The sequence below is a fragment of the Lysinibacillus sp. G01H genome (genome assembly GCF_028872195.1).
Taxonomy (GTDB): Bacteria; Bacillota; Bacilli; order Bacillales_A; family Planococcaceae; genus Lysinibacillus; species Lysinibacillus capsici.
This window is the reverse complement of record NZ_CP118397.1, coordinates 4,267,695-4,325,365: the sequence shown is the minus strand read 5'-3', so window position 1 is coordinate 4,325,365 and position 57,671 is coordinate 4,267,695. Positions and strand designations below refer to the sequence as shown.

Genomic DNA, 57,671 nt, shown 5'->3' with positions numbered 1-57,671 from the left:
GTATCAGGCAGTGATTGTAATGGTACACCCATTTCTATACGTGCCGCACAAGAGAATACAACGACAGAGGCTATAGCTAATCACTATCATGATGAGTTTACTAGATGCTTTCATGATTTAGGATTTACCTATGATTTGTACACAAGAACGGATGCGGAGCACCACCATGAATCTGTTAAGGCCCTTTTCTTACAGCTACTGGCCAACAATTTTTTATACAAAAAGAAAATTGAACAGGCTTACTGTGAGACGGATAAACAATTCCTACCAGATCGATTTGTCGAGGGACTTTGTCCAAATTGTGGAGCGAAAGCAAGGGGAGATCAATGTGATAACTGCTCAGAAATTTTAGACCCACTAGATTTAATTGATAAGCGCTGCAAAATTTGTGGGAACGAACCTGTTATTCGGGAAACTGAGCACTTTTATTTTACCTTTAGTCAATTTCAAGGAAGGTTGGAGTCTTATTTAGCACAAGCGAAAGTCGAGAAACGTTGGCGTGACAATGCTTTAGGGTTAACGGAGCGATACTTGGCAGAGGGAGTTCCCGACCGAGCAGTAACAAGAGATTTACCGAATGGCATAGATGTTCCAGTGCCAGGTTTTGAAGGGAAAAAAATATATGTATGGATAGAAGCTGTAGCAGGGTACTTAACAGCAAGCTTGGAATGGGCAAAAGAGCATCAAATAGCCATTGAAGATTTATGGAATGAAGAGACCATTTCATACTATGTACATGGGAAGGATAATATTCCATTCCATACAGTTATATGGCCAGCCATTTTAATGGGAATTGGATCTAAGGCATTACCTACCCATATTGTATCCAATGAGTATTTAACATTAGAAAAGCGCAAATTATCTACTAGCCAGAATTGGGCTGTATGGGTTCCTTATATTTTAAGTCGTTATGATGCGGACTCTATTCGTTACTTCTTAACGATGAATGCGCCAGAAAATCGTGATACTGATTTTTCATGGCGGGAATTTATTTATAGCCATAATGGTGAACTACTCGGAGCCTATGGTAATTTTGTAAACCGTACTTTGAAGTTTATTGAGAAATCATTTGCTTGTCAGGTGCCACAAGCGGAGGTGGACAGCGACATTCGAAAACAAACTGTACAATTGTTTAATGAAGCGGGCGTTCTTATTGAAGGTGGTCATTTCAAACAGGCATTAGAGTCCATTTTTGAGTATATTCGCGGAGCTAATCGTTATTTTGATGAACAACAGCCATGGCTACAGGTAAAAGAAAACGTAGAGGCAGGTAATCGTACATTAGCAACTTGCGTCTATATCATTGGGAATTTAGGACAGCTGCTGCATCCTTTCTTACCGTTTTCAGCAAAGAAAGTAAGAAATATGTTAGGTATAAATGAAATGATGTGGCATGAGCAAGTAGATCTGCCTAAAGTCATTCAAGAGGTGACACCATTATTTGAACGTCTGGATATCGAACGAATCGATGAGGAATATCAAAAACTAGTTAGGGATAGTCACTAGGATTGAAAAAGCAGTATGGCGGAAGAGCCATACTGCTTTGCTAGTTTCATTTAATTCATAACAGGTGTTAATTTTGTCACTACAATGCTATTGATCGCATTAATATAGGCTAATGCACTTGCCTTAAGAATATCAGTATCTGCTGCTTTTGCAATATACTTTTCGCCTTCATGCTCAATCGTAATTTTTACTTTACCTAAAGCCTCTTTGCCTCGTGAAACACTATTGATATTATATTCCACTAGTTTTACATCCATATTTGTAATTTTTGCAATGGCTGAATAGAGGGCATCAATTGGGCCAGAGCCTACTGCACTAGCTTTAAATACTTCACCGCCTTTACGAACCTTAACACTTGCAGAAGGGAAGCTTGTATTGCTGACGACTTGTAGATCATCAAAATCAAAGAATTGCTCACTATAATGTGTAGCATTTTTATTATTGGCATCATGTTTTTCATAATAGCTTTCAACAATAACATATAAGTCGTGATCATATACTTCTTTCTTTGCATCGGCTAGCTTTAAGAACCCTTCAAAAATACCTTCAAATTCCTCTGTTGAAAGATTAGTAAACCCTAATTTTTCAAGAGCATTTTTCACTGCATGGCGACCAGAGCGAGCTGTTAGTACTAGCTCCATATCATCAAGACCTACATCCTCAGGATGGACGATTTCATAAGCATCACGCGATTTTAACAAACCATCTTGGTGAATACCAGAAGAATGGGCAAATGCATTATCTCCTGTAATGGCTTTATTGACCTGTACATCTAAGCCCATAAAGCTAGAAACAAGACGTGAAGTATTCATAATTTCTTTTGTATTAATACGTGTTTCTGCATTGTAGACGGAGCCACGAGTTTTAAGTGCCATGACAACTTCTTCTAATGCAGCATTACCTGCACGTTCACCGATACCATTGATTGTACATTCTACCTTATCTGCACCATTTTTAATTGCGGCTAGCGTATTAGCCGTTGCCATTCCAAGATCGTTGTGACAATGAACACTTAAAAGAACGCTATCATCTAAGTTTTTCATACGGTCGTTTAATTTAAAAATCATTTCGCCAAATTCCTCTGGCTCTGCAAAGCCTACCGTATCAGGAACGTTAATCATCGTTGCGCCAGCTCTCATAACAGCTTCAATTGTTTTCCAAAGATATTCAAAGTCTGAACGAGAGGCATCCTCTGTGGAATACTGAACTTGCGGCAATAATGTTTTAGCGTATTTCACAGCATCCACGCCAATTTGTAAAATTTGATCTTTTGACTTGCTGAATTTTTTCTCTACATGAATATCAGATGTGCCAAGTACCATGTGAATCATCGGGTTTTGAGCATATTTCACAGCGTTATAGACAGCATCAATGTCAGCCTTTACAGCACGTGCTAATGCTGTAATCATAATGTCGTTTGTATTGCCAACCTTTTCAGCTACAGCTTTGACGGCATCAAAATCACCTTGAGAGGAAGCGGGGAATCCAGCCTCTATAATATCGACACCCAATTTTTTCAGCTGCTGTGCGATCTCTACTTTTTCGTAAAGATTTAGCTTTGCTCCAGGCACCTGTTCGCCATCACGTAAAGTTGTATCAAACACCCAAATTTTTCTTCCCATTTTCAAACACTCCTTTTTAGTGATTAGTATCTAAAATCTACACTTAGGCCAATAAGTCATTAAAAAATAAAAAAACCCGTCTCTATGTAAAAAATAGAGACGAGTTTATGCTCGCGGTACCACTCTAATTGACCTTCTCTATATAGAAAAAGTCCCCTTATCGACAGCTATCACTGTCTATCCTGTTAACGGGGGAAACCGACATCCCTTACTGAAAAGTTCAGGGAGTAGCTCATGGACGAGTTCAAAATGTGTGCCTACCGATTTACACCAACCATCGGCTCTCTACAAGTACACAACCACTTTTACTATTTCCAATCTTGGCCTGCAATGTGTTGTTGAAAGCAATATTACTTGGATATTAACTTCCTGTCAATAATATTCTAAAAATTTATTTAATTCTGTCTTAAGTATTAACTACCTTATTAAATATTTGATATTTAGTGAAATGTTGATGGAGGCACTAAAAAATATATATTTCCCGTGAGTAAATGGTTAGGGGAGTTAACATATGATAGGTTGGAAAATCATGATATTTTTTTGTATGAAGAAACTGCTCGTTTTCTATAAACCTAAAGAAAACGAGCAGTCTTTTATTCTAGCTTAAAACGCGAGACTTGCGTATGAAGTTCTTCTGCCATATTTGAAAGTGTTGCTGCTGAAGCTGCTACTTCTTCGATAGTAGCTAATTGTTCCTCGGAAGCAGATGCAACATTTTGTAAATTAGATGAGGACATTTGGGCAATAGTTGCAATTTCATCAAAGGAAGCATAAATTTGCTCTGCACTAGAGGACATCTCCTCTGAAACAGTCGTTGCTTCTTGGATTTGCATGGATACTTGCTCAATCAGCTCAACAATCTTAGAGAAACCTTCTTCTGCTACCTTTACTACTTGCATACCAATTTGAACCTCTTGAGTTCCAGTATCCATCACCGTTACAGCACGGTTTGTATCCTGCTGTATTTCAGAAATCAAGGTAGCGATTTGCTCAGCGGATTTTTTTGATTGCTCTGCTAACTTTTTCACTTCATCTGCAACGACTGCAAAGCCGCGTCCATGATCGCCTGCACGGGCTGCTTCAATTGCAGCATTAAGTGCTAATAAATTTGTTTGTTCTGCAATATCAGTAATAATACCAATGATATTGCCAATTTCAATGGAATGCCCGTCTAGGTTTTTAACAACACTTGCTGACTCTAAAACAGCCGTGTTGATTGTTGTCATCTGAGAGATAACACGATGTAAAGAATCATTTCCTTTCTTAGCCTCTGAATTTGTCTCGATTGCCAGTTCAGAAACAGCAGCAGTAGTAGAAGCTAATTGTTGTATACCCTTTGTCATGTTTTTCATTGCTTCTGAGCTTTCAGTTGCGTTTTTCCCTTGAGCCTCTGAGCCACTAGCAACCTCTTGAATAGAAGAAGTGATTTGTTCTGTAGCCTGTATAGTTTGCTCTGCACTAGCTGTTAACTCAGCAGCAGAGCCACTTACTTGTACAGTATTTTGGCGTACATTTGTAATTAAATCCTTTAAATTTGTAGCCATTTGATTAAACGCAAGCGCTAAATCACCCACTTCATCACGATTTTTTATACGAATTTGTTCAGCTGTTAAGTCACCCTCAGCTATTTTTTTCGCAGCCTTAGCCATACCGTTAATTGGACGAGACATTAGACTACCAACCACCATAGCAATTATCAGACTTATGACAACAGCAAAGACTCCAAGAAGCATCATTTGGAGCTTGATGTCTTGAATTTGATTGGATGTAGCAGCCATTTTACCTTCTACATATTCATTTTGATAATTAGAAAGGTTTTCAACACGTTCATCGAATTGTTTAATAATTAAGCGTCCTTGAGTACTATCCAATTTTTCGTACTTCTCTGTTTCTCCAGCAGCTTTTAACTCAAACATACGATCTGCAAATTGTTGAACATTTTGCTCACTTTTATTAATAGCTTCAAGCATCTTAATTGATTTCTCTGAATCTAAAGTAGCCATTAATTCTTCTGATTTTTGTTTAAATTCCTCGCGTGAGGCTTGATTACTTTGAAAGTTTTGTTTGTCTCCAAGTAGTAAGTAGCCTCGCATGCTGACAATTTCCTGTTTTGCAATCACCCGTAATTCCTGAATACTTATAGATTTAGTAGTTTGTTCCTCCAGTAATGTACGATAGGTCTCATTTACAGAATCAAGCTGTTTTATATTTAAGCCGATTGTTGTAACGAGTACCAAAATAACTATAAAAAAACCGAGTAATAATTTCTTGTAGATAGTAAATCGCATAGTTGAAATATCCTTTCTCAGTAATTAGTAGAAATGTTACAAAATAATGAAATATGTATATATATCATTTATATCAGATTATATGAATTTTACAAAGTATTATGAGTATTTCTACAGTAATTAGTAGTTTGAAAATGGGTATTAATTATATATGAAGTAATAAAAAAAGTAGATTTTATCGCTATAATGCTACTAATAATAGGGATAATTAATGGTTCAGATTGAATATTAAGTCAATTTTCATAAATTTTGAAACTTTACTAGTAGTCATAACGTAGATGTAGTAAAGGAAAAAAACAGGGGTGGAGAAAATGTATAGGCCAATTTTAAAGTTACCTAAAACAAGATCAGAAAAGATATGGGACTATATTGGTGGTAGTATATTTATTTTATCCATCTTTTATATTATATTGGCATGGGGTAAGTTGCCTGATGAAATACCTGGTCACTTCAATGGGATGGGTGAGGTTGATCGCTGGGGCGCAAAAATAGAATTATTCATTCTTCCATTCATCGGTTTATTTTTATGGATGCTAATGGGCCTGCTAGAAAAAGTACCTCATATGCATAATTATCCGTCACGTTTAAATGAAAGTAATGTAAAAGCATTTTATTTGAATAGCAGAAAAATACTAAATGAAGTGAAAAATATCTGTATCATTTTATTTGCTTTTATATCGATTCAGATGGTTCGTATTGGTCTTGGTGAGGTAAATTCATTAGGCTGGTGGTTCCTACCCATTGTATTGATAGGTGTATTGATCCCAATCATTAAAGGGTTTATAACAAGCTACAAAATAAAATAGTGAGACTCAAACGCTTAGGATACTCTTAAGCGTTTTATTTTTGTGAAAAAATTTTTATAGTTTGTCACAAACTTCTATTAATTTCAGTTATATAGATTGGAAAGGGGGGGCAACTTTGACTACACGAGATCCATCAAAAGAGCGAGCTGATATAGATATTGAATCAATTGTGGAGCAAGTTCAATCAGGGGACACGCGTGCCTATGCAGAAATCATTTGTTGTTTTCAAAAGCAAATTTATATTTATTGTTACTATATGCTAGGAACTAAAGAGGAGGCGGAGGATGCTTCGCAAGATATTTTTATTAAGGGATTAGAAAATATTCATAAATTTTCTTATACGGTCTCCTTATCAGCTTGGCTTTATAAAATTGCTCATCATCATTGTATTGATGTCATAAAAGCAAAAAATAAGGGCTATAAATTTTGGCTAAATATGAAGCAAGAACAGGTGAAGCAGACACAGACACCAATGCCTGAATATGATGAAATGATACATAGGCTACTGGAAAACTTATGTGTAGATGAAAAAAGGATTTTATTACTTCGTTCTATTGAAGAGTATAGCTTTGAAGAAATTGCTGCCATTATGGATTTGAAAGCAGCTACAGTAAGAAAAAAGTATGAACGATTACGGAAAAAAATAATAAAGGAAAATAAGTTAGGAGGTGGATTTTATGAGCATTCATTTAAAGCAGAAGGATAAAGAAATGACACAAATAGAGCAGCTAATTCGTGAAACACCTGTAGAAGTTGATTTGGTTGATCGTGTAATCAGTAAATATGAACGTAACGAGCAGCCACAAATAGTAAAGTACCAGAAGAAATGGCACTATAAAGTTGCTTTTGCAACAGCTATGCTAGCTTGCCTACTAGTTATTACACCATTTATTTCACCAACAATGGCTGCAACGTTTAAACAAGTGCCTGTACTATCCTCAATTTTCCGTCTCGCTGGTGATTTGGGGTTGCAGATGGCTGATGAAAAAGGACTTTCTACAAAACCACAGGCAAGTATGACACAGGAGGGGTTTACATTAAGTGTATCGGAAGTAGCATATGACGGTACACGTGTTTCAATTGCTATTGAACGCCCCTATAAAGAAGATGAGAAAGAAGCTTTAATGGATTGTATCAGTAATTATAATTTGTTTATAAATGATGAGCCTATTAATTCTTTTGCTCCGAGTGAGTCCAATTCTATTAGTCCTTTTATGTACTCTGGTAAAGATAATGCTTCTGCCATTATTGAATTTTCCGATCTGAGAAATCAGGGAGGGCAGCCTTTCCCAGAGCAATTTGATTTAACCATTCAAGCTTTTGTCAGAGGTATAGAAGACCCCATTGAAATTGATATTCCTGTGAAAAATAAAGTGAAAGACTATGTAGCTTTAGCACCAAATATAAGTCGACAATATGACAATATTCATCTGACTCTTGAAAAGGTCAAGCTAACACCAGTTACAACAAGTATCACAACACGAATGGTTTTAACTGATAATTCAACGTTCACTGGTAATTTAACACTACTAACAATGGGGATAGATATTATTGATGAGTATGGTCGTGAAATTGAAGTAATTGGAGGAAACGGTTGGAACGCTACCAATGGAAACATTCATCTTGATGATCTTCGATACACTCCTTTTGAATCTGTTCCAAAAACAATAACCTTAAAACCCTATATCCATCTTTTCAAGGAAAACGAAAAAGGTATGTTTCAATTGGATAAAAACGGTTATCCAAAAATTCGATATATACCTGAATTAGAGATCACTATACCAGTTCAACCATAAAAATAATTGAGAAAGTGTAGTAAAAGCTCACTTTCTCAATTTTTATTTTTCTATATTTATATAAAGTAGATGGATATTCAGTTATACTAGCAAAACAAGGCTTTTGAATAATCTATAGTATATGGAGTATATATAAAGAATAAGTTTTCAATCCTAAGAAATAAAGGGGAATAGAAGATGGCAGTAACGTTAGTAAGGCATGATGTGAAGTATGCTGAGGCTATGCATGCGTTGTCTTCTATGCCACAGGTTCGAGATGCCCTAGGCTTACCTGCTGGCAAGGTAGAAGACACAATTCATTTTATTAAGCGTGAACGTATAGATGAAGAAGAAGGTAAGACCGTCCCTCGTGTGATTTTAGATGAGGAGGGGCAAGTCATTGGTGTGACATCATTAATGTTTATCGATCGTCATAAAAAGAGCTGTCATATCGGCTCTTGGCTTGGCTATCAATTTTGGGGGAAGGGCTATAATCTTGAAGCAAAAACGGCTATTTTAGATATTGCGTTTTTTGAACTGGGATTATCACGTGTATTTGCAGGAGCCCGAAAGGTTAATATCCGTTCGCAGAAAGCACAAGAAAAGCTACCTTTTGTTCGATTAGGAGTGGAAAAGGATTATCCTGAGGAGCATTCGTGGTTAGAAGTGAAGGAAAAGCAACCATGTGTGTTAAATGTTTTTGAACGAGAAGATTATGTCCGTTATCGAACATCCCTAGAAAAGGTAGAAGGGAACCGAGAAGCTTTTTTACCTCAGCTTTTATTAGCGGATGAAAGTGAAGTGGCGGTTCGAAAATATTTAGATAAGGGTACATTATATAAAATTAATTGTGGAGAACTGCTAGTGGGAGTGGCATTAGTCATTCCTCAATCTGACACTACAATTGAATTGAAGAATATTGCTATTGAAACCAAGTACCAAGGGAAGGGAATAGGCAAAGAGATATTACGACAACTTACTGAAAAATGCCGTAAGGAAGGCTATCAGGTAGTGTTGGTTGGAACGGCGAACTCAAGTATTGATAATATCGCTTTTTATCAAAAAGCAGGCTTTCGCATGGAGGCTATTGAAAAGGATTTCTTCAGTCATTACCCAGAACCAATTTATGAAAATGGTATTCGTGCATTGGATATGATTTTCTTTACAAAACAATTATAAGCAACTTCATAAAAAAATACCCGTTCAACAAATGTTGAGCGGGTATTTTTATTTACCGAGCAGTAGCGCCATTAATTTTTCCTTAGAATGAAGGAAATCGTCCAAGGTGTATTGATCTAACACGTTCAAATAGGCTTGCAAAGCTTCATACAGTACACCTTTTAGTTGACATTCTGGAGCTATTTTACATAGGTTATTCTCTTTATCGAAACATTCTACAAGATGAAAATCCTCTTCTGTATGACGAATAATTTCACCGATGGTAATGGTTTTTGGATCGATAGCAAGGCGAATACCCCCGCCGCGTCCACGAATTGTTTCAATGTAACCTAATAATCCAAGCTGGTGTGTCACCTTCATTAAATGGTTTTTCGATATATTATAAGCATCTGAGATCTCTTGAATAGTTGATAATTGACCATCTTCCTTTGCGCCTAAATAAATAAGCGTGCGCAGAGAGTAGTCCGTGTATAAAGTTAAGCGCATCCGAACACCCTACTTTCTATAATTCATAATAATTATAGCATTTTTACATTGAAGTATAATATCTTCAACCTATTTTTAAAGATGTATTTATAATACATCAAATATGTCTATTTTGTTAAAGATGTATTTTATATATTGCTTTAAGAGAATGAAAGCGTTATATTGTAATCACGAAAGGATGGTAAGCGATATGTTAAAACAAGAAACAATTCAAATTATTAAAGCAACAGTACCTGTATTAGAAGTTCATGGTGTTGAAATCACAAAGACGTTTTACAAAAATATGTTTCAAGCTCATCCAGAATTACTAAATATTTTTAATCACACGAACCAAGAACAAGGCCGTCAGCAAACAGCATTAGCTAATACTGTTTACGCTGCAGCAGTTCATATTGAAAATTTAGAAGCAATTTTACCAGCAGTAATGCTTATTGCACATAAACACCGTAGTTTAGGAATTTTACCTGAACATTACCCAATCGTGGGTGAAAATTTATTAAAAGCGATTAAAGAAGTACTTGGTGATGCAGCAACTGATGACATTATTGGTGCATGGGCCGAGGCATATGGCGTTATCGCAGATATTTTCATTCAAGTAGAAGAAGAGTTATACCAAAAAACTGAGAACAATGGTGGATGGCGTCTATTTAAACCATTAAAAGTGGCGAAAAAAGTTGTGGAAAGTGACTTAGTAACTTCTATTTATTTTGTAAATGAAGATGGATCACCACTACCAACTTATGAACCAGGTCAATACATCTCTATTCGAGTGAAAGTGCCGGGAGAAGAGTATTTAATGAACCGTCAATATACACTATCACAAGCGAGTGCAGAAGATGGCTATCGTATTTCGGTGAAACGTGAAAGTGACCATACGCCAAATGGTAAAGTATCAAATTATATTCATGATCACTTACAAGTTGGTGATTTAGTAGATGTAAGTGCTCCAGCTGGATTATTTGTATTAGAAGAAACGGCTGCACCAATTACATTTGTAAGTGGCGGTATTGGTGTAACACCTTTAAACAGTATGCTGCAATCTTTAAATGATAATGCAGAGAATGAAGTGAACTTTATCCAATGTGCTCGTAATGAGAAGGTTGTAGCGTTCAGCGATGATATTCAAGGGAAAGTAAACGTATTACCGAATGCATCCTATACAGCTTTATACTCTGATGAAGACAAGCTTATTACAAAAGAATTGCTGGCTGAAAAAGTAGCTGATAATGCAGATGTATATGTATGTGGCCCTGTAGGCTTTATGGAAGCGGTTATTAAAAATTTACAGGAAATTGGCGTGAAAGATGAAAAAATTCACTATGAATTCTTTGGACCGGCCATGCAATTAGCTAAATAAAAAATAAACTCCCTGCTATGAGTAATAACTCGTAGTAGGGTTTTTTTGTTGAATAATAAGGAAGCAGATAGATGAGTTTTAAGCAATATAGAGAACATTATGCCTTGCAATTGCAGCATCTTAAAAAAGATTGAAGCTTTATATTGACAATATACCTATAGGGGTATAATATAAAACTCGTAAGGAAGTTCAATCTATCGTTTGAAAGGGGGCATAACAGAATGGCGTATGGCTCAAACACTGCAAATCGTGTGAAACGTATGGAAGGTCAAATGCGCGGTATTTTACGCATGATGGAAGAAGATCAAAGTTGTAAAGATGTGATTACACAGCTATCTGCCGTGCGTTCTGCTGTTGACCGGACGATCGGTGTCATTGTAAGTGAAAATTTATTAGATTGTGTATCGACTGCTGAAGGCAATGCTGAAAAAATGAATGCTGCTATCCAAGAGGCGATGGATTTGGTCGTGAAAAGTCGATAACTTAATATACCCACAATCGTATAAAAAGGAGGACTGATCATATGGAAATATGGATTATTATTGTGCTTGTGGCAGCCTTTTTCGTTTGGCGAATGAAGCCTGTGAAGGGCGTTCAATCAATTTCTACAGCTCGATTAAAAGATATGCTGAATGATAAGGATAAGATATTTATCGATGTACGCACGCCTGCTGAGTATAAAGGTCGGCATATTTCGCAATTTAAAAATGTTCCGCTTGGATCGAACTTTGAAAACCTACCGAAGGATAAAGAGATCGTAGTTATATGTCAGAGTGGCATGCGAAGTAGTCAGGCTTGTAAGCAACTGAAAAAGCAAGGCTTTGATCGTGTTTCTAATGTTCGTGGTGGAATGAGTGCATACTAGGAGGAGAAAAAGGTGAAAGAAATTACAGCCAAAGAAGTTCAGCAAATTATGGAGCAAGGTGGGAAGTTGAATCTTATTGATGTGCGAGAGGTAGATGAAGTAGAGGCTGGTCGCATTCCAGGCGTTATTCATATCCCACTAGGTTTATTAGAGTTTCGACTACCTGAATTAAATAAGGGAGAGTCGTATATTATGGTTTGTCGATCAGGTGGACGTAGTGCTCGGGCTACTCAAATATTAGAAAGTAATGGCTTTAATGTAACTAATATGATTGGTGGTATGTTAGCTTGGGAGGGAAAAGTACAGTTATAGATTAAATCTATATTTTTTTGAATAAAAAAATACCCTTATAGGTATATGGAGGTTATGGAAAGTATGAAGGCGGATTTTCAGCTAGATGCCAAGGGCCTTTCTTGCCCGATGCCGATTGTGAAAACAAAAAAAGCGATGGCTGATTTAGTAGATGGTCAAGTTTTAGAAGTAGCTGCGACAGATAAAGGATCAAAAGCTGATATTGCGGCATGGGCTGAAACTGTAGGTCATCAGTATATTGGTACTATAGAAGATGATGGTGTAATGAAACATTATATTCGTAAATGTACAAACGACCAAATTGAAGAAATGACGTTTGATCAAACAATTGATTTAGAGCAAATCACAAGTCGTAAAGGATTAATTCTAGATGTACGTGAGGAAGCGGAATTCGCTTTTGGGCATATTGCGGGAGCAAAATCGATACCAATGGGCGAACTGGAGACGCGACTTTCTGAGCTTGATAAAGAGCAGGAGATCTATGTTATTTGTCGTACTGGAAAACGAAGTGACATGGCTGCGCAAAAGCTGGCTTCACGTGGTTTTACGAAAGTATTTAACGTCTTACCAGGAATGACATCGTGGTCAGGCGATTTAACAAAAAATATTTAAATTGGAGGAATTTTATTATGTCGAACAAAGTAGCAATCATTGCAAGTAACGGTGGTTTATTTGATGCGTATAAGGTATTTAATATCGCAACAGCTGCGGCAGCTTCTGAGAAAGAGGTAGCTATCTTCTTTACATTTGAAGGTTTGAATCTAATTCATAAGCAAGGTATGCATGTATTACCAATGCCCGCTGGAGCAGAACACTATGCTGAAGGGTTTACAAAAGCAAATGTGCCAGCTATTCCTCAACTAGTGGAAATGGCACAAGAATTAGGTGTGAAATTTATTGCTTGCCAGATGACGATGGATGTTATGGGTTTAACTACTGAAGATTTCATCGAGGGTATTGAAGTGGGTGGAGCTGTAACGTTCCTAGAATTCGCGAAAGACGCAGCACCGTCACTTACATTCTAGTGACCTACCTATAAAAGCGGAGAGGGCACCCCTCTCCGCTATAAAAAACGTAAAAATAATACCGATGGGGGTAATTGAGATGTCAATTCAAAAATGGAGCGCGTCACAAGTAGCTAAAAAGGTTATTCACAATGAAGAGTTGTTTATTTTAGATGTTCGTAATGCGGATGCATTCGAAGATTGGAAAATTGATGGCCATCGTTTTGAGTATTTAAATATACCGTATTTTGAACTGTTAGATGGTATTGATAATATTTTACCGAATATCCCAACTGATAAAGAAGTATTAGTCGTTTGTGCAAAAGAAGGATCGTCTTTAATGGTCGCTGAAATGTTAGCTGAGGCAGGTATTGAGGTTGCCTATTTAGCAGGAGGTATGAAATCCTGGAGTGAATATTTAGAGCCGATTAAAGTAGGTGATTTAACAGGCGGTGGTGAGCTTTATCAGTTTGTTCGCTTAGGAAAGGGGTGTCTGTCTTATATGGTCCTTTCTGAAGGTGAAGCAGCTATTATTGATGCTGTACGTTTTACAGATGTGTTTATAAACTTTGCAGAACTTAAAAATGTCCAAATTAAACATGTTTTTGATACACACTTACATGCTGATCACATTTCAGGTGGGCGCCATATCGCAGAGATGACAGGTGCAACCTATTATTTGCCACCTAAGGACGCTGAGGAAGTTGTGTTCCACTATACACCATTAGTTGATGGAACGACTGTTCAAATCGGTGCATCAAAAATAGATGTAGGAGCTATTTATTCTCCTGGTCATACAATAGGTTCTACTTCATTTGTTGTTGACAGCAAATATTTATTAACAGGAGATATTTTATTTATCGACTCAATCGGACGTCCTGATTTAGCTGGCCTTGCTGATGACTGGGTTGGAGATTTACGAGACACGCTTTACAAGCGTTATCGAGAATTGTCTGATGAACTTATTGTCTTACCAGCACATTTTATGATTATTGATGAGCTGAATGAAGATGGAACGGTTGCAAGACGACTAGGGGATTTATTTGTACAAAACCATGGATTAAATATTCAAGATGAAGCAGAATTTAGACGTGTGGTAACAGATGAATTACCTCCACAACCCAATGCTTATCAGGAAATTCGTCAGGTGAATATGGGGAAAATAACACCTGAGTTAGATCAGCAAACAGAAATGGAAATTGGACCAAATCGCTGTGCAGTACGATAAAACATGCTAAAGTGCAATGAGTATGCATGTATGCTTATTATATGTAAAGTTCGTGAATTGAAGGCGCTCATCCTTCATGAAGATATAAAACAAGAAGAACCGGCAAAATCGCTTACAACCTTTGCCGAGTCGAAGGAGAATATGATGAAATCAAGTTTAAAACTAGATGCAAAAGGCCTTTCTTGTCCAATGCCTATTGTGAAGACAAAAAAAGCAATAGATACCCTAAAGTCTGGGGAAGTTTTAGAAGTTCAGGTGACAGATAAAGGAGCTTTAGCGGATATTCCTGCTTGGGCAAAAGCTGGAGGTCATATCATTTTAGATCAAGCTGAAGAGGCTGGCGTCATTACATTTTTCATTCAGAAAGCATAGGGCTGATTGAGGGTTGTCTATTACAGTAGAACAACCCTCCTTTCACTTTGTTGAATACAGCCAGAAAGAAGGAAAAATAAATGGATATTGCATGGATCTTAACCATTTTACTTATTGGTTTTCTCGGTTCATTTGTATCAGGGATGTTAGGTATTGGCGGTGCCATCATTAATTTCCCAATGCTATTATATATACCGCCATTACTAGGATTTGCGGCCTTTTCAGCACATGAGGTGTCAGGGATTAGTGCGATTCAGGTACTTTTTGCTGCTCTTTCTGGTGTTTGGGTCTATCGCAAAGGTGGGTATTTAAATAAATCACTCATTATCTATATGGGGAGCGCCATATTAATGGGAAGCTTTGTAGGTAGCTTCGGTTCGAAATTTTTATCAGAGTCAGGTATTAACATTGTCTATGGAATTCTTGCATTAATTGCTGCTGTGATGATGTTCATACCGAAAAAGCAAATTGATGATAAACCAATGCAGGCTGTTACATTTAATAAACCATTGGCGGTCCTATTAGCTTTCGTTGTTGGTATAGGTTCCGGGATTGTGGGGGCAGCTGGTGGATTTTTACTAGTACCTATCATGCTTGTGGTCTTAGGAATTCCTACTCGTATGACTATTGCGTCAAGCCTTGCTATTACGTTTATCTCCTCAATCGGAGGTACCATTGGTAAATTAATGACTGGACAAGTGGAATATTACCCGGCGCTCATCTTGATTGTATCAAGTCTAATAGCTGCTCCTCTAGGTGCGAGAATAGGGGGCAAGTTAAATACAAAATTCCTACAAATTATTTTAGCGATTCTTATATTAGCAACAGCTATTAAAATTTGGGTGGATATATTATAAAGGGGGTATGGTAATGAAAATAGAAGTCTTCTCTGATTTTACATGTCCATTTTGTTATATTGGCAAGCGAGAACTTGAACGGGCAATTGACATTGCAGGCTATACAGGACGAGTAGAAATAGAATATAAAGCATTTCAAATAGGCCCAGATAATCCGAAAGCGAATGCACCATCTTTTTATGAGGCGCTGGCTAAAAAATATGATGTCACGCTAGAAGAAGTGAAAGATATGGTTGAAGGTATAGCTTTGAGAGCAACGGAAGTTGGTTTGCATTATGATTTTGCTAAGATGAAAACAGCGCATACAGAAAAGGCTCATCGTTTAGCGAAATGGACGCAGCAATTTGGCAAAGCGACAGCTTATACGGAAGCACTAATGGCTGGTTATTTTAAAGATGGTGAAGATTTAAATAAAGATGAATTTTTATTAAAAGTTATTGCGCAATTAGATTTGGATAGAAGAGTAGCGGAGAGAATCTTAGCTTCAACTGATTTTAGTGAAGAGCTAGACAAGGATCGCTATGAAGCACAGCAACTTGGCGTGCAAAGTGTACCGTTCTTTGTATTTGAAAACCGTTATGGTATTAAAGGGGCTGAGCCGAATGAAGTGTTTGTGCGGACTTTGCATCAAGCTGCGGAAATAGCTGGTATTCAGCCAACAGTATCGATAAATGGTAATGGAGAATCAGCATGTGCTGATGGACAGTGTAAACTATAAGACTAAAAGGTGTCGAGTGCGAATTTGTACTCGATGCTTTTTTGTTTCGAAGTATATGGATACTGCAAGAGGTATTAAGTCTTGTTTTCTGTGTTATAGAACAAAATTAAATGTATAAATTAACCATTTTTATCATCTTAATGGTTCTATTTTGTGGTAGTGTGAGAAAAATCACATCCAATAAATTGTTATGTTGCTAAAATATAAGTGAGAATACAAAGGGGGGTATTATAGATGAAACCTATAGTAGCAGGAGTAGCAGGAACAGTACTGTTAGCAGGCGCCATTTTTGTTGGGACGTTTGTCAGTGACAAAATTACAGTTGATTCGAATGTAAGTGAGAAAGAAGCGACAGTGCAAACACAATTACCAACAACAGCAGCTGCTCAGTCAGTGGTCTATGCTCCGCCAAGTATTGAAGAAGTACCAGATGGTCCAATGAAAGAAGCAATATTAAATGGCTATGAACTTGTTAATAACACGCATGTTGCGGCAGATGAATATGTGGGCAACCAATTATCTTGCACAAGCTGTCATGCTGGTGCAGGCTATGACGAGCAAGCCTCATCATTAGTAGGTGTAATGGCAAATTATCCACAGTATATTGGACGCTCAGGTGGTGTGGTTACAATAGAAGAGCGCATTAATGGCTGTATGGTTCGTAGTATGAATGGTAAAAAATTCGAAATGAATAGTGATGAACTAGAGGCTATGGTGGCGTATTTCGCTTATATTTCTGAAGGTGTTCCGATTGGAGCAAAACGTGAATGGGCGGGCACTAGTGATATGAAGAATGTGCCGATTCCAAATGTTGCAGATGGTGAGGAGCTTTATGCACAGTCCTGTATAGCCTGTCATGCAGCTGATGGCGCAGGAACTGGTGCTAATACTGGTCCGGCTTTATGGGGAGATGATTCATTTAATGATGGCGCAGGCATGGCACGTATGTCAAAAATGGCTGGTTATATTCAAAATAATATGCCGATAGGTGCAGCGGGGACCTTAACAGATCAAGAAGCTGCAGATTTAGCTGCCTTTATTTTATCGCAGGATCGTCCAGAGTGGGCAAACCATGAAAAAGACTGGCCAAAAGGCGGGCGTCCAAATGACATCATGGATAAGGAAAAACGTGAACAAGTTAAAAATGGTACGATTGACTGGGAAAAAGTTTTGTCTACAAACTAACGAAGAAAAGGGATGCTAATAATCGGCATCCCTTTTAAGTTATTTAAAATTATAAGCAGTTACTATTTTATCTCTGTTCGTTGTGATATCTGTAAAATATTCATATAAGCTAATCCCAAGGAATGACCCACTTACATTAAAGACGTTAGAAAAACCGCTATTTTGAAGGGCCATAACAGCATTATAGCTACGCTGACCGGATCGGCAATGCACATACACTGCTTGATCCTTAGGGATTTCATCCATTCTTTCTCGAAGTTCACTTAGAGGAATATTGTGTGCATGAAGGAGATGACCGGATTCAAATTCATTCTTCTCGCGTACGTCTAAGAAGTAGGCTTGATTTTCAATGAGTGTTCTCACTTCATCAACTTTTACTTGTTTGAAGTGTCCATGTAATTGATTTTGAGCTACAAGAGCTGCCAAATTAACAATATCACGGGCAGTGCTAAACATTGGAGAATAGGATAGCTCCAGCTCCTTTAAATCTTCTAAAGTACCGCCCATTGTGATGAGGGTTGCTATTACATCAATTCGTTTATCTGCATTGCCTTTACCTATAGCTTGGGCTCCAAGGATTTTACCCGTTGGTGTTTCATAAACGAGCTTAAAGTGAAGCGGATTACTATTTGGCATTAAGCCTACTTTATCAGGAGCTATCAGATAAACACTTTTCGCCTGAAAGCCATTTGCTAGAGCTGTTTTTTCGTTCAAACCTGTTGTCGCACATGCGAGTTCAAAAATTTGTACACTTGAAGATCCAATAACCCCTTTATTGTGATGAGGGATGTTATACATATGATTAGCTGCAGCACGAGCTTGTCGCTGAGCGGGGCCGGCTAAAGCAAGTCGTGTCTTTTTATGGGTAAGTTGATGGAATACTTCAATCGCATCTCCCACAGCGTATATAGAAGGATCGGATGTCACGTAATTAGCATCAACTTGAATGCCTCCGAGTTCACCGATAGTTAGCCCGGCTTCTTTGGCTAAGTGGATTTCAGGACGAACGCCAATCGCTAATACGACTGCTTGTGCTTTCAAATGTTTGCCTGAGTTCAACGTCACATTATTTGGCGTAACCTTTGCAAGGCCGTCATTGACAATAACTTGAACCCCTTTATCAGTCATTTCCTTGTGTAAGATTTGAGCCATATCATAATCAAAAGGGGCCATAATTTGTTGGCCAAATTCAACTAGAGAGACATTAAAGCCTGCTAGCTTCAAATTTTCTGCTACCTCTACACCAATGAAGCCTCCGCCGACCACGGCAATATCCTGTACATTCTCTGCTTGTAGATACCGATTTAAACGGTTAATATCAGCCACGTTTCTAATGGTAAAGACGTGCTTAGAATGAATGCCCTCTAAGTCAGGGACGATAGGACTTGCTCCTGGGGATAAAATTAACGTATCGTAACTTTCCTCATAATCTCTATTCGTTTTTAAATCCTTAATGGTGATGGTTTTTTGCTCTCTGTTAATACGTACAACTTCTTGTTGAACACGAGCCTCTATATTGTATTTTGTTTGAAAGCCTTGAGGCGTCATTAAAATTAATTTGTTGCTATCTTCAACAATCCCGCTTAAATGGAAGGGTAGAGAGCAATTAGAGAATGAAACATTTGGCCCCTTTTCAAACATAATAATTTCTGCCTTTTCATCGAGACGACGAATACGTGCCGCCGTGGATGCACCACCTGCAACGCCACCTACTACTAAAAATTTTTTTCTCAATTGATAAACACTCCTTTTCTTAGTAAATACTTATTAGGGTATTTAAAAGCATTTAAATGAAGGTTTTGCTTCTGAAAATAGGTGAATAATATAGTTTAAATACTACAAATAAATAATATACCCTTATAGGTATTTTATCAAGGTATAGAACTAATATATTTTTTGTTGTGTTCCTCGTTCAAGAAAGTTGGTGCACAAATTTGCTATACTAACGGTAGTAGGAAATGGAAATGGCTTAGGGGGTGACACTGTTGATCTTTTTGAAATTTTTAACCCAAATCCTCATAGTATCGGGTTTGATTTATATTGTAAGTGGACGATTAATTGGCTCGAATATTAATTTTGTGCGAAGAGTGCTGTCAGTCGTTATTAGTGTGACATTAACCTCTTTTGTATACTGGTATTCTTATCTGCGCCATACAGATTTTTTATCAGAAACGATGATGCAAACAGTAACTGAGGTAAGCACACTGATTTGGATCGGTAGTATGCTACTCATTTCGATGTTGCTTTATTTGGTATTTGAGCTTTTTGACCCTAGCGGCATTACGAATGGAGATCGCCGTCACGGCCAAAAATCTTTACTATTGCGATTGCGTAGCTATTGGCGACAGCAGAAACGCCTGCGTCAGGTATTAAAAATTGCTGTTACAAATGGTGTCGTACAAACGATTAAATATGCGAGGCAACGAGAAAATGAAAAAGAGCTTGCAATTGCTTTGCGTGCAACTTTAGAACAATGTGGTGGGATTTTCATTAAATTTGGCCAAGTGCTTTCCACACGAAAAGAGCTTTTTACACCTATTTTTATTGATGAATTAGAAAGGCTGCAGCACCGAGTAAGGCCTTTATCAGAGGAGCAAGTGAAACAAATTTTAGAGAGGTCTCTTCCGCAATCAATGGACGAAATATTTAGCCAATTTCAAATGGAGCCCATTGCAGCAGCCTCTATTGGCCAAGTGCATAAAGCAAGGCTTAAGGATTATGAAGAGGTGGTAGTCAAGCTATTGCGTCCAGAAGTAAAAGGTATTATGCGCGATGACCTTGAAATTTTAGAGGAATTTGCTAATTGGCTATCCACAAAATCAACCTGGGCAGAATCATTGGGCTTTAGAGAGTTGGCTGGGGGATTTGCAGATGGACTACGTGAGGAGATTCATTTAGATATTGAAGTACGTAATACGCTACAGGTGAAGAATGCACTGGCGAAAAGCGATTACAAGGTTCGAATTCCTAAAATATTTACGCCTTACAGTAATGAAAATGTTATTGTGATGGAGTATATTCGTGGACAAAGTGTGGCAGATGGGGCATCTGAATTTAATCGTTTGTCTATTGATCGTAGGCAGTTTGCAAGAACCGTCCTCTATTCATTTTTTGAGCAGATGCTATTCTCTGGTATTTTTCATGCAGACCCACATCCAGGAAATATCCATATAGATGAATCAGATGGCACACCAGTCTTACTTGACTTTGGCGCAGTAGGACGTCTAGGTGCAACACAGCAAGAAGGCTTAAAGTTATTTTTGATGGGCATTCAACTAAATGATTCAAGCGTTTTATATGATGGCTTAACATTATTAGTGGAAAATGCTGATCATGCAGAACGTGCGAGAATGGAACAGGCAATCGACCAAATATTACTGAAAATTTCCTATGTTGACCGTATACCTACTGAAGAATTAATTCACGCCCTGTTTACAGTGGTAAGAGATTTTGGACTTGCATTTTATCCAGCGGTGGGATTGGCTCTCCGTTCCTTAGTAACGTTAGATGGCACATTACGGGTAATAGATTCACGTTTTGATATCTTTACAGAGGCAAAGGATTTTTCTGCTACATATATGCGTGCCTCTTTCCTTAAACCTTTTAAAGAACCGATGGCAACTAAGGAGCGGCTGCAAGAAGAATTATCTATGCTTATACCGACTTTGCGTAAAATGCCTAGAAGAGTCGATCAGCTCATTCAGCGAGTTGAAAGCGGAAAAATCATTTTACATCATGATGTCTTTTCGGATGAGCATAATGCACGTTTTATTACACATTTGTTTTCTCAATTTGTTTTGCTGCTGGTGGGTATAACTTTTGGTATTATATCTGTCGCTCTTTTAGCAATATCACAATTTATCCATGATTCTTATGCGGTCTATTTGAACACAGCAGCATATTTAGGTTTATTTTTATGTGCCATTTTGTTAGTGAGATTATCTATACAAGCATTAAGGTCAATGAAGCAATAGGTAGGGAATTTTTTCCCTACCTTTTTTCTTTGATACCCTCAAATATTACAAAAACATTACAAAAGATCTACTGGGTCTAATGTCGAATTAGCTAATAGTTTCCCTGTGTAGAAGAAAAATGTGTTTTGTAGAATAATGTAGTTTATAGGCGAATGTTACAGAAATATTTCGAGTTTTACTAATGTATTAAATAGACATGAAATAGTATAAAAGTTATGTAGAAAATGCTAAACTTTAAAAGGCTAAAATAAATATAAGAACATTTAATTAAAATAGAAATCGTTCAAGTGATTACATAGAATATCGAGAGCGAAATTGATAGATGAAGGGAAATGAAGGTAACGTGGCTAAGCGTAACAAATGGCGTAAGTCGATGGTGCTAGCATTAGCACTAGCTGGCGGCTTATTATTTAATACAATTCAACCAACAGAAGTACATGCCGAAGAAACATCTCAACAAATGATTGAGAAAAAGGCAGAAATAGATGCACAAATTAAAAAATTACAAGAAGAACTAACGAAACTACAACAAGAGATCGACGCAAAAGTAAAGGTATTTAAACAAGTACAAGCTGATATTAAAGAAGTGGATGCTAGTATTGTTGAAACACAAAAACGCATCGAGCAACGTTCAAAAATTTTAAGTGAACGTATGGCTGCATACCAAGCGCAAGACAACACTGTAGGTGTTTATTTAAACGTAGTGCTTGAGGCAAAAAGCTTTGCAGATTTAATGGATCGTGTCGTAGCGGTAAAAACATTAATGGATGCTGACCAAGAATTAGTGGATCAACAGGAAGCAGATAAAGCAAGCTTAGAGCAACAAAAAGCTACATTAGATGAAAAACAAAAGGAACTTCAAAAACAATTCCAAGAGCTTCAGCAAAAAGAAAGCGAAATGGAAGTGAAGAAAGCTGAGAACGAAGCGAAATCACTTGCATTAAAAGCTGAAATTGCAACGAAACAAGAAGAAGAACGTTTAGAAGCAGAGCGTAAAGCAGCTGAAGAAGAGGCAGCTCGTTTACGTGCACTTCAAGCAGCTACACCAGTTATACAAGCAACTCAAAATAATGGTGGAGGCGAACCACAAAAGATTATTGTTGGGTCAGGAGCTGGCACTGTTTCTTCAGGAGATGCCATTTCAACAGCTAAACAATTCCTAGGACGTCCTTATGTTTGGGGTGGTAGCAACCCATCAACAGGTTTTGACTGTTCAGGTCTTGTACAATGGTCATATAAGCAAGCGGGTGTTTCTTTACCTCGTACAGCATCACAACAATATTTAGCAACACAACGCATTTCAGCAGGTGAAGCACGTGTTGGGGACTTAGTGTTCTTCAGCTATGGTTCAGGGGTTGCACACGTAGGTATTTATTTAGGTAATAACACAATGATCGACGCTCAAAACAATGGTGTCGTAATTGAGTCACTTGATTGGTGGAATCAATACTTAGTAGGCTTTGGACGTATTCAATAGGCCTCACTATTATATAGACGGTTGATATAAGAAAAAGGTCATCTTTGTAGAGAAAAATATACAAAGATTGACCTTTTTATTTTGCATTTCTTTCAAAAGAAACAAGACGACTACGTCTATTCTTGAAAAGAGATTTCCCTGCATACTAGATTGATATTAAATTTTAAAATTTACTTTGATGACACCTGTCTCTTTCAACGCAATAAAGAAAATAATAACGAATGGACCAACAAGTAAACCGATAATACCAAATAACTGTAGACCTATGAACATGGAAATTAATGTTGGTAAAGTGGACAAACCGATATGGTCTCCCATTAACTTAGGCTCGACTACTCGACGAATAATAAGTAAAATAGCAGCTAAGATGAATAATTTTACAGCTATAGAGGTGTTTCCCATCAATAGGTGGTAAAGCCCCCATGGCGCTAGAATAATGATAGAGCCTAGGAATGGTACAATATCTATTAACCAGATAATAACCGTCATTGTTACTGCGTATTTCGGTTGGATTAATAGCAGTCCAATGAGTGTGACGCCTCCAATAATAAAGCTTACAAATAAGTGAGCCTTCATATAGCCAAATGTAGCATCTTTTAAGCGATTTAAAATAATTTTTATCTTCTTTGCTGTATTGGGCTTTAAATATTTATAAGTGATTTGCTTTAACTTAGGCAAATCAAGCATAAATAGGAATAGCGCAATCATATAAACGAGAAGACTGATAAATAGGCTGGGTATCTCTGAAAAGAAGGCAGAAACTTTGCTATAATTAAAGAAGCTTAAAAAGGATTCTTCAACTTTCTTTATGAAATCCATTGTGGTTTTTTGAAGCGAAGCACTTACTTCAGGTGGAAAGTCTTCTGTGTATTTAGAAATATTTTCTTGCATATGAAGCCACATATCTGATAGCTTGGAAATATAATAGGGAGCTTGCTTAGATAGTAAAATTATTTGTGTCATTATTTGTGTAATGGATAGATAACAAATAATAGATATAACAATAACACTCACTATGTAAATAAAAGCAACTGCTATTTTCCGTGACATTTTCCATTTTCGTTTAAAGAACATGACAATGGGTTCTAAGAAAAATGCACTGATCCCAGCAAGTATTAAAGGCATGGACACTGGGATAACAAAATAGGCAGCTAGAAGTAGGGATATTATCACAATCAACCGAAAAATCAATTTCCTAGCATTAAATTTATTCATAAACTCACCTTCTTTGCGAAAAAAATTAAGTTAAGTGTACCATAAATCAAATTTTATTACGTTCTGAAACAATAAAGGTAGGGATGAATTATGGAAAAAGAGATTTTGCAACTTTTTAGTAATCTAACAGAGCATGATCGCGATATTCAATATGAATCTTACGAGGAATTAATGAAAATTATGCAGGAACCCGTAGATTGGACATATGCAGTTTGGGAACAGCTAATAAAAGCACTTACATACAATAATGGTTATTCTCGTGCACGTGCTGCACAAATTTTATGCGCTTTAGCTGCAAAAAGTGATCCAGAAGAAAGGGTCTTGGAGGATTTTTTAAAGATTTGGGCTGTGACTTACGATGAACAATCTGCTACAGCAAGGCATGCATTACAGGCCATTTGGAAAATTGGACAGGCGGGTCAAGTACAAAGAGATTTGGTTGTATCGTATCTAGCTAAAAGATTTCAAACATGTATAGATGAAAAACAGCCATCTCTTATTCGTCAGGATATTATTATGTCATTTAAAAAGCTATATGATCAAACAAATGACTCGAAATTATTAGATATTGCCCATCGTTTAATTAATGAAGAACAAGATGCTAAATATAAAAAGAAGTATAAGTCAGCCATCCGTTCAAAGTAGCGAGGTGGTGTTTTTTTGTGCAAATTCTTTGATGAACGGTAGAATAGTCAACTATAATGAATGAAAAAAGGGGATTATAGCATGAGCATTTATAATTATCTAGTTCGGAAGCCTAATGGCGAAATTTTATCAATGGAAACATATCGTGGAAAAACAATGTTAATTGTTAACACGGCAAACCAATGCCGATTTACATATCAATTTGAAGACTTACAGAAAATGTATGATAAATATGGAAAAGAGAATTTTGTAGTTCTTGGCTTCCCTTGTGATCAATTTGGCCATCAAAATCCTGAGGATGGAGAGGAAACTAAGCATCTATGCAAGGTAAACTATGGGGTCACATTCCCGATTTTTGAGCTTGTACAGGTAAATGGAGAGGCTACACATCCACTCTTTAATTATTTAAAGCATGAAGTGAATTACCGAGAGTTTGGGAAGGCAAGTATGCAGGAGAAAATGTTGGCAGAAGCAATTGTTCAACTTGCCCCAAGCTTTTTAGATGGTCGTAACATTCGCTGGAACTTTACAAAATTTCTAGTAGATGCTAATGGTAAGACCGTCGCACGCTTTGAACCAACAGATTCACAGCTCGATATTGAACAAGCAATTGAAACACTACTATAGTAAATTTCTTAATAATGTAAAAATTTGTTGGAATTTTCTCTTCTAGTGTTACTATATTTTAAAATTGAGTACAGCTATTTTTTCTGAATCATATATGATAAACTGCTTTACAAATGAAATATTCTTGCAGGATAAAGGTGCTAGTAAGCATAATCGGGAATCCGGTGAAAAACCGGAGCTGTTTCCGCAACTGTAAGTACAGCCATTATAAAGATTTACCACTGTCTCAAAGAAGATGGGAAGGTCCTTTATAACACATTCGTTTTATGTGACGAACTGTACAAGCCAGGAGACCGACCTTTATTTGAACGTATAAAAACTTCTCGGAAGCTAGGAGGATATACGGCAAATACATAGGCTTTGTCTAGTTTGATGGCTCAATCTTGTATTTTTGTCGTTCCTTTGCAAAAGGAGCGACTTTTTTTATGCCTTTCAAGTAAGAATTTTTCATTATAGAAAATAGGGGGGAAGCAAGTGAAAAAAGATGCCCGTTATTCTTGTTATCCATTTATGCGTGAGAAAGCTTCAACGGTTGATTTTGAAATTCGAACAGATAGCCTTACAACACATCTAGGAGTTGCATTAGCTGCGGTAAAAAAAGAGGATGTTCAAGTTGTTGCTGAGGATTTATTACTTATGTTACCTATGGCGTATCATGTGAATGGCTCAGTTCGTGGGAAATTAGCGGTAACTGAAGAGGATTTATCTTGGTTAAGTGAGCGTTATGATTTTTACGTTCGCCATGTGAAGGAAGAGATTCAAATTTTTGTTTTACCTCAAGGAACAGAGGCCGCTGCAGCCTTACATCTTTGTCGCAGTGAGGCAAAAAAATCATATCGAACTTTACACAAAGTATCAGAAGAACGAGAGGTTCCTGCTATTCTTTTCGATTACCTTGGTTTATTAGCTAATGTATGTTTTGTCATGGCTGTTTTTATGAATCAGCAAGCTGGAATTTCTGAAATACCGTTTATTAGTAAATCCTACCCAATGAAAAAGAAAAAGGAGAATAACAATGAAGAAAGTATTTAATTTCCAATGGCTATCAGTGCTCTTACTTGCACTGGTATTAGCAGGCTGTGGCACTGCTGAAGATACAAAAAATAAAGATGCCTCGCAGGGTACACAACACGTAGAGAAAACAAGCTATAAAGTGACAGATGACCGTGGAGTGGAAATAGCGTTTAATGAAGTACCAAAAACAGTTGTATCTTTACAACCAAGTAATACTGAAATTTTGTTTGCTTTAGGTGTTGGCGATAAAATTGTAGGAGCAACTGAGTACGATACTTACCCAGAGGAAGCACAAAAAATTGAACGTGTCTCTGATACTACGAACTTTAACAGTGAAAGAATTATAGCGTTAAAGCCAGATGTTGTTATTGCTTATACAATCGGTGATAAGGATGCACTAAAGCCGCTTGAGGACGCAGGAATTAAAGTGTTTGTTATTCAATCTGCGACTACTTTCGATGATGTTTATGGAGATATCGAACAAATAGCTGCTGTGATGGATGTTGCTGATAAAGGAAATAAATTAAATGAAGAGATTAAAGCGAAAATTGCTGAAGTACAAACGAAGGTGAAGGACGTAAAAACGCCGAAAAATGTTTATTTAGAGGTTAGCCCTAAGCCAGACATATATACAGCAGGCTCTAGCACTTTCCAGCAAGAAATATTAGATGCAGCTAATGTTAATAATGTTTTTTCTGACTTGAATAGCTGGGCAAAAGTGAATGAGGAAGATGTTATTGCTAAAAATCCAGATATTATTTTAACAACAGTAAACTATACAGAAGATCCAATAGGAGAAATTCTTGGACGAGATGGTTGGAATACTGTGACAGCTATTCAAAACAAAGCGGTATTGTCCATCGATACAGATATCTCTAATCGACCTGGTCCGCGTATTGGTGAAGCTGTAGAATTAGTAGCGAAGGCTGTGTACCCAGAGTTATTTAAATAAGAAATGTTTCCATGCTAGCTGTCAGCCATTCAGCTAGCATTTTTTATGTGGTTTAAATTATTACCTAGCGTGAAAATTGGAATTAATGTAGTTTGTTCTTTAAAATAAAAGTAAGTATGCTTAATAATCTTAGGAGGTGTAGTGAGTGGAGCAATTAGAGACAAAGGTAATTCCATTTGAAGCAGTCCATAATTTCCGAGACATGGGTGGATATAAGACAAAAGATGGGCGTAGGGTAAAGAACGGTTTATTTTACCGCTCAGCTGCTCTTGGAAAAATGACACTGGCGGATAAAGAGCTATTTGAAACGTTAGGGATTAAAACCATTTTTGATTATCGCGATAACAATGAGGCGTATCATAATCCTAACCCAGTGTTCTCATATGCTCAATATATACAAATCCCAGCGAAGGGTAATCATGCTTTTGAAATGCCTACCAATGCTGGTGGTAGAGATTTCTATAAAGTGGTAAGCCCTGAGATGTTTCGAGATTTTTATGCACAAATGCCTTTTAACAATCTTTCATTTAAAGAGTTAATGCAAACGATTCAAAACCCTGATAATCTAGGTCTTGTACATCATTGCGCAGTTGGTAAGGACCGAACGGGTATTGGAGGAGCACTTATTTTGCTAGCTTTAGATGTACCTGAGGAGACCATCATGGAGGACTATTTAGATACTAATATACATTTACGTCCAATGGTAGAAAGAATGGCTCAGGCTATTCAGCATCAGTATAATGAGCAAGAACTACAGCAATTTTATGCATTAATGTCCGCCCGTGAAGACTATTTACAAGCAGCATTGGATGCGATGGATCGTCGCTATGGTTCTAAGACTGGGTTTTTAGAGCAGGAATTTGGCCTAACAATTGAAAAACGAGAGCAATTACAATCCTATTGCTTAATTTAAAAAATGGCCCTTTCACACGATGTGGGAGGGATTTTTTATGTGGAAGCGCTGTATTCCTATAAATCTCTTTACAGTCTGAATATTTGTGATAAGATACAATAGATTTTTAAGAAAATATAGGAGAAGTGAAAGTATTGGCAGACACAATTAAAGAGACAAATAAGTTAAGTCTATTCCATTTAACATGGCCGATCTTCTTAGAAGTTTTTCTATTTATGTTGATGGGACTAGCCGATACTTTTATGCTCAGTGCTTTATCAGATAATGCTGTATCAGGAGTAGGTGCAGCCAATCAATATATCCATATTGCCATCTTGATTCTGGAAGTAGTGGGCAATGGTGCATCTATTGTTGTTTCCCAATATTTAGGCTCCAGACGCTTTTTTGAAGCGGCCAAGATCTCGGCGTTAGCGGTCACGATGAATTTGGTCGTTGGGCTTTTAATGAGTATTTTATTTTTCTTCTTTGCGAGACATTTAATGACAATGATGAACTTGCAGGGAGAAGTCCTCCACTATGCACAAAGTTACTTAGCCATCATTGGGAGTTTTATTTTCCTACAGGCTATTATTAATGCACTCGCAGCAATTATTCGTGTACATGGTTGGACAAAACAAACTATGTACGTTTCGCTTGGCATGAACGTCTTACATGTTGTGCTAAACTACGGTCTTATTTTTGGGAATTTAGGTTTCCCAGAGCTTGGTGTGAAAGGAGCGGCTATTTCCTCTGTCATTAGTCGCGGATTAGCCGTTCTAGTATTTTTCTGGTTGCTGTATCAGGTAATGGAAGTGCGTGTAAAGTTACAATATTATTTTGAGTATTCAAAGGAATATGTGAGGAAAATACTAAACATTGGTTTACCATCTGCGTTTGAACAGGTGCTTTATCAATTTTGCCAAATCATCTTTTTATATTATGCGACTTACTTAGGAGCAGAAACACTAGCAGCACGACAATATGCTATGAATATTTCGATGTTTACGTATTTATTTGCGATTGCCATTGGTACAGGAACAGCCATTATTATTGGTCGTCATGTAGGTGCAGGAGAAAAAGATGAGGCGTATCATCAGCTATGGAAAAGTGTCCGTGCAGCATTTGTTTTTACGATTATTATGGTTGCAGTCGTTACGCTATTCCGTAAGCCCCTTATGCAGGTTTTTACTGATAATCCAGAAGTCATTAAGATTGGGGCATCCGTGTTAGCATTAAGTATTTTACTAGAGACTGGTCGCACGATGAATATCGTTGTTATTAACTCTTTACGCGCTTCTGGGGATGCTAGATTCCCAGTGAAAATTGGTTTTCTATCAATGGTTTGCATGAGCCTGCCGCTTGGCTATTTATTTGTCTTTGTATTGGATTGGGGCTTGGTCGGAATTTGGCTAGCCATTTCAGCAGATGAATGGGTGCGGGCAATTATCGTATACTTTAGATGGAAAAGTCGTAAATGGGAGCGCTATGCTCTTGTATCACCAAACGACAAGAAGGAGGCATAGAAATGGGCGCATTATCGAAACGTGCTATCGGGGCGGCATTAATGGATCAATATATCACCCTTTTTGCTTGTCCAATCTGTCAGCGATCCATGCATGTCTATGAGCAGGGGAGATTGGTTTGTGCTTCTAACCATTCCTTTGATATTGCGAAACAAGGCTATGTCAATATGCTGACACATAGCGCCGCTTCTAAATATAGTAAGAGCCTTTTTGAATCCCGCAAGGCTGTTATTGATAGTGGGATTTATGATGCTGTAGAAGCTCGAATCGTTGAGCTTATAAGCTCTGCAAAAACAGTGCTTGATACTGGTTGTGGAGAGGGCTCACATTTAGCTCGCATTATGAATGATAGGGAGCATGGTATTGGCGTTGGAATTGACATAGCGAAGGAGGGCATTTTGGCTGCAGCACGTCATTATCCTCAACAAATTTGGTGTGTAGGGGATTTAGCTAAAAGTCCATTTGCTCAAGCGAGTTTCGATGCCATTTTAAATATATTATCGCCAGCAAATTATGAGGAGTTTAAACGACTTCTTACACCGAATGGCTGTCTTGTGAAGGTTGTACCGCAAAGTGGTTATTTGCGGGAACTGCGTGCTCAATTATATGCAGATTCAAACAAGGAAACTTACTCTAATGAACAAATTGTAGCTCGTTTTCAAGATAGTTTTCGTGAGGTAAACGTAGAACGCGTAACTTATACTTTACCGCTTTCAGAAGAGCTAGTACCCGCGCTATTAGAGATGACACCAATGGGGTGGCATAAAGCAGAACAAACAGCCGTTGAACTAAATCAAATCACGATTGATGTGGATCTATTAGTAGGGAAGGTTTAAGTTGGTCACCTGCAATTGCAGTATACTGGTCTTTTCGATTACAATGGGAATAACTATTGAATAAGGTAGGAATGTAACAGTGTATAAACTAGCAGCAAATGTTGTCAAAGTAATATTAAAATTAATGGGTTCAAAGGCTCGTGTATACGGAGAAGAAAACTTGCCGAAAGAGGGTGGGTTTATTATAGCTTGTACACATACCGGCTATGTTGATATTTTAAACCTTGGTGTAGCCATGTACCCTCGTGAAATTCACTTTATGGCGAAGAAGCAATTATTTGAAATGAAAGGGCTTGGCTGGCTTGTTAAGCATTTAAATGCTTTTCCGGTAGACCGTGATAATCCTGGACCAAGCGTGATTAAAATTCCTTCGCAGTTATTGAAGGAAGGTAAAATTGTAGGGATTTTCCCCTCTGGGACACGTAGTGCAGAAGGAACAGATTTAAAACAAGGGGCTATTACCATTGCACAGTTGGCAAAGGCGCAAATTGTTCCAGCTGCTTATGTTGGTGCACGTAATGTGGGCGATGTAATGAAGCGAGGTAAAGGCTATTTAATTTATGGTGAGCCATTTTATGTAACAGGCAAGGGTAAAGAAGGTCGTGAGCAGTTTACTCAACACCTTGAGCATGAATTAGTTGCTTTAACAGAAGAACTACAAAAACGTATTCCCGTAAAATAAAAGCAAATGGCACTCAGAATCAAATTGATTTTGAGTGCTTTGTTGTAGGAGGAAAATAAAATGATTCGAGTACTTTTCGTATGTTTAGGTAATATCTGTCGCTCACCCATGGCTGAGGCGGTCATGCGCGACTTGGTGAAGAAAGAGCATTTAGAAGATAAGATTGAAGTGGATTCCGCTGCTACCAGCTCATGGCATATTGGTGAACCTCCACATAGAGGTACACAGGATAAGCTTAGGGAATATGGTATTTTTACAATAGATATGCAAGGTCGACAATTACAAAAGTCAGATTTTGAAGAGTTTGCTTATATTATTGGAATGGATGAAAGCAATATTCGTAATATCCGTACAATACTAGGCCATCCAAACTCGCCAAAGATTTTTCGTTTTTTAGATTTAACAGCGCATCGCAAGGATGTCCCGGATCCTTATTATACAGGTGATTTTCAGGAAACCTATGAATTGGTGCAAGAAGGTTGTCAGGCATTACTAGCAAAAATTAAACAAGAGCTGTTGTAAGATGGCGCTAAAATCGTAAATTTTAACAGCCATTTTTTTTAGAAAAATGCTACCTTAAACATTGGTATATCTAGCTTTGTAAGCATCATTGTGTTATTATTTGCAGAGTAAAGATACGATAAGTATTTAATTACCATTTACAGATATGCAACTGCGTATCTATTATTTTTATAAATTTATCTTTTGAAAGAGAGTGGAAACAATGGGTCGTAAGTGGAACAATATTAAAGAAAAGAAAGCGTCTAAAGATCAAAGCACAAGCCGTATTAATGCAAAATTTGGGCGAGAAATTTATGTGGCAGCTAAATCAGGCGAACCAGATCCAGAGTCAAACCGTGCACTTAAAGTAGTGCTTGAACGCGCAAAAACATACAGTGTTCCAAAACATATTATAGAAAAAGCCATTGATAAAGCAAAAGGTGGCGGTGATGAAAGCTTTGATGAATTACGTTATGAAGGCTTTGGACCAGCCGGCACAATGATTATCGTGGATGCTTTAACAAACAATGTAAATCGTACAGCATCTGATGTACGTGCAGCATTTGGCAAAAATAACGGCAATATGGGTGTCAGTGGATCTGTAGCTTATATGTTCGATTCAACAGCAGTTATTGGTTTAGAAGGTAAAACGGCTGATGAAGTACTAGAGATTTTAATGGAAGCTGATATTGATGCTCGCGATATTTTAGAAGAGGAAGAAGCGGTAATTATTTATGCAGAGCCAGACCAATTCTTTGCAACACAAGAAGCATTAAAGGCTGCGGGCGTAGAAGAATTTACAGTAGCAGAGCTTTCTATGTTGCCTCAAACAGAAGTGACTTTAACTGGCGACGATGTAGCGAAGTTTGAAAAACTAATTGATGCATTAGAAGATTTAGAAGATGTACAAAATGTTTTCCACAACGCAGATTTAGGCGAATAAACCATTAACAAAATGAGTAAACCAGTAGCATTTAAGCTACTGGTTTTTAATTAGGGAGGAAAAGATGCAGACTGCTTTAGCCATTATTTTATTTTTAGTCACATTATTTTTTGTCATAGTACAACCACGAAAACTATCAATTGGCTGGTCAGCCTGTATAGGAGCAGCTATTGCACTATTAATAGGTGTAGTAACCTGGCATGACGTGTTAGAGGTAACGGGGATTGTTTGGAATGCAACACTATCATTTATTGGTATTATTTTAATTTCCCTCATCTTAGATGAAATTGGCTTTTTCGAATGGGCGGCTCTACATATGGCACGACTTGCAAAGGGAAGTGGAATTCGCTTATTTGTTTATATTAGTTGCCTTGGAGCTGTTGTATCGGCTTTGTTTGCGAATGATGGTGGTGCTTTAATACTAACGCCGATCGTTTTAGCGATGGTGAGAAAACTGAACTTGAGTGAAAAAATGATCTTTCCATTTATTATTGCAAGTGGATTTATAGCAGACACAACCTCCTTACCTTTCGTTATTAGCAATTTAACGAATATCGTATCAGCTGACTTTTTCGATATAGGCTTTATAGATTATGCAGTTCATATGTTTGTACCAAATTTCTTTTCGTTAGTGGCAAGTATAGTAGTACTTTACCTTGTTTTTCGTCATTCCATTCCACAACATTATTCTCTTGCGGCAGTTGAGCAACCAAGTCAGGCAATCCGAGATCCCAAATTATTTTCGATCGCTTGGTATGTGATTGGGATTCTATTAGTGGGCTTCGTAGCTGGTGAGGTTTTACACATCCCTGTATCTTTTATTTTATGTGGGGTCGCTGCAATATTCTTATGGCTAGCACAGCGTAGCTCTGTGGTAGATACAAAAAGAGTTGTAAAAGGAGCGCCATGGAATATTGTGTTCTTCTCAATTGGCATGTATGTGGTTGTCTATGGGTTAAAAAATGTAGGAATGACAGGAGTGTTAGCAAATTTATTTGAACTAGCTATACAACAGGGCTTCGTAGTTGCAACGATGACGATGGGGTTTGTCGCTGCCATTTTGTCTGCTGTCATGAACAATTTACCTACTGTTATGATAGATGCTTTGGCAATTTCAGAAACAAGTGCATCGGGCATGATGAAAGAGGGGCTGATTTATGCAAATATAATTGGTACGAATTTAGGTCCAAAAATGACTCCGATTGGCTCACTGGCAACATTGCTATGGCTTCATATATTAGCCCAGAAAGGCATTAAAATTAGCTGGGGACAATATTTTAAAATCGGTGTTATTCTTACCATTCCGACACTGTTCGCCACTTTAATGGCATTAATTATTTGGATATGCTTAATATCATAGATTTATTGTCGAAATAGTTGAAAAAATAGTACAATAGGAACTACTAAGATATTAGTATATCAGTATATTAAAGGAGGAAAGTATGCGAGCGACAGGCAAATTAAGCAATAAAATAGTGTTAATGTCATTGGTAATGTTAGTGGCTTTGTTATCTTTTTTCGTTATAACAACAATCTACACAGCAAAATCATCTGTTAATAAAACCATGGGAACACAGGCAGTTGCAGTTGCTGAGAATATTGCAAAACATCTAAATGCTGCTGAATATGAGCAACTCTCAAAAGAACCAAAAGAATCTGAGTTATATTGGCGACTTCGAGAAGAGCTCAACGAATTACGTGAAATAAATGGTGTTCTCTATGCCTATACTTTTGCAGTACCACAGGAAGATAAAAAGGTACGTTTTTTAGTGGACGGTATGCCAGCAGATGATCAAGAAAATGCTGGAGCTATAGGAGATGAATCCTCCACCACATACTACAAGGATATTGAAAAGGTAAAGAATAATGGAAGTTATTATTCCGCTATTTTACATAGTGATTTTGGAGATTATTTATCTGGTACTGTTCCATTAAAGGATGAGGCAGGGAATATTGTTGCCTTTGTTGGGGTCGATATAGAAGCAACAGAGGTAAGCAATGTTGCGAATGCCGTATTAACGGCTATTTTACCTACATTAATTATTGTCATATTAGCTTTAACTGGTATTGTTATGTTCATCCTATATCGTTATATTAATGGGGCATTAAAACCCCTTGCACATTTAGGTGTTGCAGCACAAAGTTTTGCTCAAGGAAATATTGCTAAGGCAACGATAGAGGTGGAGAAAATTCAGTTAAAAGGAGCAAATGAAATTACAATATTTGCACAATCCTTCAGAGAATCACTACAAAAATTAAAAGAAACTTTCCATACGATTCAACAACGCACATTTGCTTTACAAAATGTTGTTCAAAAAATTGATGAGACTTCTCAACATGTGGAAGAATCAAACGCTCAAATTGCAGATCAAATTGTCGAAATTGCTGCTGGTAGTGAGCAACAGCAGCAAAATAATCAAGAGGTTGTATTAACTATGAATGAGATGTCAATTGGTATTCAACGACTGGCTGATACAACTTCAGAAATTGCAGAGTCATCATCAGCAATGACAGGACTTGTGGAAACAAGTGTTAGTCATTCTCAAGAAGTTGTATCTCAAATTCAAAACGTAGAATCTTCTGTTTTACGTACGGCTAATCATGTCGAGGAGATGGGTGATAAGTTCCGCTCAATTGAAGAGATGGTAACCATCATTACGAGTATTGCGGATCAAACCAACTTACTGGCTTTAAACGCTGCAATCGAAGCAGCAAGAGCAGGAGAAGCTGGTAAAGGATTTGCGGTCGTGGCAGATGAAGTTCGTAAACTTGCAGAGATGTCTAAAGCATCTGCTGACGAAATACACATGCATTTAGAAAGCTTTAAGAAGATTACCGATCGAGCATTACAGGAGATGGCTAGTAGTACCATAGATGTACAGACAGGCAATAAAGCAGTGCAACACATAGGTGAAAATCTAGAGAAAATATTGCAATCTGTCCTTGAGGTGAATAATAAAATTCAAGATGACTCTGCTGTAATTGAGGAAATGTCAGCAGGCTCTGAGGAAGTATTAGCTACTACCGAACAGATGAATGCCATTGCGAAGCATAGTGTCCTAGGAACAAAGGAAGTAGCAACTGCCTCAGATTTACAAGTAACCATGGTTTCTGAATTAAATGAAGTTGTAACAATATTAGATCAAACATCAAAAGAGGTTATAGAAACGATTAATACATTTAAATTATGATTAGCTTAGAACTATTTCTCTATAAGCTTATGTCTTGTGGAGAAATAGTTCTTTTAATTTTTGGCATTTAAAATTTAACTGGAGGTTAGCATAAAGGCATGAAAACAAACCATATTAAGGGAAATTAGAAAATAATTTGTGCTTTACCCATTGTGAAAACTTTCAAACCATAACATAATAGAAAGTAATATATTGTTGAACGAAGAAAATAGGGGGGCTAAAGTATGAAGTTTTTACGTTCAATACAGGGGAAATTGATTATTATTTCATTGGCACTACTAATTATTCCAAGTTTAATAATTGGTATAGTTAGTTATGGTAAGGCTAAGAATGGGATGGAGGATATAGGAGAGCAGGTACTTTACAATAGTGTTGAATCTGCTTTGCAACTAATCGAGCTCGCAAACGAGAGTGTTGAAAAGGGTGACATTCCCTTAGAGGTTGCACAGGAACGGGTACGAGAAGCATTTCTTGGTCCGAAAGATAGCGAAGGAAAACGGCCTATTAATTATCCTGGTGATTTAGGGGAATATGGCTATATCTATGTGTTGGATGATAAGGGAACATTAACAACACATCCAACACGAGAAGGAGATAATCTTTGGAATGACCAAGATAGCAGTGGCAATTACTTTATTCGAGAAGTAACTGAAAAGGCACTTGATGGTGGTGGTTTTACACAATATGAATTTGAACTACCAGGTCAGGATGTCTTAGCAGATAAAATTATTTATTCTGAGAAAGATCCATATTGGGGATGGATTATTGCATCAGGTACATATATGCAGGATTTTAATGCAGAGGCGAATTCTTTATTGCTAGTAATTGGTTTGACATTAGTAGGTGCCGTCATTATAGGGGCGATCGTTGTCATTCTAGTATCAAGACATCTGGCATTACCAGTTCAAAAGTTATCTAAACGTGTGCGTGAAGTAGCAAAAGGGAATTTAACGGTTGAAATTGAGCATTTACAGCGCTCGGATGAAATAGGACAGTTGAATGATGGCTTTAATGAAATGGTACATCAACTTAAAACACTTATTTCAGATGTGGAGGAAGCGATTGTAGAAATACAATCAACTTCAGCAAACTTAACCGCAGTAGCCGAAGAGACAAATGCCTATGGTGATGAAATCGTCAAAGCAATCAATGAAGTATCCAAGGGTGCAGTCAAGCAAGCCTCTGATGCAGAGGATACAAACCGAACGGCTATCGAGTTTGCGCAGCAAATTGAAGGGTTGCATGATAAAAATGAATCAATGTTAGATGCCTCACAGCATATGAAAAAATCAAATGAAGAAGGCCTAGTTAATCTAGAAAGCTTAAAGGATAAGTCGCGGGAATCTTCAAATCTTGTTCAGAATATTCAGTCTGTATTTGGTAGCTTAATTGTCAAGGTACGTGAAATTGAAGGCATCGTGGGGACGATTACAGAGATTTCAGATCAAACGAATTTACTTGCACTTAACGCCTCTATTGAAGCAGCAAGAGCGGGTGAACATGGTAAAGGATTCGCTGTTGTCGCGGAAGAGGTACGTAAACTTGCTGATCAAACCTCTGTAGCAACTGAGCTAGTACGCACGACGCTAAAAGGCATTGAAAGTGAAACAAACTTAGTCAATGATGAAATGCAGAAAACCCATATCATTGTAAGTCAACAAAATGATTCTGTCATGGTAACAGAATCATCCTTTAAAGAAATTAAATTAGCTGTTGAAAAAATCATAGCCATTATAGGCGATACGACAGATAGTGTAGAATATTTAAATAGCTCTAAGAATACGATTATGCATTCGATTGAAAGCATTGCGATGATTAGTGAAAAGAATGCAGCTGCGTCTGAAGAGGTAACAGCATCTGTAGATGAGCAACAACGCGCAATACAACTCGTTAGCGAATCTTCCAATGATTTAACCGATGAAATAACTGCCTTACAGGAGTCTATTAAACGATTTATATTGAGATAATATCTTTCAGGGTGCTTGGTTAACAAGCATCCTTTTCTTTTTATCATCGTTAATAAAAGGAAAAGGAGGGATGATTTGTGAGAAGATGGTTGATGACAGTTGGTGTTATTTTAATCGGTAGTGGAATCGTTCTTTATATTTGGCTGGGAAAAGAAATTGATCAGGGGATGGAACCGAATGCCAATGGTTCAGCGGATTATATGATTATATTGGGAGCAAAAGTAAGGCCAGGTGGTGTACCATCGCTTTCATTAAAAAGTAGATTAGAGGTGGCTGTTCCATACTTAACAAAATACCCACATGTTAAGGTCATTGTGTCAGGTGGACAAGGACCTGATGAAGATCGTACAGAGGCATCTGTAATGCAAGACTATTTGGAACAGCATGGCATCGATGCCACGAGAATTATCATAGAAGACCAGTCTACATCTACTTATGAAAATTTAGTTTTCTCTAAAGAATTATTACCAAAAGAGACAAAGAAAATTACCATCGTTTCAAATGACTTTCATTTGAAGCGTGCAAAATATCTTGCTGAATCGTTAGATTTTGAAGTAGATGTCCTATCAGCAAGAACACCAAAATCAGTAGAAGCAAAATTAAGAATAAGAGAAAGAGCTGCGTTATTAAAAACATATATTGTGGGCTATTAAAACAACAACGCCATTAAATTTAGGAATTGCTTCTTTCTCAAAAAAATCATGACAACAGAAAAGAGATAATTGTTTCTTAATAGATTCTATTTGGCATATAATAGAAATATTACGGGGTATAGGACAGAAAGAGGGGACTTTAATGACAACGTTTAAAGAATATCAATACAGCCGTCCAAATGTGGCATCGATGAAAGAGCAGCAATTAGCACTCATTGAACAATTTAAACAAGCACAATCGATGGACGAGCAAAGTAATATCATTGAAAAGCACAATGCAATTAGTAATGACTTTGCGACTATGGCTAATTTAGTATATATTCGTGCTTCAATCGATACGAACGATGAATTTTATCAAGCAGAACGTGATTATTTCGATGAAGTAGGTCCTGAGCTAGAAGAAGTAACGACGGAATACTATAAAGCTTTAATTGATTCACCATTTCGTGAGCAATTAGAAGAAAAATGGGGCCAACAATTATTTGATCTAGCAACTTATCAAATTAAAGGCTTCTCACCAGAAGTTATTGATTTGATGCAAAAAGAAAACAGACTTGTTTCTGAGTACAATAAGCTTGTTGCATCTGCACAAATTGACTTTAATGGGGAAACATTAACGCTCGCTCAACTTGGTCCATTTGCAGAGTCAACGGATCGAGAAACACGTAAGGCAGCAACGGATGCTCGTTTTGGCTTCTTTGCACAGCATGAAGATGAATTCGATCGTTTATATGATGAACTTGTCAAGGTACGCCATGAAATTGCAATTAAACTTGGCTATAACAACTATGTTGAACTAGGCTATATTCGTATGAATCGGATTGATTACAATGCTGATATGGTTAAAAAATTCCGTGATCAGGTACGTGATTTAATTGTGCCTGTTGCAACGAAGCTTTACGAGCGTCAGGCAAAGCGAATTGGCATTGAAGATTTTAAATTTTATGATGAAGCACTTAACTTCTTATCAGGTAATGCTACACCAAAAGGGAATCCTGAGTGGATTGTAGCAAACGGTAAAAAAATGTATGAGGAGCTTTCACCTGAAACAGGAGAATTCTTTAATTTCATGATTGACCATGACTTAATGGATCTTGTAGCGAAGAAAGGGAAAGAAAGTGGCGGTTATTGTACGTTTATTGAAAACTATCATTCCCCATTCATTTTCTCAAATTTTAATGGTACTTCAGGTGACATCGATGTATTAACACATGAAGCTGGACATGCTTTCCAAGTTTATTCAAGCCGTAATATTGGCATTCCTGAGTATTTATGGCCTACCTACGAATCTTGTGAAATTCACTCGATGAGTATGGAATTCTTCACATGGCCTTGGATGGAGCTGTTCTTTGAAGGTGATACAGAGAAATATAAATTTACACATTTAAGTAGTGGTCTTTTATTCTTACCATATGGTGTGGCAGTAGATGAGTTCCAGCATGTTATTTATGAAAATCCAACAATGACTCCTGCTGAACGTAAAGCTGCATGGAAAAAAATTGAGGAAACGTATTTACCACACCGTGACTATGATCATAACAGTTACCTAGAGGCTGGGGGCATTTGGCAACGTCAGGCTCACATCTATGCAAGTCCGTTCTACTACATTGATTACACGTTAGCACAAATTTGTGCCTTCCAATTCTGGAAACGTTCACGTGAAGAATTTGAAGCGGCTTGGAAAGATTATATTCATCTTTGTGGTTTAGGTGGCTCTATGTCCTTTACAAAGCTTGTAAAAGAGGCAGGTTTAATCTCGCCATTTGAGGATGGCTGTGTTGAATCGGTTATAGGAGAAATTGAGACATTCTTAAATTCCATAGATGATTCTTCTCTATAATGGATGACTTAAATTCGTTTCACTTCCACGATATCTATTGTTGTGGAAGTGAGCGGATTTTTTAGTTTGTCACAGGGGTTCTGTAAAAAAATACTAGGATACTTGCGAAATGGTTAATATATCAGTAGTATTTTCAGTAACTGCTATTAAAGGAAGTGAAAGAAAGTGACAAGGAAAGTTTGGTTTCAAGTAGGAGTAGGGATACTACTTACACTATTAATCATTAAATATTTTATAGAAATTCATTGGATTTTTTCACCGCTTGTCATCATATTAAAAGCCATTTTTGTGCCTTTACTACTTGGTGGTGTTCTCTATTATGTGACGGAGCCAATTCAGAGATTTTTAGAAAAACGTAGATTTCCTCGATGGGGAAGTATATTGACGATTGTGTTCGGACTAATAGCAATGGTAGGTATTTTTGGGTGGATTATTGGTAACCCGATTGCCGAGCAGGTCAATAAATTAGTGAAGAATGCCCCTATGATTAGTACGAGTATTAGTACGAGCATCCAGCAACTAACAGAATATGTAACGCAAAATAAGGATAACTTCCCACAGGAATTAAATGATGTTATTAAAAAAATGGCGAATTCCGTACAGGATATCGCAGTAGTAACGAGTAAGGGATTTGTGTCCTTTTTACAATCGATTGTTTCTGTGTCGTTACTAGCTATTTTAATTCCATTCTTCTTTATTTTTATGCTGAAGGATCATGAGAAGTTTGCTCCATCCATCTATAAATATTTCAGTGGTGAACGTCAGCAATGGGTAAAGAAAACATTAAGTGAGATTGACGATGTATTACGTACCTATATTCAGGGCCAACTGCAAATTAGTTTTTTATTAGCACTAATAATGTATGTAGGCTATTTAATTATCGGATTAGACTATTCGTTATTACTAGTGATTTTTGCATTCTTTATGAATATGATTCCATTTATCGGGCCTTGGATTGCCTTTGCGCCAGCCCTGATAGTGGCAGTTATTCAAGATCCAATTTTAGTGGTGTGGGTTTCGGTTGTGACGCTGGTTGCTCAGCAAATAGACAGCAACTTTATTACACCTAATGTCATGGGGAAATCACTTGATATCCATCCCCTTACCGTTATTACAATTATTTTAGCGGCAGGTAATATAGCAGGTTTTATTGGTATTATTATCGCTGTACCATTTTATGCAGTCTTAAAGGTTATCGTATCCAATATTTATGATCAACGTAATGCGATTAAGAAAAAAGCGACGAAGTCAGTATAGGAGTCGAAACAATGGAACAAGAAATTGTAAAGGTATTTAATGAACAGCATGAGCAAATTGGGACAGCTACGAGAGCGGAAGTGCATGAAAAGGGGCTTTGGCATGAGACTTTTCATTGCTGGCTTGTAAATGAAGACTATATTTATTTTCAAGTACGTAGTTCACAGAAAAAGGATTATCCAGGGTTACTCGATATTACAGCAGCAGGGCATCTTTTAGCGATTGAGACGGTAGAGTCAGGCATTCGAGAAGTAAAAGAAGAATTAGGACTCAACATTGATGTCCATGAGGTTGTGAAAATGGGCATGACATCTTGTAGTATCGTTTCTGAAAATATGATCGACAATGAATTTTGTCATGTCTACATATATCCTTTCAAGCATGATTGGGATTCCTTTGCTTTGCAGTATGAGGAAGTATCGGGTGTAGTAAGAGCGAGGCTAAATGAGGCGGAGGCTTTCTTCTTGGGAGAAACGACGACACTTAATATAGAAGGGTATGAATATTTCCCTGATGGTCAACGTGTGAGAATTGTCAGACCAGTAGGTACTGCACAATTTGTTCCGTATCGGGAATTGTATGTTGCACAGGTGATAAAATTCACACGTGAAAAAATAGTTAATCAAACCTCATAAGTTTAAATAGGATAAGCTATAATATTAGCTTGTCCTATTTTCTTGCGCAAAAATGATTTAGAAACGACACGATATAATAGGAAAAAATGAGTTATACTGTTAGATAGATTGTAAAGAAAAGGAGCATTTTTTATATGCTAACATTTGAACAAAAACAAGTGATTATTGAATCGTTTTCTGAGCTAACAAAAAAAGAAGTTTCTTTAAAGCGCCTAAATTATCATTATATGGACAGTCTTTATGAAAAAACGATTGTAGTTGAGAAATTACATCCAAATGGCAATGGCTTTGTCTTTGTGGGAGATTTATTACGCTATGAGAATGAGGCTAATGATAAAGGATTAGTAAATATCCGCGATTACGATGAACAACAACTTCGTGAAATTATTGAAGACGCAATCCAATATTTATCTGAAGAAGTAGAAGAGCAGGAGCCAATTGTAGAGATTTGGCATAGTAGAGATGGTAGTCAGTTACAGCTAGCTTTTGAGCAACGTTCTTGGAACGTGTATCATGGAGACAATCTGGAAGAGGCATTTGGTACGTATGAGGCAGCAAAGGAATATTTACTAGAAGAAGGCTTTCGTACAAAGAAATAAGAAATACGGGGGATCATGTTAGATGAACGGAAAAAAATTAGTGGGAATTGTTATTGTTGTTGTGATTGCTGCATGTTTATTTTCAGTTTATACCATTACTAATTTTTATAAAAACCACGAAGAACAGCCAAATCGTGAAAATCGTGAAATTAATAAGTCAAAGAGCTTGAATTTAATTTTGCCACAGGCTACAATTATCTCGAATTCAAGATAATTGAGAGGTGACTGTCAGTGCAACATATTTATTATAAAGGTACAGACGAAACGAAGCCGACATTATTATTGCTACATGGTACAGGTGGTAATGAGGAAAGTCTTATTGGGCTGGCAAAGGAAATAGATGAAACAGCCAATATTTTAAGTGTTCGCGGAAATGTACTCGAGCATGGAATGCCACGTTTTTTCCGTCGATTAGCCGAAGGTGTCTTTGATATGGAGGATTTAATTTTTCGTACAAAGGAGCTTCATGAATTTTTACAGACGTCAGCACATCAATATGGCTTTGATCGCCAACGAATTGTAGCAATAGGATATTCGAATGGTGCTAATATTGCAGCAAGCTTATTATTCCACTACGATGATGCGTTAGCTGGAGCTATTTTGCATCATCCAATGGTACCAAGGCGTGTTATTGAATTACCGCAACTTTCTCCAACACCTGTGTTTATCGGTGCGGGTACGAATGATCCGATGTGTACAGCACAGGAATCTGAGGATTTAGAAACCCTTTTAAGTGCTGCAGGTGCAACAGTAACGACGAAATGGTTTAATTTTGGTCATCAACTAACAATGCCTGAAGTACAAGCAGCAAAAGAATGGTATAACAGCATCTACGCTTAATTGAAAAATCCACCTCCGTTTATAAGGGAGGTGGATTTTCATTATGTTATTTACTTTTCTTTGAGAAAGGAAGCCACCAGTTCCAATCACCAAATAGCTTCATGAGACTAGGCACAAGCATAAGACGAATAATCGTTGCATCAATAGCGACAGCAATAGCGATACCCACACCAATTTGCTTCACAGGCATGACATCTGTGAAGGCAAATGCACCTGTAATAACAATCATGATAAGCGCTGCCGATGTAATTATTCGGCTAGTGGATGTTAAGCCATCAATTGTTGCACGCGTATTATCGGAGCCCTTTAAATATTCCTCTTGGATACGAGAAATTAAAAAGACTTCGTAGTCCATACTTAAGCCAAAAACAAGACAAAAAACAATAACTGGAATGATTAGTACAATGGAGCTTGCTTCAATACCAAAATGACCATATTGGAAAATATAAACGAGTATACCGAATGCAGATGAAAGCCCAATAATGTTCATGATTATTGCCTTTAACGGAATTAAGATAGAACGGAATGCCAACATTAAAATAAAGAATGTGGAAACGATAATAATCGCTATAGCTAAAACAATTTTATTAGCAATTTCATCAAAAATTTCTTGGTTGAATTTAGCTGGTCCACCAAGTGCAAAATCTACGCCCAGGTCTTTGTCCATCCATGTTCGGGCAAATTTTTGAGCTGTAGAGGAAGAACCTGCTGCATCAATTGTAATGGGGACAAATAGCTGTGTATCCTTCGAGAATGAATTAATAACAGGTTTTAATTGTTCTGCAACCTGTGGAATAGCTAAAGAAGCAGAAAGCTCCTCAGGTGTTTGAATGTTAGCAGCTGTATAAATAGTTGAAACATTAGTCACTAACGGGTCCTTTAATAGCTTTTCTTGAATAGTATAAATTAGCTCTCTACCCTCAGTATCCTCCCAGCCACCTTTTCGTTCAGCTAACAAATATAATGTAGAGGATTCACCTAGTCCAAACGTTTCATCTAATTTATCGTATGCAGCACGTGCATCATATTTCGTAGGTAAGGAGTCCACCTGTGGAATGGTTAATTGGATATCCTTTAAAGGGATCATGCCAATGCCTAGTAATAATAATGCTGAAATCACTATAGCTACTGGATGTTTCATGACAAAACCTGCAAAGCCACGCCAACGATTTGCCCCACCTGGTTTAACGCGTATTAAGCGCCATTTATTAAGTCTATCTCCTAATAGCATCATAGTGGCAGGAAGTAATGTTAAGCCAGAAAGAACGGCTAACAGGACGACTATAGTGCCTCCTAGGGCGATATTATGAAAAATTTCTACATCAATGACAATCATCGCACCTAAGCCAATCATGACACAGACTGCGGAGAAAATGATAGAACGACCTGCTGTCTGAATAGCAGTTTGAATGGCTTGAGTAATAGAAGTATGTGTGCGTTCTTCTCGGTAACGATTAATAAACAGCAACGCAAAATCAATACTTAAAGCCAGCCCAAGCATTGGAACAATATTTAAGACGAAAATAGATAGATTTACATTAGCACTGAGCAGTGTCATCATACCAAAGGCGGTAATCACTGTCACAACACCAATGATGATAGGCAAAATAGAAGCAACAACTGTACCAAATGCTAATAAGAGAACCACGATGGCAATTGGCAATCCAATGGCCTCAGCTGATGCCAAATCCTTTTGACTAGCAGTATTTATGTCGGCAGAAATAACAGGCCCTCCAGTGATACTAATACCGTCTTTTTCAATCAATGAACGGAATTCCTCAACAATGTCAGGAAGGTTTTCTACATCGTTCTTTATGTGAACCATAGCATAGGCAATGCCATCTTTCCGTAAAGAGGACTCTTCTAAAGGTGATTGAATAGAATGAATCTCTTTTATGTTATCTAATTTTTTTAAAGTGTCTTTAATTTGCTGATCTTCAGCTGGATCAAAGACAACCAAAATCGTATTAGATGGTAAATCAAATTTTTCTGCTAGCTCGTTGGTAACATAGTTATGATCTGCTTCGACAAAGAAACCATCACCTTGAAGTTTGCCTGGAAGCTGTAAAGCAAAGTACGCCATTGCTAGAAAAATAATAAGCCATATGACTACGATTGCTTTCGCATGTGCTGTAATAAAAGCTGAAAAAGTTTTCATAGTTGTTTATACATCCCCCTTTTCAATTAGTGTAAAGGATGTGTCACATTTTGTCGTGTGACAAAGTAAAGACTCCCATCCACTTTTTGGACAGGAGTCTTACTATTAAAAGAATAATGATAATATGAAATAAATAACAGATGCCATGACAGCTGAAATTGGCATTGTAATCACCCATGTAGTAACAATCTTTCGAGCCATCCCCCAGTTTACACCACGCACACGCTGTGCTGAACCGACACCCATAATGGATGAAGAAATGACATGTGTTGTTGATACAGGTAAGTGGATTAGCGTAGCGCCAAAAATAACAGTAGCCGATGCTAAATCTGCCGCAACACCATTAACAGGGCGGATTTTCATAATCTTACCGCCAACCGTTTTAATGATTTTATAACCACCAATTGAGGTACCTAGCCCCATTGCTGTAGCTGCAGCAGCACGCACCCAGAAAGGTATTTCATCTCCAGTGTGCAAGCCACCAGCGATTAACGCCATCGTCATAATCCCCATCGCTTTTTGCGCATCATTTGTACCATGGGTGAATGATTGGATGGCAGCAGTAAAAATTTGCATTGTACGGAAACCTTTATTTGTCCGATATAAATTTAAATTTTTAAACCAGAGTTTAAAAAGAGTCATCATAATAAAGCCTGCACAAATAGCAAGTAAAGGTGAAAACACTAAAGCCATGATGATTTTAGTAAAGCCGCCATAGTTTAACACATTAAAACCAGCGGATGCGATTGCAGCACCGGCAATAGACCCAATCAATGTGTGTGAAGAACTTGACGGAATACCGAAATACCATGTCAATAAATTCCAAATTATAGCTGAAATTAATGCAGCTAAAATAACGACTGAGCCAGTTGTGTCTCCTTCAAAAGCATTTAATGCAAAAGGATCTACAATATCTTTTGTTAGAGCTTTTGCAACCCCTACAAAGGTGATAGCACCAATAAAGTTCATAGTTGCCGCCATGATGATTGCCGTGCGAGGTGGCAAAGCTCTAGTAGAAACCGAAGTTGCAATAGCATTTGCTGTATCATGGAAGCCATTGATAAAGTCAAATGTTAGGGCAAAGATGACGACCAGTACGGTTAATATAATGATTGTGTTCATTGTAAAGTGCCCATCTCCTAATTATGCGTTACGCATGATAATTGTTTCCATAGTATTTGCTACGTTTTGACAATGATCAGCGATATCTTCAAGTTGTTCATAAATATCCTTAAATTTAATGAGGCGGATTGGATCCTTTTCATTTAAAAATAACTTCTTAATAGAAGTACGTTGTACCTCATCACATTCACGTTCATAGTCTTTAATAAGAATTGCGTGTGGACGCATGCCAATTAGATTCTTTTTCTTTAACTCTTCTGTCGCTTTGACTATTTCATCAGCACTTTTTGAAATAAACCCTAAGAAAATGCGCATAGATTCATCAATCTCAGTGAGCGAAAACATTTCAAAGTGTGCAATACAGTGTTCTGTTCCATCTAAAACATCATCCATACGAATGGCGAGCTCTAAAATATCCTCACGTTCAATAGGTGTCATAAATGATTTGTTTAACATGACAATCAGTTCATGAATAAGCTTATCACCAGCAGTTTCATAATTTTTCATTGTAATGCTAATCTCTTTTAGGTCAGCTACACTGTTAATACGAAAATCATTTGCGTAATGTACAGCCTCTCTCATATTTTCAGCAATTTTATGCAATGCAATAAAGAAAGGGTCTTGTTTTTTTGAGTTAAGCATGTGAATCGAATCCTCCTGGATATAAATAAATTAATCGACCTCTAAACTTTACTATCATAACAAAATCTTTAATTTATCTACATAAAAATTTACTATTCGACATGAAAATTTACATTGCTGTAATATATTATTTGTTCACAAAATGTGAGGTAATCCAGCTGTATTTATTTTTATGAGTACAGAAAAACCCTGTTATAAATGGATATTTTTCTATAACGGTGACTTATTAGTACAGATTAAGACGCGAAAGAGGATAGAAGATAATAAAAATAACGTATTGGAATTGTAAAGGTATTGTAAATTCGTTTGATAACCAGAAGAGTACCTACTTATTCTTAAGAATATCTTCATTTTTATCCTCCCTCTTTATTAAGAATTGTTTTCTACAATGGAAAATGAATAGGAAAGGAGCGTTTATTAACTAATGATTCAGGTTGAAAACTTACAACATACATTTTTAATTGGAAAACGAGGGAAGGAAAAACAAGTACCAGTATTGAAAGGTGTGAACTTCGAGGTCAATAAAGGAGAAATTGTTGCTATTGTAGGTAAAAGTGGCTCAGGAAAATCGACCTTATTACAAGTTCTAGCTGGTTTTATGAAAGCTGAACAGGGCTCTATTAAAGTAAATGGAAAGGAAACAGCCCATCTAACTGAAACAGAAAGTGCTGCCTTCCGTTTACGTCAATTCGGTTTTATTTTTCAAAACTTCCAATTGATGCCTGGTTTAACTGCTTTTGAAAATATCGAATTACCTTTAAAGCTACAGGGTTTGCGTAAGGCTATGCGCAAAGAAAAAGTGAAGAAATTAATGGACAAGGTTGGTTTGACAGAAGTAGCAGACCATTATCCCAATGAATTGTCAGGTGGACAGCAACAGCGTGTCAGCATTGCACGAGCACTTATTACGAATCCTCCTATATTACTTGCTGATGAGCCAACAGGGAGTCTCGATTCAGAAACCGAGCAGGATATCTTATTGCTTATTCAAAGTTTAAATCGTGAATTAGGGCTAACTTTTGTCATTATCACGCACGATGAAGAAGTAGCTACTATCGCACATAGACGCTTCCGCATGTACGATGGAGAACTTGTAAAGGAGGAAGCTTAACATGTTATTTAAGGATCAATTAGATTTTGTAACACAGCATATCAAGAAAAATAAGCTGCGTGTGTTTATGACGATACTAGCTGCAACGATGGGCTGTGCCTTTTTAATCGTGCTAGCATCTGTTGGTTTTGGTTTACAGGAATCTTTACGCAATGAAATTCTTTCAAACGAAACAGTTACAAAAATTCAAGTATATGGTGATAAGCAATTAACTGAAGACCAAGTACAAGAAATTAAAAAAATGGAACATGTAGAAACAGTGCTTGAAACAATTAGTGTCAATGCTACCGCGCAATCATTTTTTGAAGATCGTGATACAACTTCTAATTTAATATTGTCAGATATGAAGGACTTTGAACAGGTAAATGGAAAGCTTGCAAAAGGGCGTTACCCAACGAAATCTAATGAAATTGTTGTAGGCTATCATTTTGCTCAAACATTATTGAATGAAAGAGAACGTGATGTCATTGCGGAAAAAAGTAAAAAGGCTGAAGCAGAGGGTACGTATTATGATGGTAGTGAAGAGGGCTATAAAGAATCATTGATTGGAAAGAACATTGACCTGTCCTTAGTTCCTCACACGGGTACAAATGAAGAAACGCAAAAAATGAGCTATACAATTGTTGGTGTAATGGAGAAACCTTCTTATGATTGGATGGTTGATAACGCTATTCATATGGATAAAGAGCAAAAGACAGTATGGGTTAAAAATTTATCAACAGATAGTAACATGGCAGAGGATGAGCTGTTTTACTCTGAATTTAATATTTATGCGGATACTTTAGAAAACGTAAAGCCGATTTTAGAGAAGTTAAAAGATAAGGGCTATAGCGTATATACAGTAACAGAGCAACTAGATCAAATGAATGTATTTTTCCTTGTATTAAAAATTGGCTTAATCTTTGTTGGCACAATTGCTGTGTTGATTGCTTCCATTGGTATTTTTAATACAATGACAATGGCTGTCACAGAGCGAACACGTGAAATTGGTGTGCTAAAGGCAATTGGGGCAAGTCCGAAGCTTATTCAACGATTATTTTTAATGGAAAGCACATTTATCGGTATTTTTGGTACACTAATTGCGGTTGTCATCTCGTATGCTATTAGCTTTGCAGCTAATGCAGCATTACCATTAATTCTTAAGGCGGCAACAGGGGAGGAAGCGTTTGCAACAAATGATATAACATTTTCTCTTATTCCATGGCAACTAGTCATTATAGCAGCGGCCATTAGTGTTGGCGTAGCGATGGTTTCAGGTTATCGCCCAGCACGTAAAGCAACTAAAATCGACGTTATTCAAGCTTTACGACAAGAGTTATAATAAAAAAGGCGGTCCAATCAACTAAACTGTACCCTATAAGATAGACACTTGAAAAAGGTCATCTTATAGGGCATTTTTGTTTATAATTGAAAAAAACAAGATTCGGAGCCACTACTATGACTAAGAACTTTTTAACACCCCACCAACAAAATGAATTAAAAAAGAATCCGTATGTAAAAGCTGTGAGCAATAAAGCGATTACGTATACGGATGAGTTTAAACGCTTATTTATTGCACAATCTGAAACAGGAAAATTACCAAGAGAAATTTTTGAAGAAGCGGGATTTGACGTGGAAGCGATTGGTATAACACGTATTCACAGAGCAGGTACTAGGTGGAGAACAGCTTATAAAAAACGTGGAATCACCGGTTTAGAAGATTCTCGAAAACACAGTACAGGACGTCCTATCGAGCGAGAATTAAGTATAGAGGAAAAGTATGCACGACTTGAAGCAAAAATGCGTTTACTAGAAGCTGAAAACGAACTATTAAAAAAGATCGATTTACTCGAAAGGCAGATGTTGAAAAAGAAATAAAACTCGCACCAGAACTGAAATTTGAACTGATTGGTCAAACGATTGAAACGTATGGATTGAAGCGAATGGTACGCTATCTTTGTGAAGTGTTGGAGGTATCACGCTCAGGCTATTATAACTATTTTAAGGAAGAATCTCTTCAAAAAAGAGCGATGAAACACCAAGCAGATGAAGTCGTAAAGGAAGTGATTTTAAAAGCGTATCGATTCCGACGACGTCACAAAGGCGCACGTCAAATCAAAATGACGCTTCACCATCAATATGGTATTACCTATAATCTGAAGCGAATTCGCCGCATTATGAAGAAGTTCGGGGTTATCTGTCCAATTCGTAAAGCGAATCCTTACCGTCGTCTAGCCAAAGCCACACAAGAACATCGTACGTGTCCACATATGCTCGAACGCCAATTTAAACAAGGCGTGGCTGGTAAAGTCCTCTTAACAGATATCACGTATTTGACATATAAAAATGGTAAACGTGCTTATTTATCAACGATTAAAGACGCTGAGACGAATGAGATTTTGGCGTATGAAGTAGCAGATAGCATCACAATGGAAATTGTGCTCGACACTTTGAAAAAACTGAAAAAGCTAAAGCATCTAGCTCAGGACGCCTTCATCCACTCAGACCAAGGTTTTCATTATACCAATCCAGCGTTCCAAAAACTCGTGAAACAAATGGGCTTAGGTCAATCGATGTCACGCCGAGGAAACTGTTGGGACAACGCACCTCAAGAATCATTCTTTGGGCATTTTAAAGATGAGACGAATATAAAAGATTGTGAGACATTGGAAGACGTAAAACAAGAAGTGAAAAGCTATATGATCTATTATAACCATTATCGAGGTCAGTGGGATTTAAAAAAGCTGCCGCCTGTAAAATACAGACTGCAGCTTCAAGAAGTTGCCTAACCTTTTTCAAAATGTCCTTTACAAAGGGTACACTTTACAACATTGGATCGCCTTTTATTTGGACAGAAGTACATCTGTACGTTATAAATACTCTTTTAACTCATTCGCTAAAAATGGTGTTGCATTCAATAATTTTAAGAAGGCATCATAGCTGGCACGTTGCTCTTCATTTGGTTTTTTACCTGTTTGATAGGCTCGAATTAAAATGTTTTTCGGTGTATTCTCCATATCGATAAACTCTAAAAGCTGTGCCTCATAGCCAACAAGCGATAAAATTTCAGCTCGAATAGCATCTGTAGCAAGTGCCGCAAATCGCTCTCGAACAAGTCCATGTTGCAACATAATATCGAGAGCAGGTGTATTTAGTTGACGATTTAACTCATGCTGACAGCAAGGCACACTTAGAATGACACTTGCCCCCCATTTCACAGCACGAGCCAAGGCCATATCTGTTGCTACATCGCATGCATGGAGTGTCACCACCATATCTACAGCACTTTCATCATTATAATCATTGATATCTCCTACAAGAAATTCTAGCTGATCATAGCCTAGATCCTGTGCTATTCTTGAGCATTCTTCAATAACCTCTTTTTTTAAATCTAAACCAGTAACACGAATGTCTAAGCCCTTTTCGATTTTTAAATAATGATACAAAGCAAAGGTTAAGTAGGATTTACCTGAACCAAAATCTAAAATCCTCACCTGTCGATCCTGAGGTAAATATGTTAAGGCATCATCAATAAATTCAATGAAGCGGTTAATCTGTTTAAATTTATCATACTTTTGTTTCTTAACCTTTCCTTCTTCTGTTTGCACCCCCAGTCGTATTAAAAATGGATAGGGTTGATCATCAGATAGTAAATAATTTTTTTTACGATTATGGCTTAAATGGACTTGTTTAGGTGAAGCCGTTTTATCTGATTTCCAAAGGACTTTGTTCTTTTTTGATAATTGCACTTGTACCGTTTCATCTACGAAATCAATATGAGCTTGACGATACTCCTCAAAAAATGTGTCAAGCTTGGAAGAAAAATGAGCCAATAGAATATTTTCATGTTTTAAAATACGTTCATATTGGTACTCAATTTGTATATGGTACTGATTCTTTAACATTAATGGTTTTAATTTTATACGTTTTATTTCATTTGATTTCATACGTGGTTGACTGATTGTAGCTGTGACAAGCTTTTGTTGCAAAATTTGCTCAGTGAGTAGAGCTTTCATTTCTTCAAAGGTCATACATTTTCGCCTACTTTATTGTGTAATAGATGGCACTAGTTTAACACATTTTATAATAGACAATGGCATCTTTGGTATTCGGAATTAATTTAATAAAAATTCCGAGTATTTATAGGTGGAATTGTATATTCGTGGTATCTTAAATACAGTAATTCTTTTTGAATTGGTGATACTAAGGATTAATAAGGAGGAGAAAATATGTCGGATAACATGTATCAATTATTAGCGATTATTATTTATATGATCGCCATGCTAGCAATTGGCTGGTATGCATTTGTTAAAACATCGAATTTAACAGATTATATGCTTGGCGGTCGTTCCTTAGGTCCTGCGGTTACTGCGCTAAGTGCGGGTGCTGCGGATATGTCTGGCTGGCTCCTAATGGGCTTACCAGGTGCGATATTTTTATCAGGTCTTGTGGAGGCTTGGATTGCAATTGGATTAACAATAGGAGCTTACCTAAACTGGCTACTTGTGGCACCGCGTTTACGGGTATATACACAGGTTACAAATGATTCCATTACTATTCCAAGTTATTTGGATAATCGATTACGTGATCATACAAAGCTTATTAGGATTGCTTCAGGTATCATCATCCTCATATTCTTTACATTTTATGTATCGTCAGGAATGGTAGCAGGGGGCAAGTTTTTCGATAGTTCTTTTGGTTATGAATACCATACAGGCTTATTAATTGTGTCAGCTGTAGTTGTAGCATACACTCTTTTTGGCGGATTTTTAGCGGTAAGTTATACAGACTTCTTACAAGGTCTTATTATGTTTTTAGCACTTATTATGGTACCAATATTTGGCTTGTTTGTAACAGGTGGCATAGGGGAAACTATTTCGTCTATAAAATCTGTTGATCCAGATCTTCTAAATTTATTACCAGCCACTGCGACAGCAGCAGGGATCATTTCTTCAGTTGCTTGGGGACTAGGCTATTTTGGACAGCCTCATATTATCGTCCGCTTTATGGCGATTAGTTCCGTTAAAGAAACGAAGCAAGCACGACGCATTGGTATTGGCTGGATGATGTTAAGTTTATTTGGAGCTATTGGAACTGCCTTGGTGGGTGTAGCTTATTATCAGCAAAATGCGGGTGAGCTAAAAGACGCTGAAACTGTATTTATTGTACTTGGACAGATTTTATTCCATCCATTTATAGCAGGTATTATGCTGGCGGCAATTTTAGCAGCTGTTATGAGTACAATTTCTTCTCAATTAATTGTAACTTCTTCGGCGCTTGTAGAGGATATTTATAAAGCATTATTTAATAAAACAGCAGACGATAAGCATTACGTTTTTGTTGGGCGTATGGCTGTATTAGTTGTTGCAATTATTGCAGCAATCCTAGCGTGGAATCCAGATAGTTCTATCTTAAGCTTAGTTGGCTTTGCTTGGGCAGGATTTGGTGCAGCCTTCGGACCTGTTATTTTACTTTCTTTATATTGGAGAAAGCTAACGAACTACGGAGCACTTAGCGGAATGGTAACAGGGGCTGCAACTGCGTTTATTTGGGGTAAAGTAGATGCTTTATCAAGTGCGTTGTACGAAATTGTTCCTGGCTTCATTGTTTGTTTAATTGTTGCGGTTGTTGTCAGTATGCTGACATATAAACCAAATAAAGAAATTGAAGAAGAGTTCACACGCTCAGAAGCCCTACTAAAAGAAGAAAGAAAATAGTTGTGATGCGCCTCTCCATGAGGCGCATTTTTAAAAAAGTTAACGATGATCTTCAAATACGAAAAAGGGTCTATTATGGTAAGATGAAGAAAATTTGTCGTAGCGACACCAAGCTTTGGTGGGAGGTTTCTAATGGATAGAATTAAGGAAGTTGATGTATTAATTGAAAAGGCCATACTAGTTGGCGTAAATTTACGAAATGATAAGCACTTTGATTATTCTATGGAAGAGTTACAAAATTTAGCTGAGGCCTTGCATGTAGAAGTAGTGGGGACTGTCACGCAAAATTTGGAACGTGTGACACCTTCCCATTATGTGGGTACAGGTAAAATAGAAGAAATCAAAAATTTTTATGAAGAAGCACAAGCAAACCTCGTTATTTTTAATGATGAACTGTCTCCTTCGCAAATCCGTAATTTAGAGCGTGATTTAGCAACGAAGGTCATAGATCGAACAATGCTTATTTTAGATATTTTTGGAAGGCGCGCAAAAACACGTGAAGCCCAAATGCAGGTGGAATTAGCACAGCTTCAATATATGCTACCTCGTTTAGTGGGTTTGCATGCCTCTTTAAGCCGTCAGGGTGGAGGTACTGGGGGAGGCTTTAAAAACCGTGGTGCTGGTGAGACAAAGCTGGAATTGGATCGACGAAAAATTGAAGATCAAATTGCTAAAATTAAAAAGGATTTAGAGCACGTTAAGGAACAGAGAGAAACGCAGCGTAAACAGCGTCGTAAAAATGCTCTTCCGGTTGTATCGATTGTTGGCTATACAAATGCTGGGAAATCAACGATTATGAATAAACTTCTTACACAAATAGGACAAGAAGAGCATAAGCAAGTCTTTGAGAAGGATATGCTTTTTGCTACCCTTGAAACTTCTGTTCGTCAGATTGAACTACCTGATAAGAAGACTTTTTTACTGACAGACACTGTAGGCTTTGTTAGTAAATTACCTCACCATTTAGTGAAGGCATTTCGCTCCACTTTGGAAGAGGCCAGAGATGCGGATCTTTTACTCCATGTGGTGGATGTTTCTAATACTGAGCACGGATTTATGATGGATGTGACGAATGAAACACTAAAAGCAGTTGGTGTTGAGGACATTCCTACAATCTATGTATACAATAAAGCAGATATAGCGGATGTTCCATATCCTGTGGTAAGTGGAGATAATATTTGGATTTCAGCAAAGCAGGGGGATGGATTAGAAGAATTAGTACAGCTAATTCGTCAACACATCTTCTCGCACTATGTAACGTGTGACATGTTAATACCTTATGATCATGGGAACGTTGTTTCTTATTTAAATGAGAATGCCTCTGTTTTTAATACAGCCTATGAAGAGGGTGGGACATTATTGTCTCTTGAAGTAAAAGCAGCAGATTACGCAAAGTATCAGCACTATGTTATTAATTAAAAAATGTACTTCCCAAAGCATGCCAAAAGATTTTTGGCATGCTTTTTGTGATTAGAGGGAATAGTAGAATCTAGAACAAAGGTAAAACTGTACTCGGGAAATTGTATTAATTTTCAAGTAAAGTAAGGAATCTGAATTTTAGATATTTTAGAATAATTCATTATAGATTTAAAAATCTTTTAGGCACAAAGTGTGAGAAAACTTAGATATATCAAAGGATTTAATAATTTACCTAATAATCAATCAGAATTTATAGAAAAATGACAAATTTTCAACATTTTTTAAAACTCTTGCTAAAGTTTTTAAAACGCTTTAGTATGATGAAATAAAGTTTTTTTATCCTTATATTAGGGTAGTTATGTTTTTGTAGAATAATTTTTTATTGGGAGAGGGTATTGTATGTCTAGTAAAGATGAAGTTGTAAAATCTGTCCCTCAAAATGGCTTTGTTGGACACCCTAAAGGGCTCTTTACTTTGTTTTTCACAGAATTTTGGGAACGTTTCTCGTACTATGGTATGCGAGCAATTCTCATCTTCTTTATGTATTACGAATTACATGACGGGGGCTTAGGTCTAGACCGCGGAACAGCGAACTCTATTATGGCCATCTACGGCTCACTTGTTTATATGTCTGGTATTATAGGTGGCTGGATTGCCGACCGAGTTTTAGGAACACGAAAAACCATTTTTTATGGTGGCGTGTTAATTATGATTGGTCACTTACTGCTAGCATTGCCTGGTGGTGTAAGCATGTTATTTGCTTCCATGGCATTTATCGTTATGGGTACTGGTTTATTAAAACCAAACGTTTCAAGTATTGTTGGGGACATTTATGCTGAAACAGATAGCCGCCGTGATGCAGGGTTTTCTATTTTCTATATGGGTATTAATATGGGAGCATTTATTGCACCTTTTATTGTCGGAACAATTGGACAAAAATATAGCTTCCACCTTGGCTTTGGTTTAGCGGGTCTAGGTATGTTTATTGGTTTAATTGTTTATAAATTAACAGAGAAAAAATATTTAGGCTTAGCGGGCTTACAAGTAAACAACCCATTAAAGCCTGAAGAACGTAAAAAAGTCTTTACACAATTCGGAGTTGCAGCTTTACTTATTATCATCTTGGGTGCTATCGGTATTAAAACTGGTACTTTAACAATGAATGTATTTAGTTTAATCATCACAGCTCTAGGTGTATTAATTCCAACTGCATTCTTTATTTATATGTATCGCAGTAAAAAAACAACGAAGGATGAAAAGTCTCGTCTACTTGCTTATATTCCTTTATTTTTATCAGCTGTAATGTTCTGGGCTATTCAAGAACAAGGAGCAACCATTTTAGCGACTTATGCAGATGAGCGTACACAGCTAAGTTTTGGCGGTATTCAGCTTCAATCTTCTTGGTTCCAGTCATTGAACCCATTATTTGTTATTACGATGGCACCATTATTTGCGATGCTATGGCTTAAATGGGGAGACAAGCAGCCGACAACACCACGTAAGTTCTCATATGCATTGTTCTTTGCGGGTCTGTCATTCTTAGTGATGATGGTTCCAGCACATCTGTCTGGTGGAGATACATTAGTGAGTCCTTTATGGTTAGTATTGTCATTCTTCTTAGTGGTTGTTGGTGAGTTATTATTATCACCAGTTGGTCTATCAGCTACAACAAAATTGGCACCACAGGCATTCGCAGCGCA

General features: G+C 37.3%; 53 protein-coding genes, 1 riboswitch and 1 other annotated feature (2 of these 55 cut by a window edge). Of the genes, 44 read left to right on the top strand and 9 right to left on the bottom strand.

Translation table 11 applies throughout. The features are described 5' to 3' along the window. Positions 1 to 1,506, top strand: the 3' portion of a protein-coding gene (metG, locus tag PSR12_RS21930; RefSeq protein WP_274770517.1) for a methionine--tRNA ligase. The gene continues 129 nt to the left of window position 1, outside the view; 1,506 of the gene's 1,635 nt are visible here — the last part of the coding sequence; its start codon lies off the left edge, out of view; its stop codon occupies positions 1,504 to 1,506. A 50-nt stretch (positions 1,507 to 1,556) separates the two neighbouring features. On the opposite strand, the gene PSR12_RS21925 is transcribed toward metG, so the two are convergent. Together PSR12_RS21925 and PSR12_RS21920 are read right to left on the bottom strand one after the other, a co-directional pair. Continuing rightward, positions 1,557 to 3,128 (bottom strand): 2-isopropylmalate synthase, encoded by a 1,572-nt coding sequence (locus PSR12_RS21925; RefSeq protein WP_274770516.1) that lies wholly within the window; start codon positions 3,126 to 3,128, stop codon positions 1,557 to 1,559. A gap of 92 nt (positions 3,129 to 3,220) precedes the next feature. After that, positions 3,221 to 3,459, bottom strand: a binding site (T-box leader). Between the two features lie 262 nt (positions 3,460 to 3,721). Next, the gene (locus tag PSR12_RS21920; protein WP_257520710.1) at positions 3,722 to 5,416 is read right to left on the bottom strand and encodes a methyl-accepting chemotaxis protein; all 1,695 of its coding nucleotides are present in this window, start codon (positions 5,414 to 5,416) and stop codon (positions 3,722 to 3,724) included. A 311-nt stretch (positions 5,417 to 5,727) separates the two neighbouring features. Between PSR12_RS21920 and PSR12_RS21915 the strand changes: the two genes are divergently transcribed. The 4 genes from PSR12_RS21915 to PSR12_RS21900 all read left to right on the top strand — a co-directional run bounded on the left by PSR12_RS21915 (position 5,728) and on the right by PSR12_RS21900 (position 9,176). After that, a complete protein-coding gene (locus PSR12_RS21915; protein ID WP_274770515.1) occupies positions 5,728 to 6,222 on the top strand; it encodes a DUF1648 domain-containing protein in 495 nt (164 codons plus the stop codon). Positions 6,223 to 6,337: 115 nt separating this feature from the next. Further along, positions 6,338 to 6,928, top strand: a complete 591-nt coding sequence (locus PSR12_RS21910) for an RNA polymerase sigma factor (RefSeq protein WP_257520708.1) — start codon at positions 6,338 to 6,340, stop codon at positions 6,926 to 6,928. Continuing rightward, positions 6,900 to 8,018, top strand: a complete 1,119-nt coding sequence (locus PSR12_RS21905) for a DUF4179 domain-containing protein (RefSeq protein WP_257520707.1) — start codon at positions 6,900 to 6,902, stop codon at positions 8,016 to 8,018. The genes PSR12_RS21910 and PSR12_RS21905 overlap by 29 nt, the downstream gene beginning before the upstream one ends. A 177-nt stretch (positions 8,019 to 8,195) precedes the next feature. Beyond that, positions 8,196 to 9,176, top strand: coding sequence for a GNAT family N-acetyltransferase (locus tag PSR12_RS21900; protein ID WP_257520706.1), 981 nt, complete (start codon positions 8,196 to 8,198; stop codon positions 9,174 to 9,176). Between the two features lie 48 nt (positions 9,177 to 9,224). Here the strand turns inward: PSR12_RS21900 and PSR12_RS21895 are convergent, their stop codons facing one another. Next, positions 9,225 to 9,662 (bottom strand): Rrf2 family transcriptional regulator, encoded by a 438-nt coding sequence (locus PSR12_RS21895; protein WP_274770514.1) that lies wholly within the window; start codon positions 9,660 to 9,662, stop codon positions 9,225 to 9,227. 190 nt (positions 9,663 to 9,852) lie between these two features. Here PSR12_RS21895 and hmpA point away from each other — a divergent pair, with 190 nt between their 5' ends. The 11 genes from hmpA to PSR12_RS21840 all read left to right on the top strand — a co-directional run bounded on the left by hmpA (position 9,853) and on the right by PSR12_RS21840 (position 17,560). Beyond that, positions 9,853 to 11,019 carry an NO-inducible flavohemoprotein gene (hmpA, locus tag PSR12_RS21890; RefSeq protein ID WP_221681533.1) on the top strand — a complete coding sequence of 389 codons (1,167 nt, stop codon included), beginning with the start codon at positions 9,853 to 9,855 and terminating at the stop codon, positions 11,017 to 11,019. Between the two features lie 221 nt (positions 11,020 to 11,240). Beyond that, the gene (locus PSR12_RS21885) at positions 11,241 to 11,501 is read left to right on the top strand and encodes a metal-sensitive transcriptional regulator (RefSeq protein ID WP_004231849.1); all 261 of its coding nucleotides are present in this window, start codon (positions 11,241 to 11,243) and stop codon (positions 11,499 to 11,501) included. A 41-nt stretch (positions 11,502 to 11,542) separates the two neighbouring features. Beyond that, positions 11,543 to 11,884 carry a rhodanese-like domain-containing protein gene (locus PSR12_RS21880; RefSeq protein ID WP_221681531.1) on the top strand — a complete coding sequence of 114 codons (342 nt, stop codon included), beginning with the start codon at positions 11,543 to 11,545 and terminating at the stop codon, positions 11,882 to 11,884. 12 nt (positions 11,885 to 11,896) lie between these two features. Further along, entirely contained in the window at positions 11,897 to 12,196 is a 300-nt protein-coding gene (locus tag PSR12_RS21875) for a rhodanese-like domain-containing protein (RefSeq protein WP_004231854.1), read from the top strand. A gap of 45 nt (positions 12,197 to 12,241) precedes the next feature. Next, on the top strand, positions 12,242 to 12,808 hold the full coding sequence (locus PSR12_RS21870; protein WP_221681528.1) for a sulfurtransferase TusA family protein: 567 nt from the start codon (positions 12,242 to 12,244) through the stop codon (positions 12,806 to 12,808). Positions 12,809 to 12,825: 17 nt separating this feature from the next. Continuing rightward, positions 12,826 to 13,221 carry a DsrE/DsrF/DrsH-like family protein gene (locus PSR12_RS21865; RefSeq protein ID WP_004231858.1) on the top strand — a complete coding sequence of 132 codons (396 nt, stop codon included), beginning with the start codon at positions 12,826 to 12,828 and terminating at the stop codon, positions 13,219 to 13,221. Between the two features lie 79 nt (positions 13,222 to 13,300). After that, the gene (locus PSR12_RS21860; protein ID WP_221681526.1) at positions 13,301 to 14,428 is read left to right on the top strand and encodes an MBL fold metallo-hydrolase; all 1,128 of its coding nucleotides are present in this window, start codon (positions 13,301 to 13,303) and stop codon (positions 14,426 to 14,428) included. 144 nt (positions 14,429 to 14,572) lie between these two features. Continuing rightward, positions 14,573 to 14,800, top strand: coding sequence for a sulfurtransferase TusA family protein (locus PSR12_RS21855; RefSeq protein ID WP_370635382.1), 228 nt, complete (start codon positions 14,573 to 14,575; stop codon positions 14,798 to 14,800). 80 nt (positions 14,801 to 14,880) lie between these two features. Beyond that, complete coding sequence (locus PSR12_RS21850) at positions 14,881 to 15,657, top strand: sulfite exporter TauE/SafE family protein (protein WP_004231867.1); 777 nt, start codon at positions 14,881 to 14,883, stop codon at positions 15,655 to 15,657. A gap of 13 nt (positions 15,658 to 15,670) precedes the next feature. Beyond that, on the top strand, positions 15,671 to 16,375 hold the full coding sequence (locus tag PSR12_RS21845) for a DsbA family oxidoreductase (protein ID WP_274770513.1): 705 nt from the start codon (positions 15,671 to 15,673) through the stop codon (positions 16,373 to 16,375). Between the two features lie 234 nt (positions 16,376 to 16,609). Further along, on the top strand, positions 16,610 to 17,560 hold the full coding sequence (locus tag PSR12_RS21840; protein WP_221681523.1) for a c-type cytochrome: 951 nt from the start codon (positions 16,610 to 16,612) through the stop codon (positions 17,558 to 17,560). A gap of 39 nt (positions 17,561 to 17,599) precedes the next feature. Here the strand turns inward: PSR12_RS21840 and PSR12_RS21835 are convergent, their stop codons facing one another. Then, entirely contained in the window at positions 17,600 to 19,294 is a 1,695-nt protein-coding gene (locus PSR12_RS21835; RefSeq protein ID WP_274770512.1) for an FAD-dependent oxidoreductase, read from the bottom strand. 251 nt (positions 19,295 to 19,545) lie between these two features. Here PSR12_RS21835 and PSR12_RS21830 point away from each other — a divergent pair, with 251 nt between their 5' ends. Beyond that, the gene (locus PSR12_RS21830) at positions 19,546 to 21,534 is read left to right on the top strand and encodes an ABC1 kinase family protein (protein WP_221681517.1); all 1,989 of its coding nucleotides are present in this window, start codon (positions 19,546 to 19,548) and stop codon (positions 21,532 to 21,534) included. A gap of 322 nt (positions 21,535 to 21,856) precedes the next feature. Continuing rightward, positions 21,857 to 23,011: a C40 family peptidase gene (locus PSR12_RS21825; RefSeq protein ID WP_004231877.1), complete on the top strand. Its 1,155-nt coding sequence runs from the start codon at positions 21,857 to 21,859 to the stop codon at positions 23,009 to 23,011. Positions 23,012 to 23,167: 156 nt separating this feature from the next. On the opposite strand, the gene ytvI is transcribed toward PSR12_RS21825, so the two are convergent. After that, complete coding sequence (gene ytvI, locus PSR12_RS21820; RefSeq protein ID WP_274770509.1) at positions 23,168 to 24,226, bottom strand: sporulation integral membrane protein YtvI; 1,059 nt, start codon at positions 24,224 to 24,226, stop codon at positions 23,168 to 23,170. A gap of 90 nt (positions 24,227 to 24,316) precedes the next feature. Between ytvI and PSR12_RS21815 the strand changes: the two genes are divergently transcribed. From PSR12_RS21815 to PSR12_RS21720, 20 genes are all read left to right on the top strand, one after another. Next, positions 24,317 to 24,871: a hypothetical protein gene (locus PSR12_RS21815; RefSeq protein WP_202342270.1), complete on the top strand. Its 555-nt coding sequence runs from the start codon at positions 24,317 to 24,319 to the stop codon at positions 24,869 to 24,871. An 81-nt stretch (positions 24,872 to 24,952) separates the two neighbouring features. Further along, positions 24,953 to 25,498, top strand: coding sequence for a glutathione peroxidase (locus PSR12_RS21810; RefSeq protein ID WP_009370639.1), 546 nt, complete (start codon positions 24,953 to 24,955; stop codon positions 25,496 to 25,498). 118 nt (positions 25,499 to 25,616) lie between these two features. Continuing rightward, positions 25,617 to 25,814: riboswitch (cobalamin riboswitch) on the top strand. Positions 25,815 to 25,972: 158 nt separating this feature from the next. After that, positions 25,973 to 26,530: a hypothetical protein gene (locus PSR12_RS21805; RefSeq protein WP_274770507.1), complete on the top strand. Its 558-nt coding sequence runs from the start codon at positions 25,973 to 25,975 to the stop codon at positions 26,528 to 26,530. After that, positions 26,514 to 27,464, top strand: a complete 951-nt coding sequence (locus PSR12_RS21800) for an ABC transporter substrate-binding protein (RefSeq protein WP_257520699.1) — start codon at positions 26,514 to 26,516, stop codon at positions 27,462 to 27,464. Before PSR12_RS21805 ends, PSR12_RS21800 begins: the two co-directional genes overlap by 17 nt. A gap of 145 nt (positions 27,465 to 27,609) precedes the next feature. Then, complete coding sequence (locus PSR12_RS21795) at positions 27,610 to 28,377, top strand: tyrosine-protein phosphatase (protein ID WP_257520698.1); 768 nt, start codon at positions 27,610 to 27,612, stop codon at positions 28,375 to 28,377. Positions 28,378 to 28,511: 134 nt separating this feature from the next. Next, positions 28,512 to 29,879, top strand: coding sequence for an MATE family efflux transporter (locus PSR12_RS21790; protein WP_221681512.1), 1,368 nt, complete (start codon positions 28,512 to 28,514; stop codon positions 29,877 to 29,879). Between the two features lie 2 nt (positions 29,880 to 29,881). Beyond that, positions 29,882 to 30,715 carry a putative RNA methyltransferase gene (locus tag PSR12_RS21785; protein WP_257520697.1) on the top strand — a complete coding sequence of 278 codons (834 nt, stop codon included), beginning with the start codon at positions 29,882 to 29,884 and terminating at the stop codon, positions 30,713 to 30,715. A gap of 79 nt (positions 30,716 to 30,794) precedes the next feature. Then, on the top strand, positions 30,795 to 31,397 hold the full coding sequence (locus PSR12_RS21780) for a lysophospholipid acyltransferase family protein (protein ID WP_048394163.1): 603 nt from the start codon (positions 30,795 to 30,797) through the stop codon (positions 31,395 to 31,397). Positions 31,398 to 31,457: 60 nt separating this feature from the next. After that, complete coding sequence (locus PSR12_RS21775; protein WP_274770504.1) at positions 31,458 to 31,919, top strand: low molecular weight protein-tyrosine-phosphatase; 462 nt, start codon at positions 31,458 to 31,460, stop codon at positions 31,917 to 31,919. A gap of 202 nt (positions 31,920 to 32,121) precedes the next feature. Then, complete coding sequence (locus tag PSR12_RS21770) at positions 32,122 to 32,841, top strand: YebC/PmpR family DNA-binding transcriptional regulator (RefSeq protein ID WP_004231899.1); 720 nt, start codon at positions 32,122 to 32,124, stop codon at positions 32,839 to 32,841. Positions 32,842 to 32,905: 64 nt separating this feature from the next. Then, entirely contained in the window at positions 32,906 to 34,201 is a 1,296-nt protein-coding gene (locus PSR12_RS21765; protein ID WP_274770503.1) for an arsenic transporter, read from the top strand. Between the two features lie 82 nt (positions 34,202 to 34,283). After that, entirely contained in the window at positions 34,284 to 36,032 is a 1,749-nt protein-coding gene (locus tag PSR12_RS21760; RefSeq protein ID WP_274770502.1) for a methyl-accepting chemotaxis protein, read from the top strand. Positions 36,033 to 36,256: 224 nt separating this feature from the next. Then, positions 36,257 to 37,999, top strand: a complete 1,743-nt coding sequence (locus PSR12_RS21755) for a methyl-accepting chemotaxis protein (protein WP_221681507.1) — start codon at positions 36,257 to 36,259, stop codon at positions 37,997 to 37,999. Positions 38,000 to 38,091: 92 nt separating this feature from the next. Beyond that, entirely contained in the window at positions 38,092 to 38,652 is a 561-nt protein-coding gene (locus tag PSR12_RS21750; protein WP_221681818.1) for a YdcF family protein, read from the top strand. Between the two features lie 142 nt (positions 38,653 to 38,794). Then, positions 38,795 to 40,492, top strand: coding sequence for a M3 family oligoendopeptidase (locus tag PSR12_RS21745; RefSeq protein WP_048394174.1), 1,698 nt, complete (start codon positions 38,795 to 38,797; stop codon positions 40,490 to 40,492). A gap of 165 nt (positions 40,493 to 40,657) precedes the next feature. Next, positions 40,658 to 41,749: an AI-2E family transporter gene (locus PSR12_RS21740; RefSeq protein ID WP_274770499.1), complete on the top strand. Its 1,092-nt coding sequence runs from the start codon at positions 40,658 to 40,660 to the stop codon at positions 41,747 to 41,749. A gap of 11 nt (positions 41,750 to 41,760) precedes the next feature. Further along, positions 41,761 to 42,384, top strand: coding sequence for an NUDIX hydrolase (locus PSR12_RS21735; protein ID WP_202342262.1), 624 nt, complete (start codon positions 41,761 to 41,763; stop codon positions 42,382 to 42,384). A 134-nt stretch (positions 42,385 to 42,518) separates the two neighbouring features. Continuing rightward, the gene (locus tag PSR12_RS21730) at positions 42,519 to 42,983 is read left to right on the top strand and encodes a hypothetical protein (protein ID WP_221681506.1); all 465 of its coding nucleotides are present in this window, start codon (positions 42,519 to 42,521) and stop codon (positions 42,981 to 42,983) included. A 22-nt stretch (positions 42,984 to 43,005) separates the two neighbouring features. Further along, positions 43,006 to 43,197 (top strand): hypothetical protein, encoded by a 192-nt coding sequence (locus PSR12_RS21725; protein ID WP_004231917.1) that lies wholly within the window; start codon positions 43,006 to 43,008, stop codon positions 43,195 to 43,197. Positions 43,198 to 43,214: 17 nt separating this feature from the next. Then, positions 43,215 to 43,823: an alpha/beta hydrolase gene (locus tag PSR12_RS21720; protein WP_274770496.1), complete on the top strand. Its 609-nt coding sequence runs from the start codon at positions 43,215 to 43,217 to the stop codon at positions 43,821 to 43,823. 46 nt (positions 43,824 to 43,869) lie between these two features. Here PSR12_RS21720 and PSR12_RS21715 read toward each other — a convergent pair whose 3' ends face one another. The 3 genes from PSR12_RS21715 to PSR12_RS21705 form a co-directional block, all read right to left on the bottom strand. Next, positions 43,870 to 45,981 (bottom strand): MMPL family transporter, encoded by a 2,112-nt coding sequence (locus PSR12_RS21715; RefSeq protein ID WP_274770495.1) that lies wholly within the window; start codon positions 45,979 to 45,981, stop codon positions 43,870 to 43,872. Between the two features lie 105 nt (positions 45,982 to 46,086). After that, positions 46,087 to 47,103 (bottom strand): inorganic phosphate transporter, encoded by a 1,017-nt coding sequence (locus PSR12_RS21710; protein WP_004231925.1) that lies wholly within the window; start codon positions 47,101 to 47,103, stop codon positions 46,087 to 46,089. 21 nt (positions 47,104 to 47,124) lie between these two features. Further along, positions 47,125 to 47,745, bottom strand: coding sequence for a DUF47 domain-containing protein (locus PSR12_RS21705; protein WP_004231927.1), 621 nt, complete (start codon positions 47,743 to 47,745; stop codon positions 47,125 to 47,127). A 424-nt stretch (positions 47,746 to 48,169) separates the two neighbouring features. Between PSR12_RS21705 and PSR12_RS21700 the strand changes: the two genes are divergently transcribed. From PSR12_RS21700 to PSR12_RS21690, 3 genes are all read left to right on the top strand, one after another. Then, a complete protein-coding gene (locus PSR12_RS21700; protein ID WP_004231931.1) occupies positions 48,170 to 48,856 on the top strand; it encodes an ABC transporter ATP-binding protein in 687 nt (228 codons plus the stop codon). A 1-nt stretch (position 48,857) separates the two neighbouring features. Next, positions 48,858 to 50,177, top strand: a complete 1,320-nt coding sequence (locus tag PSR12_RS21695; RefSeq protein ID WP_274770493.1) for an ABC transporter permease — start codon at positions 48,858 to 48,860, stop codon at positions 50,175 to 50,177. A 116-nt stretch (positions 50,178 to 50,293) separates the two neighbouring features. Further along, positions 50,294 to 51,624 (top strand): IS3 family transposase gene (locus PSR12_RS21690; RefSeq protein WP_446720643.1). Its coding sequence is split into 2 segments (ribosomal slippage): positions 50,294 to 50,681 and positions 50,681 to 51,624, totalling 1,332 coding nucleotides; the frame shifts between segments, so codons are not numbered across the junction. Between the two features lie 81 nt (positions 51,625 to 51,705). Here PSR12_RS21690 and PSR12_RS21685 read toward each other — a convergent pair. Then, positions 51,706 to 52,866 (bottom strand): class I SAM-dependent methyltransferase, encoded by a 1,161-nt coding sequence (locus PSR12_RS21685; protein ID WP_274770491.1) that lies wholly within the window; start codon positions 52,864 to 52,866, stop codon positions 51,706 to 51,708. A gap of 198 nt (positions 52,867 to 53,064) precedes the next feature. Here PSR12_RS21685 and putP point away from each other — a divergent pair, with 198 nt between their 5' ends. The 3 genes from putP to PSR12_RS21670 all read left to right on the top strand — a co-directional run. Next, complete coding sequence (putP, locus tag PSR12_RS21680; RefSeq protein ID WP_221681491.1) at positions 53,065 to 54,552, top strand: sodium/proline symporter PutP; 1,488 nt, start codon at positions 53,065 to 53,067, stop codon at positions 54,550 to 54,552. A 132-nt stretch (positions 54,553 to 54,684) separates the two neighbouring features. Continuing rightward, complete coding sequence (hflX, locus tag PSR12_RS21675; protein ID WP_221681490.1) at positions 54,685 to 55,971, top strand: GTPase HflX; 1,287 nt, start codon at positions 54,685 to 54,687, stop codon at positions 55,969 to 55,971. 399 nt (positions 55,972 to 56,370) lie between these two features. After that, positions 56,371 to 57,671, top strand: the 5' portion of a protein-coding gene (locus PSR12_RS21670) for a peptide MFS transporter (RefSeq protein WP_004231940.1). It continues 187 nt past the right edge of the window; the window shows 1,301 of its 1,488 coding nt (coding positions 1-1,301); it begins with the start codon at positions 56,371 to 56,373; its stop codon lies off the right edge, out of view.

Bases quoted from the DNA above. Each gene is read 5' to 3' on its own strand.
- PSR12_RS21925 (WP_274770516.1), bottom strand. From the start codon at position 3,128: ATGGGAAGAAAAATTTGGGTGTTTGATACAACTTTACGTGATGGCGAA.
- PSR12_RS21920 (WP_257520710.1), bottom strand. From the start codon at position 5,416: ATGCGATTTACTATCTACAAGAAATTATTACTCGGTTTTTTTATAGTT.
- PSR12_RS21915 (WP_274770515.1), top strand. From the start codon at position 5,728: ATGTATAGGCCAATTTTAAAGTTACCTAAAACAAGATCAGAAAAGATA.
- PSR12_RS21905 (WP_257520707.1), top strand. From the start codon at position 6,900: ATGAGCATTCATTTAAAGCAGAAGGATAAAGAAATGACACAAATAGAG.
- PSR12_RS21900 (WP_257520706.1), top strand. From the start codon at position 8,196: ATGGCAGTAACGTTAGTAAGGCATGATGTGAAGTATGCTGAGGCTATG.
- PSR12_RS21895 (WP_274770514.1), bottom strand. From the start codon at position 9,662: ATGCGCTTAACTTTATACACGGACTACTCTCTGCGCACGCTTATTTAT.
- hmpA (WP_221681533.1), top strand. From the start codon at position 9,853: ATGTTAAAACAAGAAACAATTCAAATTATTAAAGCAACAGTACCTGTA.
- PSR12_RS21885 (WP_004231849.1), top strand. From the start codon at position 11,241: ATGGCGTATGGCTCAAACACTGCAAATCGTGTGAAACGTATGGAAGGT.
- PSR12_RS21880 (WP_221681531.1), top strand. From the start codon at position 11,543: ATGGAAATATGGATTATTATTGTGCTTGTGGCAGCCTTTTTCGTTTGG.
- PSR12_RS21870 (WP_221681528.1), top strand. From the start codon at position 12,242: ATGGAGGTTATGGAAAGTATGAAGGCGGATTTTCAGCTAGATGCCAAG.
- PSR12_RS21865 (WP_004231858.1), top strand. From the start codon at position 12,826: ATGTCGAACAAAGTAGCAATCATTGCAAGTAACGGTGGTTTATTTGAT.
- PSR12_RS21860 (WP_221681526.1), top strand. From the start codon at position 13,301: ATGTCAATTCAAAAATGGAGCGCGTCACAAGTAGCTAAAAAGGTTATT.
- PSR12_RS21855 (WP_370635382.1), top strand. From the start codon at position 14,573: ATGAAATCAAGTTTAAAACTAGATGCAAAAGGCCTTTCTTGTCCAATG.
- PSR12_RS21850 (WP_004231867.1), top strand. From the start codon at position 14,881: ATGGATATTGCATGGATCTTAACCATTTTACTTATTGGTTTTCTCGGT.
- PSR12_RS21845 (WP_274770513.1), top strand. From the start codon at position 15,671: ATGAAAATAGAAGTCTTCTCTGATTTTACATGTCCATTTTGTTATATT.
- PSR12_RS21840 (WP_221681523.1), top strand. From the start codon at position 16,610: ATGAAACCTATAGTAGCAGGAGTAGCAGGAACAGTACTGTTAGCAGGC.
- PSR12_RS21825 (WP_004231877.1), top strand. From the start codon at position 21,857: ATGAAGGGAAATGAAGGTAACGTGGCTAAGCGTAACAAATGGCGTAAG.
- ytvI (WP_274770509.1), bottom strand. From the start codon at position 24,226: ATGAATAAATTTAATGCTAGGAAATTGATTTTTCGGTTGATTGTGATA.
- PSR12_RS21815 (WP_202342270.1), top strand. From the start codon at position 24,317: ATGGAAAAAGAGATTTTGCAACTTTTTAGTAATCTAACAGAGCATGAT.
- PSR12_RS21810 (WP_009370639.1), top strand. From the start codon at position 24,953: ATGAGCATTTATAATTATCTAGTTCGGAAGCCTAATGGCGAAATTTTA.
- PSR12_RS21800 (WP_257520699.1), top strand. From the start codon at position 26,514: ATGAAGAAAGTATTTAATTTCCAATGGCTATCAGTGCTCTTACTTGCA.
- PSR12_RS21785 (WP_257520697.1), top strand. From the start codon at position 29,882: ATGGGCGCATTATCGAAACGTGCTATCGGGGCGGCATTAATGGATCAA.
- PSR12_RS21775 (WP_274770504.1), top strand. From the start codon at position 31,458: ATGATTCGAGTACTTTTCGTATGTTTAGGTAATATCTGTCGCTCACCC.
- PSR12_RS21770 (WP_004231899.1), top strand. From the start codon at position 32,122: ATGGGTCGTAAGTGGAACAATATTAAAGAAAAGAAAGCGTCTAAAGAT.
- PSR12_RS21765 (WP_274770503.1), top strand. From the start codon at position 32,906: ATGCAGACTGCTTTAGCCATTATTTTATTTTTAGTCACATTATTTTTT.
- PSR12_RS21760 (WP_274770502.1), top strand. From the start codon at position 34,284: ATGCGAGCGACAGGCAAATTAAGCAATAAAATAGTGTTAATGTCATTG.
- PSR12_RS21755 (WP_221681507.1), top strand. From the start codon at position 36,257: ATGAAGTTTTTACGTTCAATACAGGGGAAATTGATTATTATTTCATTG.
- PSR12_RS21750 (WP_221681818.1), top strand. From the start codon at position 38,092: ATGACAGTTGGTGTTATTTTAATCGGTAGTGGAATCGTTCTTTATATT.
- PSR12_RS21745 (WP_048394174.1), top strand. From the start codon at position 38,795: ATGACAACGTTTAAAGAATATCAATACAGCCGTCCAAATGTGGCATCG.
- PSR12_RS21735 (WP_202342262.1), top strand. From the start codon at position 41,761: ATGGAACAAGAAATTGTAAAGGTATTTAATGAACAGCATGAGCAAATT.
- PSR12_RS21730 (WP_221681506.1), top strand. From the start codon at position 42,519: ATGCTAACATTTGAACAAAAACAAGTGATTATTGAATCGTTTTCTGAG.
- PSR12_RS21725 (WP_004231917.1), top strand. From the start codon at position 43,006: ATGAACGGAAAAAAATTAGTGGGAATTGTTATTGTTGTTGTGATTGCT.
- PSR12_RS21715 (WP_274770495.1), bottom strand. From the start codon at position 45,981: ATGAAAACTTTTTCAGCTTTTATTACAGCACATGCGAAAGCAATCGTA.
- PSR12_RS21710 (WP_004231925.1), bottom strand. From the start codon at position 47,103: ATGAACACAATCATTATATTAACCGTACTGGTCGTCATCTTTGCCCTA.
- PSR12_RS21705 (WP_004231927.1), bottom strand. From the start codon at position 47,745: ATGCTTAACTCAAAAAAACAAGACCCTTTCTTTATTGCATTGCATAAA.
- PSR12_RS21700 (WP_004231931.1), top strand. From the start codon at position 48,170: ATGATTCAGGTTGAAAACTTACAACATACATTTTTAATTGGAAAACGA.
- PSR12_RS21695 (WP_274770493.1), top strand. From the start codon at position 48,858: ATGTTATTTAAGGATCAATTAGATTTTGTAACACAGCATATCAAGAAA.
- PSR12_RS21685 (WP_274770491.1), bottom strand. From the start codon at position 52,866: ATGACCTTTGAAGAAATGAAAGCTCTACTCACTGAGCAAATTTTGCAA.
- putP (WP_221681491.1), top strand. From the start codon at position 53,065: ATGTCGGATAACATGTATCAATTATTAGCGATTATTATTTATATGATC.
- hflX (WP_221681490.1), top strand. From the start codon at position 54,685: ATGGATAGAATTAAGGAAGTTGATGTATTAATTGAAAAGGCCATACTA.